At 59.4% G+C, this 51,027-nt stretch carries 48 protein-coding genes and 2 pseudogenes; 25 read left to right on the top strand and 25 right to left on the bottom strand.

Annotated features, from left to right (window positions below; translation table 11 throughout):
- The 8 genes from ABI171_RS08080 to ABI171_RS08045 all read left to right on the top strand — a co-directional run.
- Nucleotides 1-344: fumarylacetoacetate hydrolase family protein (locus tag ABI171_RS08080; RefSeq protein ID WP_348092052.1), on the top strand; the 344-nt coding region annotated here is incomplete at its 5' end.
- Nucleotides 345-366: 22 nt separating this feature from the next.
- Nucleotides 367-1,644, top strand: coding sequence for an L-fuconate dehydratase (locus ABI171_RS08075; RefSeq protein WP_348092051.1), 1,278 nt, complete (start codon nt 367-369; stop codon nt 1,642-1,644).
- A 75-nt stretch (nt 1,645-1,719) separates the two neighbouring features.
- Nucleotides 1,720-2,496 (top strand): SDR family oxidoreductase, encoded by a 777-nt coding sequence (locus ABI171_RS08070; RefSeq protein ID WP_348092050.1) that lies wholly within the window; start codon nt 1,720-1,722, stop codon nt 2,494-2,496.
- Nucleotides 2,497-2,686: 190 nt separating this feature from the next.
- Nucleotides 2,687-4,195, top strand: a complete 1,509-nt coding sequence (locus ABI171_RS08065) for a sugar ABC transporter ATP-binding protein (RefSeq protein WP_348092058.1) — start codon at nt 2,687-2,689, stop codon at nt 4,193-4,195.
- A 32-nt stretch (nt 4,196-4,227) separates the two neighbouring features.
- The gene (locus tag ABI171_RS08060; protein ID WP_348092049.1) at nt 4,228-5,262 is read left to right on the top strand and encodes an ABC transporter permease; all 1,035 of its coding nucleotides are present in this window, start codon (nt 4,228-4,230) and stop codon (nt 5,260-5,262) included.
- A 92-nt stretch (nt 5,263-5,354) separates the two neighbouring features.
- Nucleotides 5,355-6,296: an ABC transporter substrate-binding protein gene (locus ABI171_RS08055; protein WP_348092048.1), complete on the top strand. Its 942-nt coding sequence runs from the start codon at nt 5,355-5,357 to the stop codon at nt 6,294-6,296.
- A 254-nt stretch (nt 6,297-6,550) separates the two neighbouring features.
- A complete protein-coding gene (locus ABI171_RS08050) occupies nt 6,551-7,627 on the top strand; it encodes a porin (RefSeq protein WP_348092047.1) in 1,077 nt (358 codons plus the stop codon).
- A 174-nt stretch (nt 7,628-7,801) separates the two neighbouring features.
- A complete protein-coding gene (locus ABI171_RS08045; RefSeq protein WP_348092046.1) occupies nt 7,802-11,209 on the top strand; it encodes a glycoside hydrolase N-terminal domain-containing protein in 3,408 nt (1,135 codons plus the stop codon).
- Nucleotides 11,210-11,347: 138 nt separating this feature from the next.
- Here the strand turns inward: ABI171_RS08045 and ABI171_RS08040 are convergent, their stop codons facing one another.
- Together ABI171_RS08040 and argA are read right to left on the bottom strand one after the other, a co-directional pair.
- Nucleotides 11,348-11,620 carry an oxidative damage protection protein gene (locus ABI171_RS08040; protein WP_061938913.1) on the bottom strand — a complete coding sequence of 91 codons (273 nt, stop codon included), beginning with the start codon at nt 11,618-11,620 and terminating at the stop codon, nt 11,348-11,350.
- A 91-nt stretch (nt 11,621-11,711) separates the two neighbouring features.
- Nucleotides 11,712-13,022 carry an amino-acid N-acetyltransferase gene (gene argA / locus ABI171_RS08035; RefSeq protein ID WP_348092045.1) on the bottom strand — a complete coding sequence of 437 codons (1,311 nt, stop codon included), beginning with the start codon at nt 13,020-13,022 and terminating at the stop codon, nt 11,712-11,714.
- Between the two features lie 196 nt (nt 13,023-13,218).
- Between argA and ABI171_RS08030 the strand changes: the two genes are divergently transcribed.
- The 3 genes from ABI171_RS08030 (at nt 13,219) to ABI171_RS08020 (ending at nt 14,681) form a co-directional block, all read left to right on the top strand.
- A complete protein-coding gene (locus ABI171_RS08030; protein WP_348092044.1) occupies nt 13,219-13,722 on the top strand; it encodes a hypothetical protein in 504 nt (167 codons plus the stop codon).
- Nucleotides 13,723-13,938: 216 nt separating this feature from the next.
- Entirely contained in the window at nt 13,939-14,403 is a 465-nt protein-coding gene (locus tag ABI171_RS08025) for a hypothetical protein (RefSeq protein ID WP_348092043.1), read from the top strand.
- Nucleotides 14,400-14,681: a type II toxin-antitoxin system RelE/ParE family toxin gene (locus tag ABI171_RS08020; protein ID WP_348092042.1), complete on the top strand. Its 282-nt coding sequence runs from the start codon at nt 14,400-14,402 to the stop codon at nt 14,679-14,681. The genes ABI171_RS08025 and ABI171_RS08020 overlap by 4 nt, the downstream gene beginning before the upstream one ends.
- Nucleotides 14,682-14,762: 81 nt before the next feature.
- Here ABI171_RS08020 and ABI171_RS08015 read toward each other — a convergent pair whose 3' ends face one another.
- From ABI171_RS08015 to ABI171_RS07985, 7 genes are all read right to left on the bottom strand, one after another.
- Nucleotides 14,763-15,107, bottom strand: coding sequence for a copper-binding protein (locus ABI171_RS08015; RefSeq protein WP_348092041.1), 345 nt, complete (start codon nt 15,105-15,107; stop codon nt 14,763-14,765).
- 382 nt (nt 15,108-15,489) lie between these two features.
- A complete protein-coding gene (locus ABI171_RS08010) occupies nt 15,490-15,981 on the bottom strand; it encodes a cupredoxin family protein (protein ID WP_348092040.1) in 492 nt (163 codons plus the stop codon).
- A gap of 34 nt (nt 15,982-16,015) precedes the next feature.
- The gene (locus ABI171_RS08005; RefSeq protein ID WP_348092039.1) at nt 16,016-17,410 is read right to left on the bottom strand and encodes a copper oxidase; all 1,395 of its coding nucleotides are present in this window, start codon (nt 17,408-17,410) and stop codon (nt 16,016-16,018) included.
- Complete coding sequence (locus tag ABI171_RS08000; protein WP_348092038.1) at nt 17,407-18,807, bottom strand: TolC family protein; 1,401 nt, start codon at nt 18,805-18,807, stop codon at nt 17,407-17,409. The genes ABI171_RS08005 and ABI171_RS08000 overlap by 4 nt, the downstream gene beginning before the upstream one ends.
- A gap of 218 nt (nt 18,808-19,025) precedes the next feature.
- Nucleotides 19,026-19,421 (bottom strand): hypothetical protein, encoded by a 396-nt coding sequence (locus ABI171_RS07995; RefSeq protein WP_348092037.1) that lies wholly within the window; start codon nt 19,419-19,421, stop codon nt 19,026-19,028.
- Between the two features lie 21 nt (nt 19,422-19,442).
- Entirely contained in the window at nt 19,443-19,832 is a 390-nt protein-coding gene (gene cueR, locus ABI171_RS07990) for a Cu(I)-responsive transcriptional regulator (protein ID WP_348092057.1), read from the bottom strand.
- Nucleotides 19,833-19,836: 4 nt separating this feature from the next.
- The gene (locus ABI171_RS07985; protein ID WP_348092036.1) at nt 19,837-22,284 is read right to left on the bottom strand and encodes a heavy metal translocating P-type ATPase; all 2,448 of its coding nucleotides are present in this window, start codon (nt 22,282-22,284) and stop codon (nt 19,837-19,839) included.
- Between the two features lie 213 nt (nt 22,285-22,497).
- Here ABI171_RS07985 and ABI171_RS07980 point away from each other — a divergent pair, with 213 nt between their 5' ends.
- The gene (locus ABI171_RS07980; RefSeq protein ID WP_348092035.1) at nt 22,498-23,103 is read left to right on the top strand and encodes an amino acid synthesis family protein; all 606 of its coding nucleotides are present in this window, start codon (nt 22,498-22,500) and stop codon (nt 23,101-23,103) included.
- A 118-nt stretch (nt 23,104-23,221) separates the two neighbouring features.
- Nucleotides 23,222-23,422 (top strand): heavy-metal-associated domain-containing protein, encoded by a 201-nt coding sequence (locus ABI171_RS07975; RefSeq protein ID WP_348092034.1) that lies wholly within the window; start codon nt 23,222-23,224, stop codon nt 23,420-23,422.
- Between the two features lie 70 nt (nt 23,423-23,492).
- Here ABI171_RS07975 and ABI171_RS07970 read toward each other — a convergent pair whose 3' ends face one another.
- The 6 genes from ABI171_RS07970 to yjgA all read right to left on the bottom strand — a co-directional run bounded on the left by ABI171_RS07970 (nt 23,493) and on the right by yjgA (nt 28,971).
- A complete protein-coding gene (locus tag ABI171_RS07970) occupies nt 23,493-25,370 on the bottom strand; it encodes a DUF885 family protein (RefSeq protein ID WP_348092033.1) in 1,878 nt (625 codons plus the stop codon).
- A 179-nt stretch (nt 25,371-25,549) separates the two neighbouring features.
- On the bottom strand, nt 25,550-25,957 hold the full coding sequence (locus ABI171_RS07965; protein ID WP_348092032.1) for an SRPBCC family protein: 408 nt from the start codon (nt 25,955-25,957) through the stop codon (nt 25,550-25,552).
- An 80-nt stretch (nt 25,958-26,037) separates the two neighbouring features.
- Nucleotides 26,038-26,700: a hypothetical protein gene (locus tag ABI171_RS07960; RefSeq protein ID WP_348092031.1), complete on the bottom strand. Its 663-nt coding sequence runs from the start codon at nt 26,698-26,700 to the stop codon at nt 26,038-26,040.
- A 173-nt stretch (nt 26,701-26,873) separates the two neighbouring features.
- Nucleotides 26,874-27,542 (bottom strand): alpha/beta hydrolase, encoded by a 669-nt coding sequence (locus tag ABI171_RS07955; protein WP_348092030.1) that lies wholly within the window; start codon nt 27,540-27,542, stop codon nt 26,874-26,876.
- A gap of 195 nt (nt 27,543-27,737) precedes the next feature.
- Nucleotides 27,738-28,391 (bottom strand): molybdopterin adenylyltransferase, encoded by a 654-nt coding sequence (gene mog, locus ABI171_RS07950; RefSeq protein WP_348092029.1) that lies wholly within the window; start codon nt 28,389-28,391, stop codon nt 27,738-27,740.
- The gene (yjgA, locus tag ABI171_RS07945; protein ID WP_348092028.1) at nt 28,351-28,971 is read right to left on the bottom strand and encodes a ribosome biogenesis factor YjgA; all 621 of its coding nucleotides are present in this window, start codon (nt 28,969-28,971) and stop codon (nt 28,351-28,353) included. Before yjgA ends, mog begins: the two co-directional genes overlap by 41 nt.
- 76 nt (nt 28,972-29,047) lie before the next feature.
- On the opposite strand from yjgA, the gene pmbA reads away from it, so the two are divergent.
- The gene (pmbA, locus tag ABI171_RS07940) at nt 29,048-30,412 is read left to right on the top strand and encodes a metalloprotease PmbA (protein ID WP_348092027.1); all 1,365 of its coding nucleotides are present in this window, start codon (nt 29,048-29,050) and stop codon (nt 30,410-30,412) included.
- A 95-nt stretch (nt 30,413-30,507) separates the two neighbouring features.
- Here pmbA and cfa read toward each other — a convergent pair whose 3' ends face one another.
- Nucleotides 30,508-31,671, bottom strand: a complete 1,164-nt coding sequence (gene cfa / locus ABI171_RS07935) for a cyclopropane fatty acyl phospholipid synthase (RefSeq protein ID WP_348092026.1) — start codon at nt 31,669-31,671, stop codon at nt 30,508-30,510.
- Nucleotides 31,672-32,149: 478 nt separating this feature from the next.
- Between cfa and ABI171_RS07930 the strand changes: the two genes are divergently transcribed.
- The 6 genes from ABI171_RS07930 (at nt 32,150) to tal (ending at nt 39,373) form a co-directional block, all read left to right on the top strand.
- Complete coding sequence (locus tag ABI171_RS07930) at nt 32,150-33,697, top strand: sugar ABC transporter ATP-binding protein (protein ID WP_348092025.1); 1,548 nt, start codon at nt 32,150-32,152, stop codon at nt 33,695-33,697.
- 52 nt (nt 33,698-33,749) lie between these two features.
- Nucleotides 33,750-34,736 (top strand): ribose ABC transporter permease, encoded by a 987-nt coding sequence (locus ABI171_RS07925; RefSeq protein ID WP_348092024.1) that lies wholly within the window; start codon nt 33,750-33,752, stop codon nt 34,734-34,736.
- A 102-nt stretch (nt 34,737-34,838) separates the two neighbouring features.
- The gene (locus ABI171_RS07920; RefSeq protein WP_348092023.1) at nt 34,839-35,777 is read left to right on the top strand and encodes an ABC transporter substrate-binding protein; all 939 of its coding nucleotides are present in this window, start codon (nt 34,839-34,841) and stop codon (nt 35,775-35,777) included.
- Between the two features lie 77 nt (nt 35,778-35,854).
- On the top strand, nt 35,855-36,844 hold the full coding sequence (locus ABI171_RS07915) for a LacI family DNA-binding transcriptional regulator (protein WP_348092022.1): 990 nt from the start codon (nt 35,855-35,857) through the stop codon (nt 36,842-36,844).
- Between the two features lie 31 nt (nt 36,845-36,875).
- Nucleotides 36,876-38,360: a xylulokinase gene (gene xylB, locus ABI171_RS07910; RefSeq protein ID WP_348092021.1), complete on the top strand. Its 1,485-nt coding sequence runs from the start codon at nt 36,876-36,878 to the stop codon at nt 38,358-38,360.
- Between the two features lie 47 nt (nt 38,361-38,407).
- Entirely contained in the window at nt 38,408-39,373 is a 966-nt protein-coding gene (gene tal / locus ABI171_RS07905) for a transaldolase (RefSeq protein ID WP_348092020.1), read from the top strand.
- On the opposite strand, the gene ABI171_RS07900 is transcribed toward tal, so the two are convergent.
- Entirely contained in the window at nt 39,374-40,681 is a 1,308-nt protein-coding gene (locus tag ABI171_RS07900; RefSeq protein WP_348092019.1) for a hypothetical protein, read from the bottom strand.
- Nucleotides 40,678-41,643, bottom strand: a complete 966-nt coding sequence (locus tag ABI171_RS07895) for an ABC transporter ATP-binding protein (RefSeq protein ID WP_348092018.1) — start codon at nt 41,641-41,643, stop codon at nt 40,678-40,680. Before ABI171_RS07895 ends, ABI171_RS07900 begins: the two co-directional genes overlap by 4 nt.
- Before the next feature lie 211 nt (nt 41,644-41,854).
- Between ABI171_RS07895 and ABI171_RS07890 the strand changes: the two genes are divergently transcribed.
- The 4 genes and pseudogenes from ABI171_RS07890 to fos all read left to right on the top strand — a co-directional run bounded on the left by ABI171_RS07890 (nt 41,855) and on the right by fos (nt 44,246).
- On the top strand, nt 41,855-42,424 hold the full coding sequence (locus ABI171_RS07890) for a hypothetical protein (RefSeq protein WP_348092017.1): 570 nt from the start codon (nt 41,855-41,857) through the stop codon (nt 42,422-42,424).
- Nucleotides 42,425-42,650: 226 nt separating this feature from the next.
- Nucleotides 42,651-43,175: a hypothetical protein gene (locus ABI171_RS07885; RefSeq protein ID WP_348092056.1), complete on the top strand. Its 525-nt coding sequence runs from the start codon at nt 42,651-42,653 to the stop codon at nt 43,173-43,175.
- A complete protein-coding gene (locus tag ABI171_RS07880; protein ID WP_348092055.1) occupies nt 43,175-43,702 on the top strand; it encodes a hypothetical protein in 528 nt (175 codons plus the stop codon). The genes ABI171_RS07885 and ABI171_RS07880 overlap by 1 nt, the downstream gene beginning before the upstream one ends.
- 135 nt (nt 43,703-43,837) lie before the next feature.
- Nucleotides 43,838-44,246: pseudogene (gene fos / locus ABI171_RS07875) on the top strand (fosfomycin resistance glutathione transferase).
- Nucleotides 44,247-44,249: 3 nt separating this feature from the next.
- Here the strand turns inward: fos and ABI171_RS07870 are convergent.
- Entirely contained in the window at nt 44,250-44,738 is a 489-nt protein-coding gene (locus ABI171_RS07870) for an AmiS/UreI family transporter (protein ID WP_348092016.1), read from the bottom strand.
- Nucleotides 44,739-45,174: 436 nt separating this feature from the next.
- On the opposite strand from ABI171_RS07870, the gene ABI171_RS07865 reads away from it, so the two are divergent.
- Nucleotides 45,175-45,726: a cysteine dioxygenase family protein gene (locus ABI171_RS07865; RefSeq protein ID WP_348092015.1), complete on the top strand. Its 552-nt coding sequence runs from the start codon at nt 45,175-45,177 to the stop codon at nt 45,724-45,726.
- A gap of 27 nt (nt 45,727-45,753) precedes the next feature.
- Here the strand turns inward: ABI171_RS07865 and ABI171_RS07860 are convergent, their stop codons facing one another.
- The 6 genes and pseudogenes from ABI171_RS07860 to ABI171_RS07835 form a co-directional block, all read right to left on the bottom strand.
- Nucleotides 45,754-46,488: an ABC transporter ATP-binding protein gene (locus tag ABI171_RS07860; protein WP_348092054.1), complete on the bottom strand. Its 735-nt coding sequence runs from the start codon at nt 46,486-46,488 to the stop codon at nt 45,754-45,756.
- The gene (locus ABI171_RS07855) at nt 46,488-47,249 is read right to left on the bottom strand and encodes an ABC transporter ATP-binding protein (RefSeq protein WP_348092014.1); all 762 of its coding nucleotides are present in this window, start codon (nt 47,247-47,249) and stop codon (nt 46,488-46,490) included. The genes ABI171_RS07860 and ABI171_RS07855 overlap by 1 nt, the downstream gene beginning before the upstream one ends.
- Nucleotides 47,249-48,118 (bottom strand): branched-chain amino acid ABC transporter permease, encoded by an 870-nt coding sequence (locus ABI171_RS07850; RefSeq protein WP_348092053.1) that lies wholly within the window; start codon nt 48,116-48,118, stop codon nt 47,249-47,251. Before ABI171_RS07850 ends, ABI171_RS07855 begins: the two co-directional genes overlap by 1 nt.
- 40 nt (nt 48,119-48,158) lie before the next feature.
- Nucleotides 48,159-49,040, bottom strand: a complete 882-nt coding sequence (locus ABI171_RS07845; RefSeq protein ID WP_038487314.1) for a branched-chain amino acid ABC transporter permease — start codon at nt 49,038-49,040, stop codon at nt 48,159-48,161.
- Between the two features lie 142 nt (nt 49,041-49,182).
- Nucleotides 49,183-50,340 carry an ABC transporter substrate-binding protein gene (locus tag ABI171_RS07840; RefSeq protein ID WP_348092013.1) on the bottom strand — a complete coding sequence of 386 codons (1,158 nt, stop codon included), beginning with the start codon at nt 50,338-50,340 and terminating at the stop codon, nt 49,183-49,185.
- A gap of 412 nt (nt 50,341-50,752) precedes the next feature.
- Nucleotides 50,753-51,027: pseudogene (locus ABI171_RS07835) on the bottom strand (argininosuccinate lyase); the annotation flags it as partial.

Here is a 51,027-nt window from a genome sequence, read left to right as displayed (position 1 = left end):
GCACCTGGGACAAGGGCAAGGGTTGCGATACTTTCGGCCCGCTCGGCCCGTGGCTGGTGACTGCCGACGAAGTGGCGGATCCGCACGCCCTCGGCCTGTGGCTGGAAGTGGACGGTCATCGCTATCAAAACGGCAATACCGCCACCATGGTGTTCCGGGTGTCGGCGCTGGTCAGCTACCTGAGCCGCTTCATGAGCTTGCAGCCGGGCGACGTGATTTCCACCGGCACGCCGCCAGGCGTCGGCCTCGGCCAGAAGCCGCCGCTCTATCTGCGCGCCGGCCAGGTGATGCGGCTGGGCATCGACGGCCTGGGAGAGCAGCGCCAACGCACCATCTCACTTTGACCAAGATAAAAAGAGAACCACGATGACGATAATTCGCTCGATACGCGTACTGGATGTGCGTTTCCCTACCTCGCAAATGCTGGACGGCTCGGACGCCATGAATCCCGATCCCGATTATTCCGCCGCCTACGTGGTCCTGGAAACCGACCAGCCGGGCCTGGAAGGCCACGGCCTGACGTTCACCATCGGTCGCGGCAACGAGATCTGCTGCGCCGCGATCAAGGCCATGGAACATCTGGTGATCGGCCTGGATCTGGCCTGGATCAGCGCAGACATGGGCCGCTTCTGGCGTCACATCACGTCCGACAGCCAGTTGCGCTGGATCGGCCCCGACAAGGGCGCCATCCACCTGGCTACCGGCGCCGTGGTGAATGCGGTCTGGGATTTGTGGGCCAAAGCCGAAGGCAAGCCCCTGTGGCAACTGGTGACCGACATGTCGCCCGAGGAACTGGTGCGCGCCATCGACTTCCGCTACCTGACCGATTGCATCACGCCCGAAGAAGCGCTGGCCATGCTGCGCGCCCAAGCCCCGGGCAAGGCCGAGCGCATCCGCTCGCTGCAGCAGGACGGTTATCCTTGCTACACCACTTCCGCCGGCTGGCTGGGTTATGAGGACGCCAAGCTGCGGCGCTTGTGCCAGGAGGCCATCGACAATGGTTTCAACCATATCAAGCTCAAGGTCGGGCGCGACCTGGCCGACGATATCCGCCGCGTCACCATCGCCCGCGAAGTGATCGGCCCGGACCGGCAACTGATGATCGATGCCAACCAGGTGTGGGAAGTCGACCAGGCCATCGCCTGGGTCAAGCAGCTGGCGTTCGCCAAGCCCTGGTTCATTGAAGAGCCAACCAGTCCCGACGACGTCGAAGGACATCGCAAGATCGGCGAAGGCATCGGCGCGGTCAAGATCGCCACCGGCGAAATGTGCCAGAACCGCATCATCTTCAAGCAGTTCATCATGCGCGGCGCGATCGACGTGGTGCAGATCGATTCCTGCCGCCTTGGTGGAGTCAATGAAATCCTGGCGGTGCTGCTGATGGCCGCCAAATACAAATTGCCGGTATGCCCGCACGCCGGCGGCGTCGGCTTGTGCGAGTATGTGCAGCATCTGTCGATAATCGACTATGTCTGCATTTCGGGCAGCAAGGAAGGGCGGGTTACCGAATACGTCGACCATCTGCACGAGCATTTCGTCGATCCCTGCGTGATCCGCAATGCCAACTACATGCCGCCTACGGCACCGGGATTTTCGATTACGATGAAGCCGGAGTCGCTGGATAAATACCGGTTCCGCGGCTGAAACAGGCTGCCGGTGGGAATTTGCCGGCGCTTGCACTAGTATGTAAAAAATAATTATAAAAACGGAGACCGCAAGATGGATCTGAAACTGGCAGGAAAAGTGGTGATCGTGACCGGTGGCGGCGCCGGCATCGGCGGCGCGATCTCGCTGCAGCTGGCGGCCGAAGGCGCAATTCCCGTCATCCTGGGAAAAAGCCAGCCGGCGCCGGAATTCAAGACGGCGCTGCTGGCGCTGCAAGACCGGGCGCGCATCATCCAGCTCGACCTGATGGATGAGGATAAATGCCGGCTGGCCGTGGCGCAAACGGTGGCGGAATTCGGCCATCTCGACGGCCTGGTTAACAACGCCGGCATCAATGACAACATCGGCCTCGATGCAGGCCGTGCGGCCTTCGTCGAATCGCTGGAAAAAAACCTGATCCACTACTACACGATGGCGCATTACTGCGTACCACACCTGAAAACCAGCCGCGGCGCCATCGTCAATATCTCTTCCAAAACCGCGCTCACCGGCCAGGGCAACACCAGCGGCTACTGCGCCGCCAAGGGTGGCCAGCTATCCCTGACGCGCGAATGGGCGGCGGCGTTGGCGAATGACGGGGTGCGCGTGAACGCTTTGATCCCTGCCGAAGTGATGACGCCGCTGTATCGCAGCTGGATCGCCAGCTTCGACCACCCGGACGAAAAATTGGCCGCCATCACCAGCAAGATCCCGCTCGGAAAGCGGCTGACGACAGCCGAGGAAATTGCCGATACGGCGGTGTTTCTGCTGTCTCCGCGCGCCTCGCACACCACCGGGCAATGGGTGTATGTGGATGGCGGTTACAGCCATCTGGACCGTGCCTTGACCTGACGCGGCTTGCAGTGGATTAAAGTGGATTGACAGGGCGCGGCGGCGACTTGGCTTGCCGCCCGGCAGATTGATTTAACGTGACTGGCTTTGCCGCCGGTTGTGCATCATGAGAGCAGATATGCAGCAATCAGAAAATCCAGGTGAAGACAGGCAGTCCGCGGCAGCGCCGTCGGATTCGCAAGGCTACATCATGTCCCTGGAAAATGTCACCAAACGCTTCCCCGGCGTGCTTGCGCTGGACAATTGCCGCTTCGACCTGCAGCGCGGAGAAGTGCATGCGCTGATGGGCGAAAACGGCGCCGGCAAGTCGACCTTGATGAAGGTGCTGGCGGGCGTGTATCCGAAAGACAGCGGCGAGATCCGCATCGCCGGGCAACTGGTGGAAATTCCCGATCCGCGCGCGGCGCAGGCGCTGGGCATCGGCATCATCCATCAGGAACTGAACCTGATGAATCACCTGACCGCGGCGCAAAATATTTTCATCGGCCGCGAACCGCGCGGCCGTTTCGGCCTGTTCCTCGATGAAGACGCGCTGAATCGTAAAACCCGTGACATCTTCGAGCGCATGCGCCTTGATCTCGATCCTGCCACGCTGGTCAGCGAGCTTACGGTGGCCAAGCAGCAGATGGTGGAAATCGCCAAGGCTCTGTCCTTCGATTCACAGGTGCTGATCATGGATGAACCGACCGCGGCGCTCAACAACGCAGAAATCGAAGACCTGTTCCGTATCATCCGGCAATTGCAATCGCATGGCGTCGGCATCATCTATATCTCGCACAAGATGGACGAGCTGCGGCAAATCTCCAACCGCGTCACGGTCATGCGCGACGGCCAGTACATTGCTACAGTGCCTACCGCCACCACCTCGATGGAAACCATCATCGGCATGATGGTCGGCCGCCAGATCGATAACAGCGGGCCGCAGGTGCCCGACACGTCCGGCAATCAGATCGTGCTGCAAGTCACAGGATTGCAGCGCGGCGCATTCATCAAGGATGTCAGCTTCAGCCTGCGCAAGGGCGAGATCCTCGGCTTTGCCGGCTTGATGGGCGCCGGCCGCACCGAGGTTGCGCGCGCCGTATTCGGCGCCGACCGCATCGACGCCGGCGAGATCCTGGTGCACGGCGCCAAGGTGTCGATCAGGTCACCCAGGGATGCTGTGGCGCACGGCATCGGCTATCTGTCGGAAGACCGCAAGCATTTCGGCCTGGCCACCGGGCTCGACGTCAAGACCAACGTCGCCATGTCCAGCATGAACCGCTTCCTGACCCAGGGTGTGTTCCTGGACCAGGCCGCCATCCGCGATACCGCCCAAGGCTATGTGCGCCAGCTCAGCATCAAGACGCCATCGGTCGACCAGCCGGTGCGCCTGCTATCCGGCGGCAACCAGCAAAAAATCGTGATCGCCAAATGGCTGCTGCGCGACTGCGACATTCTGTTCTTCGACGAGCCCACGCGTGGCATCGACATCGGCGCCAAGAGCGAAATCTACAAGTTGCTGAACGCGCTGGCCGAACAGGGCAAGGCGATCGTCATGATTTCCTCGGAGCTGCCGGAAGTGCTGCGCATGAGCCATCGGATCCTGGTCATGTGCGAAGGCCGCATCACCGGCGAACTGTCAGCCGCCGAAGCTTCGCAGGAAAAGATCATGCAACTGGCGACCCGGCGCGACGATCACCGCGCGGCGCAAGCCGCCTGACCCCGAATCACTTACCTACAATGAGAACCACCATGTCATCTACCCAGAATTCCGTGTCGCAAGCACCGCAGCCGGCCCAAGGCGCGCTGGCGGCGATCAAGGCCAAGATATTCCACCCCGCCACGCGCCAGAAGCTGCTGGCCTTCGCCAGCCTGCTGGCGCTGATGGTGTTCTTCAGCTTTGCGTCTTCCAATTTCCTGGAGATCGACAACCTGGTCAGCATCCTGCAGTCGACCGCGGTCAACGGCGTGCTGGCGATTGCCTGCACCTTTGTCATCATCACCGCCGGCATCGATCTGTCGGTAGGCACGCTGATGACCTTTTGCGCGGTGATGGCCGGCGTCTTCCTGACCTATATGGGAATGCCGATCTATGTCGGCATCGCCGCCGCCATCTTCTTCGGCGCACTGTGCGGCTGGGTTTCGGGCGTGCTGGTGGCCAAGCTCAAGATCCCGCCTTTCATCGCCACGCTGGGCATGATGATGCTGCTCAAAGGTTTGTCGCTAGTGATCTCCGGCACCAAGCCGATCTACTTCAACGACACGCCGGGCTTCTCGGCCATCTCGCAGGATTCCCTGATCGGCAACCTGATTCCGGCGCTGCCGATTCCCAACGCCGTGCTGATCCTGTTCCTGGTGGCGATCGGCGCCGGCATCATTCTCACCAAGACCATCTTCGGCCGCTACACCTTTGCGCTAGGTAGCAATGAGGAAGCATTGCGGCTGTCAGGCGTCAATGTAGATTTCTGGAAGATTGCCATCTACACCTTCAGCGGCGCCATCTGCGGCATCGCCGGCTTGCTGATCGCATCGCGCCTGAATTCGGCACAGCCGGCGCTGGGCCAGGGCTACGAGCTGGACGCGATCGCCGCGGTAGTGATCGGCGGTACCTCGCTCTCGGGCGGCACCGGCACCATCCTCGGCACCATCATCGGCGCCTTCATCATGAGCGTGCTGATCAACGGCTTGCGCATGATGTCGGTGGCGCAGGAATGGCAAACGGTGGTCACCGGCGTGATCATCATCCTGGCGGTCTACATGGATATCCTGCGCCGCCGGCGCCAGTAAGAAAAGCAGGTTTGTAACGATTTTGCAGGTGTAAAGGAAGTTCCGGGCAAGCGCGATACGCCCGTTGTTGATAACCATAAAGGAGACTTGAAATGATAAAGAGAAGAGCAGTGAACATTGCCATCGGCCTGGCGCTAGCACTCGGGTTCAGCGCGACTGCCGTGGCGGACGACGTCGTCTATATTCCCCTGATTTCGAAAGGCTTCCAGCATCAGTTCTGGCAAGCGGTAAAGTCTGGCGCCGAACAGGCCGCCAAGGATTTCAATGTCAAGGTGTCGTTCGAAGGCCCCGAAACCGAAGCCATGGTCGACAAGCAGATCGACATGCTGTCGGCGGCGCTGGCCAAGAAACCCAAGGCCATCGGCTTCGCCGCGCTGGACAGCAAGGCTGCCCTGCCATTGCTGAAGAAGGCGCAGGCCGCACATATTCCTATCGTCGCCTTTGACTCGGGTGTCGATAGCGACATTCCTGTCACCACGGCCGCCACCGACAACAAGGCAGCGGCTGCGCTGGCAGCCGACAAGATGGCCGAACTGATCGGCAAGGAAGGCGAAGTGGCTGTGGTGGCGCATGACCAGACCAGCCGCACCGGCATCGACCGCCGCGAGGGTTTCGTCGAACGCATGAAAGCCTATCCGAAGATCAAGATCGTCAGCGTCCAGTATGGCGCCGGCGATCAACTGAAATCGACTGAAATCACCAAGTCCATCCTGCAAGCCTATCCGCACCTGAAGGGCGCCTTCGGCACCAACGAAGGTTCGGCCATCGGCGTGCTTAACGGCGTCAAGGAAATGAAGCGCAAGCTGGTGGTCATCGGTTTCGACTCCGGCAAGCAGCAGCAAGACGCGATCCGCGATGGCAGCATGGCCGGCGCCATCACCCAGAACCCGGTCGGCATCGGCTACAAGACGGTGGAAGCGGCGGTCAAGGCGCTCAAGGGCGAGAAGCTGCCTAAGGTGATCGACACCGGCTTCTACTGGTACGACAAGAGCAACATCAGCGACCCCAAGATCGCTGCCGTGCTTTACAACTGATCTTCCGAGCTCCACTACGGGTTGCTGCCAGCAGGAGGCGGTAACCCGGCAATCCAGAGCAACAAGCGACTGTAATAAGCGACTCAGCAGACTCCCGTCACGGGTGCTGCCGGTAGCTGGCGTCAAGCGCGCCACTACCGGTTGCGATCTGCTGCGCGTGTGCATGACCCAAGACTTCTAGCGAAGGTTCGACTCTATCTCCGGTGCTGAGAGGAGGACGGTCGGACAAAATTTAACCATAAAGGGGACTCAACATGAAAACAACAACATTGCAATATCTGCACGCAGCTGCCGCCACGCTGCTGATCGGCGCGGCCTGCAGCCAGGCGCAGGCGCAGACCAGCGTCACCATCTACGGCCGGGTCGACGCCGGCGTCGATTATCAAAGCAGCGTCGCCTTGAAAGACGCCAACGGCAACCTGACCGGACAGACCGGCAGCAAGCTGGCAGCCTCAGGCAACCAGTGGGGTACCAGCATGATCGGCTTCAAAGGCACGGAAGACCTGGGTGGCGGACTGAGCGCCTTCTTCCTGCTGGAATCCGGCTTCGACGCCACCAAGGGCCTCACCAACGGCAGCGCGTTGTTCAACCGTCGTTCCTATGTCGGCTTGAACGGTGGCGCCGGTTCGATCAAGTTCGGCAAGAATCTGTTCATCGTCAACGACGTCTGGTACCTCGATCCGACCGGCCAGCAGTTCATGGGCACCGCCAGCCTGGTCAAGGGCCGCAACTGGCCTGGCGCCAACAATGTCATCGAATACCAGACCCCGACCTGGAGCGGTTTCAACGCCACCGCCCAGACCAGCCTGGGCGAGCAGGCCGGTTCCACCAAAAATGGCCGCAGCGACGGCATCTCTTTGGTGTACACCAATGGCGGTCTTGAGCTGCGCGGCATCTACGACGTGATTCGCGACACCAATGGCCGCTACACCGATGTCTACACGGCTTCGAAGGATCTGATCGTAGGCGGCACCTATACGATAGACAAGCTGAAACTGTATGCCGGTTACGAGAATATCTCTGCGCCGGACACCGCCGCGCCTACCGATCCGGACAAGCTTAACCACTACTGGATCGGCGCCAACTACACGCTGACTCCGGCCCTGACTCTGATTGGCGGCGCTTTCCACGCCAAGCTCAATCATGACGCCGGCAGCGCCAGTCTGTTCATGGTTGGCGCCAACTACAACCTGTCGAAGCGGACTTTGTTGTACGCGGCGGTCGGCACGGTGCGCAACAAGGGCAATGCCGATTTCGGCACCGAGTTCGACAATCCCTTGCCTGGGCATGCGCAGAACGGCGGTTACGCCGGAATCAGCCATTCGTTCTAGAAAAAATCTCGTCTGTCTCGCCGATCTTGCCGGATCTCCGAGCTTGGGGCAGCCGCCGCAATGACGTTGCGGTTGCTTTTTTTTTGATGGTGTCCAGCCTCCGGCCCTGGCATGGACGTGCAGTTGTTGTAACCACTTCAATTTGGGGCTACTACAAAACTGGAGATTGGCGTCATGACGAAAAGAAAAGATACGGAATTTCTTCCTGCTGTCACTGGAATAATCAACGCGGATAGGGGTGTGCCGGCCAATCCATCGCGGCGCAAACTGTTGAGCCAGATGACCGCATTGGCGGCATCGCCGCTGGTGGCTGCCTGCGGCGGCGGCAGCGACGACAGTCCGGCTGCAGCGATGGCGTCTGCCGCCCCCAAGGCCAGTAGTAAAACCGACCTGACCGGTATCGCCAGGACCGCGCCGATCGCCGGCAACGCCAGCCAGAACCTGTTTTATCGCACCGCCGGCGATGACTGGGCCAGGACCTGGCTGCCGATCGGCAATGGCCGCGCAGGCGCCATGCTGGCGGGCGGCGTGCTGCTGGAGCAGATGCAATTCAATGAACAAAGTTTATGGGCAGGCGTTAATAATTTCGATGGCGCCGCCTACGATATATCCGGCTTCGGCAGCTACCAGAACTTTGGCAGCCTGTCGCTGAACATGGGGGGCAGCTTGCCGCCCGCGATCACTTCGCCGAATGTCAGCGCCGGCGCTTCCAGTTCTGGCGAGGGGATCTTGTCGACGGTTGACGGTAACCTGAGCAGCAAGTGGTGCATCATCGGCCCGCCGAACCTCGTCACCTGGCAAGCGGCGCTCTCTGGCGCGGCTGTGGTTTCCGCCTATACGCTGTCCTCTGCCAACGACGTGCCTGCAAGAGATCCTCTGACATGGGTAGTGTCCGGTTCTAATAATGGCAGCAGCTGGACCGTGCTCGATAGCCAGAACTTTGCCGCTACGCCGTTTGCCAACCGGGGGCAAACCAACAGCTATACGTTTTCAAACGCCACTGCCTTCAGTTTTTACAAGATCGATTTCAGCGTGTCGACAGCTGCGCTCAACGAGGGCCATTTCCAGATTGCAGAAATAGGATTGAATGGCATCAGCCTGCTGCAAAACCTGTCGACCCAGTCGCTCTATGCCTTCTCGCCTTCCGGCCATGGCATGGGTGCACTGACCAGTTCAGGCAGCGAGCGCATCGATAGTTCAGTCGACGGCAAGGCGAATACCAAGTGGTGCGTCTTCGTGAACCCGGGCGAGATTGTGCAATGGCAAATGGATCTGGGAGCGGCGCAGACCATATCGAGCTATGCCCTGACCAGCGCCAACGACGTTCCCGCGCGCGACCCGCAGATCTGGACGCTCGCCGGTTCGAATGATGGCTTGAGCTGGACCCAGCTGGACAGCAAATCGATAGCGCCGTTCTCCGCGCGCGGCCTGCAGCAGACATTTGCGCTAAGCGGTTCAGCCGGCTATCGCTACTGGCGCTTCAGCTTTGATACTTCCAAATGCCCGGCGGATGCAGGATCCGGCGATCCCAAGACGGGACACTTCCAGCTTGCCGAGATTGTGCTGAGCGGCTCCGCGTTTACCACGGCAGGCAAGGCCGTCACCTGCGAATACGAACGCCGCCTGAATCTGCAAAACGGCCTGCAGACCACCAGCTATCTGTACGGCGGCAATTATTTCATCCGCGAGACCTTTGCCAGCAAGGTCGACAATCTGGTCGTCATGCAGCTGCGATCGGAAACGCCGGGCGGCTTGTCCGGCTTGCTGCAACTGGCGTCCGGGCAAACTACCGATGCCGTCACTGCGCTGGTTTCCGCCAATGAAGAAAGTCTCTCGTTCAGCGGCAGCGTGGCCAACAACGGCCTCAAGTACGCAGCAAAGGCGCGCCTGATCCGCAGCAATGGCAGCGCCACGCAAAGCGGCGCAAATATCAAATTCAGCGGTTGCGACAGCATTCTGCTGCTGCTGGACGCGCGGACCAACTACGCGCCAAGTTATAGCGCCGGCTGGCGTAGCGGAAGCGATCCGCTCAGCGTGGTTAACACGACCCTGAGCGCGGCCGCAGCGCAATCGTTCGCCACCATGTATGCCTCGCACTATTCGGATTTCCAGCCCTTGATGACAGCGGTGGACGTCAACTGGGGCAGCAGCACGGCGGCATTGACCAGCCTGCCGACCGACGTGCGCCTGAACGCTTACCAGAGCGCGGCAGGCAGCACCGACCCCACGCTGGAACAGGCGCGCTTCCATCTCGGCCGTTATCTGCTGGCCAGCTGTTCGAGGAAGGGTGGTTTGCCGGCCAACCTGCAAGGCTTGTGGAACAACTCGAACAACCCGCCGTGGTACAGCGACTATCACAACGACATCAACATCCAGATGTGCTACTGGTCGGCGGAATCCACCGCCTTGCCGGACTGCCACCTGCCTTTGTCCGATTTCATCGTGGCGCAAGCACCGGCCCTGCGCGTCTCGACGCAGAGGAATTTCCCCGGCAGCAGCGGCTGGACCGCGCGCACCAGCCAGAGCATCTTCGGCGGCAGTAGCTGGAATTGGTACACCCCCGTCAATGCCTGGTACATGCAGCATATGTGGGAGCACTATGCCTTCAGCCAGGATATGAACTACCTGCAGACGACGGCTTATCCGATGCTGAAAGAGGTGGTCCAGTTCTGGACCGGGCAGCTCAAGCTGAATGGCAATAATCTATACGTGGTTCCCAACACCAACGCCGGTTCGCCCGAGCAGGGGCCGGCGGAGGATGGCGTGATGTTTGGCCAGGAGCTGGTGTGGGACGTGTTCCAGAATTTCCAGAGCGCCACCGCCGCCTTGACCGGCGCGGGCCTGGCTCCCTCCGGTGATAGCGGCTTGCTGAATACGGTGAAATCCATGCAGGCCAAGCTTGCGCCTAACCTGATCGGCGCCAAAGGACAGTTGCAGGAGTTCCAGGAAGACTATGAATCCAATCCTGCCCTGATGCAAAGCAAGGGCCTCAGCCTGACGCATCGGCATACCTCGCATCTGATTGCGGTATATCCGGGCCACCAGATTACGCCCGCAGTCACGCCGGCATTTGCGCAAGCCGCCAAGGTGGCGCTGCTGGCGCGCTGCGGCCTGCCGCTGGGCACCGCATCCGGCAATGTGTCGCTGGCGAACATCAGCGGCGACAGCGTCGAGTCGTGGACATGGACCTGGCGCTGCGCCTTGTTCGCACGTCTGGCAGATGCCGAGAATGCGCTGACCATGATCCAGGGCAGCCTGAAGGACAGCACCTTCCCCAACCTGTTCACCGCCATGATGCCCGAGACTTTCCAGATCGACGGCGATCTCGGTATGCCGGGAGCGATGACCGAGATGCTGCTGCAAAGCCATGAGGGTGTCATCGTACTGCTGCCGGCATGTCCCGCAGCGTGGCAATCCTCGGGCTCGTTTACGGGTCTGCGCGCCAGGGGCGGCTACAAGGTCAGCTGCGCCTGGAGCAATGGCGCGGTGACGTCGTACAGCATCATCGCCGACAAGGCGCCGAATAAATCGGCGGTGAAGGTCAGTGTGAACGGCGTGGTGAGCAGCATTGTTCCGGCATAGGCGAGAAGGTAAATACGGAGCAACGAAAGAAGATTGAAGCTGGATGCCGGAGCGGCGGGAGATGCTGGCTAGGCGACAAAACAAACTGTGTCTGTTTTGTCGCCGAGAAGGGAAGGGAGTTCTTCTGTAGCTGCCGGTTTATTCGGTTGGCGGTACGTAGCCGGTGGCGGCGTCGGCGCCGTCGCCGAAGAAATGCTTTTCCATTTGCACGGCCAGGTATTTGCGGGCGCGCACATCGGCCAGGTTCAGGCGGTTTTCGTTAACCAGCATGGTCTGGTGCTTGAGCCAGCCGGCCCAGGCTTCCTTGGAAACGCTTTCATAGATACGCTTGCCCAGTTCGCCCGGGTACGGAGGGAAATCGAGGCCTTCGGCTTCTTTGTCCAGCTTGATGCAATGAATGGTGCGTGCCATGGTTTTTCCTTGTCAGTGTTGCGAGCCCTGTCTGGCAGGGCCGCTTATAAAATAGGGATACGGGGTGTTTGACCGTTGTCAGGTCGTGATTTTATAGGTTCTTGATCAGTACCAGCGATTTTCGTTGCCAGTTATACATATGCTGGCGATCTTTCGGCAAGTCGTCCACGGTGGCATGGACGAAACCGCGCCGCAGGAACCAGTGCGAAGTGCGGGTGGTCAGCACGAACAGCTTGCTGAAGCCGGCCGCGCGGGCGCGGCTTTCCATATGCTTGAGGATACGCTCGCCGTCGCCTTGCGCCTGCACTTCCGGGTTGACCGTGAGGCAAGCCATTTCCGCCATTTTTTCCGTTGGAAAAGGATACAGCGCGGCGCAGCCGAAGATCACGCCGTCATGCTCGATCACCGAGAAGTAATGAATTTCGCGTTCGATCAGTTCACGGCCGCGTTTGACCAGGGTGCCATCGTTTTCCAGCGGTTCGATCAGTTTCAGGATGCCGCCGACGTCTTCAATCGTGGCTTCGCGCAGGCTTTCCAGGTTTTCGTAGGAAATCATGGTGCCCACGCCATCGTGGGTAAATAATTCCAGCAAGACCGAACCGTCGGTGGCGAACGGCACCACGTGGGCCCGCGGCACGCCGGCGTTACAAGCCTTGATGGCGTGCTGTAGATAGAAGGCGGAATCGGCAGGCAGGCAGCCGCTGTCCAGCACGGCTTGGGCCTGGTGCGAAGACAGTTCGCGGATTTCAGTCTCGCCGGCGTCTTTCATCAACGGCGTTTCGCTGATGAAGATCAGTTTTTCAGCGCGCAGCGAAATCGCCGCCGAGACGGCGACGTCTTCCATGGTCAGGTTGAACGCTTCGCCGGTCGGCGAGAAGCCCAGCGGCGACAGCAGCACCAGGCCGCCGGCGTTCAGGATCGGGTGGATGGTGTCGTAGTCGATCTTGCGCACCACGCCGGTCAGCTGCAGGTCGGCGCCGTCGATCACGCCGAGCGGACGGGCGGTGACGAAGTTGCCGGAAATGATACGGATCGCCGCATGCGCCATCGGGGTGTTGGGCAAGCCCTGGCTGAAAGCGGCTTCGATATCCAGGCGCAGTTCGCCGGCGGCTTCCTTGGCGCATTCCAGCGCCGCGGTATCGGTAATCCGCAAGCCGTTGTGAAAGCGCGCTTCGACATTACGCAGCGCCAGTTGTTCTTCCACCTGTGGTCGCGAGCCGTGCACGATGACCACTTTGATGCCAAGCGCATGCAATAGCGACAGATCCTGGGCCAGCACCGGCAGCGCGCCGGCGGTGACCAGTTCGCCCGGAAAGGCGACCACAAAGGTCTTGCCGCGAAAGGCATGGATATACGGTGCGACAGAGCGCAACCATTCTACGAATTCATTGGGGTTTTCCATGCCGCACATTATATACAGGACACCGGATCGGCTGCAGGGATTCAGTGATTTGCAGGCAGTTTTATCGCGGCCGTCGCTGTCCCGCGACAAGTCAGGAGAACCTGCGGGTAGTTGGCGGCTTTGCTATAGCCGAGAAATTACAGCCTTACCTTAGCGCGCAGGTCCGCGGCCCCGCCCGCAATGCGATAATTCGCCCATGATAAATACGATTTCAGTGGAATTTGAACCGGCCGATGTGCAGCAATTGTTACAGCATGCCGAGGCGGCGACCGAGCATCTGCCCTGCATGGGTGACCAGTTTGTCGCCAAATATTATGCCGGCGGCAAAGTGATCACCAAGAACGACTGGCCGGATGTCAACCAGCTGGAGCTCTCAAGGATCCCGCCAGCCCTGTTTCTGGTCAACGATTCGTTTCTGATGAGCAATGGAATCAATTCCGAACAAGCCATCGCCTGCGTCTATAAAAACGGCCATATCCCCTCTGAGCAGCAGAACGAAAGCGATGCCTTTGCGCTTGGTTCGGAGGAGTTGCCAACCGTGACCAGGCTATTGGTCAGGGATTTTTCCGGTATAGAGACTGCGCAGAAGGTCAGGATCACGTTCGAGCATGATCCACGCAAAGGGCCGGTGGTCACGCTGGAACTGGTGGATCCGGCAAATGAGACGCCGGATATCAGGGTGGTCAGTCGTCGGCAATGAGTTGGTGGCGGGGTAACGATTTCCTTTGGGACTTGCAAGTTACTGCGGTCCGAGATGAATGTCCGGTAGTCAGATCCAACGTTCAAACCAGCGTCATGTTCCACTGCGATGTAAGCTTTCCCGTATTTATGTTCACATATATGCCAGCGTGTCAGCGGTAGGGTAATATCACTATATTAAGTGTAATTGTCACTTATATAGATATAGTGAGAAAAAATGGCTCCCGATCTGATCACGCCGAACATCCTGAAAGAGCTGGTTGCCGCCAATGCGGTGAACAGTACATCCGTTATCGGCGACCAGGGCGGCTATATCGTCAGGGTTCGCTATGGCGCGCTGGAGCGCCTGCTTGCCGCACGCAGCAACAAGGGTGAACTCAGCGTGCGCAAGTTCGCCTCGCTCGATGCGGTTGATCATTTCCTGCGCGTTCGCGTCAATCTGACGCATTACGAGGTGGACAGCAAAGACTTCACCCCGGCCGAGCGCAAGCCGCGCTACGCATTGGCGGCCGAGCGTCTGAAACTTGCACATCAGGCCGCCGCCTATGACAAATGGCTGAAGGCCGAGATTCAGGAAGCAATCGATGATCCACGGCCGAGTATTCCGGACGACGAGGTAAAACGGCATTTCGCCAACAAGCGCGAAGCCTTGCGAAAACGCATCACAGCTGAGCCGTCTTGAATCTTGTATGGAAACCGTTGGCGCTGCTTGACCGCGAGCAGATCATGGACTACATCGCCCGGGATAAGCCCTTAGCCGCGCTGGAGCTGGATGAGTTGATCGAGCACAAGGTGGATCAATTGATCGAGCGGCCGGATTTATATCGCGCTGGCCGCAAGAGAGGCACGCGGGAAATGGTGGTGCATCCGGATTACATCGTGATTTATCGGGTGCGCAAAGACATCGTCGAAATTTTGCGTGTTAAACATACTAAACATACGGCGCAGCAGTGGCCTTGAATTTCAGTTTCCTTCTGCATGGCTGAAGAGGCCGTCTGCATGCAAGGCATTCCTCGCATGCAGACATGGCATCTCGGCTGATTATTCCGCGAGTTCCAAGCTGACGATTGTCAAAGCACCATCCACCTTGTCCACCGCAAATTTGACCTTGTCACCCGCCTTGAACTGTTCCAGCATCGCCGGATCGCCTGCCTTGAACAGCATGGTCATGGCGGGCATGCCGAAGTTGGGGATTTCATCGTGCTTGATGGTGATCTTGCCGGTGGCCGGGTCGACCTTGCGGATTTCGCCGGCGACCATTGGCAGCGCGGTTTCGTCGGCCGGTGTGGTTTGCACCTCGTTGGCATCGCTGTTGCCGGCTATGCTGGTGAGGGGGATACCGATGATCAGGGTAGTGAGGATAACGATTATCTGCAGGTATTGCATGGTCTGGGTCCTTTCAAACTGAGCGTTTCAATTTGGCATGTTGATCAAGTCGCTAGTGGGGGGATGGCTGAGAATACTCCGGCTGTTCCGCTGTATATGCGGTCGCCTGAGTACTTATCAAGCGCCGCTTTTATACGGATTAATGCCGATACTCCGTGACGGCAGGCAAAAAGTACCGGTTTTTTACAGCTGGTTACTAAGAGGCTGTTGCAAAATTAAGATGGCTAGGAGGTGCAACAACGCCAGGTTAATTTTGCAACAGTCTCTAAATATCAAAATGATATTTTCATGGGGCGCCCGGGAATATCAGGCGATGCATCCAATACCATTCGATCCCGGTTGATCCACGTTTGCCGTCGTAAATTCAGCCATCGGGTTTAACTCATTGTGCGTCTGCATTGCCTGCCGAGGCAACGATCTGCCCCTTCATGCCGGCTTCGTAATGTCCCGCTTGCAGGCACGCAAAATCCACCGTGCCGGCGCGGTCGAACTTCCAGATCAGCTCACCACTTGCGCCGGGTGCGACGCTGACCTGGTTGTCGTCTTCGTGCTCCATTTCCGGCATCTTGCGCATCAAGGCTGCGTGTTCCGCCAGCTGGGCGGGGCTGCCGATCACCATTTCATGCTTCAGCTTGCCGTTATTGACCACTAAAAATTTGACGGTTTCACCTTGTTTGACGCGGATATTGGCAGGCGTAAAGCGCATGTTGTCGGCCATGTCGATCTTGACGGTGTGCGTGACGTCCACCACGATGCCGGGTTGGCCCAGCGCGGCGGCGCCGTCGGCATGATGATGGCCGGTGTCGGCATGTGCTGCGCTGGAGAGGGCCAGCAGGCCGGAACAGAGCAGGGGGGTGACGAGGGAAATTTTCATGTACGGCTCCTTTGGTTGATGAAAATATAAGGTCTTATTGATGGCGATGCGTCGTCGGCTTGACGACGTTGACTACGGTCTCTTTGGCCGAGCCGGCCTGCGGGCTCGGATTGGCGGCGTTGCCGGCAAGCGGCAGTTCGGCTGCCGCACCTTGCCATTCATAGGCGACGCTGCCGGCCGGCGCCCGGTACCAGCCGGGATCGCGATAATCGTTGCGGGCCAGTCCGGCGCGCACTTTGACCACGCTGAACATGCCGCCCATCTCCAGCGAGCCGTAAGGTCCCTGGCCACCCATCATCGGCAAGGTGTTGTCCGGCAGCGGCATTTCCATGTCGCCCATGGAGCCGCCTTTGTCGCCCATCACCATATAGTCCGGGATCAGCTGGTTGATTTTCTTCAGCACCGATTTCTGGTCGATGCCGATCATGGTCGGTACCTCATGGCCCATGGCGTTCATGGTGTGGTGCGACTTATGGCAATGCAGGGCCCAGTCGCCCAATTCGGTGGCGTCGAATTCGATGGCGCGCATCTGGCCGACAGCGATATCGGTCGTCACTTCCGGCCAGCGGCCGGCCGGCGGGGTCCAGCCGCCGTCGGTGCCGGTCACCACGAATTCATGGCCGTGCAGGTGGATCGGATGATTGGTCATGGTCAGGTTGCCGACGCGGATCCGCACCCGGTCATGCTGCCGCACCACCAGCGGATCGATGCCGGGAAAGGCGCGGCTGTTCCAGGTCCACAGATTGAAATCGGTCATCTGGTTGACGCGCGGCGTGGCGGCACCCGGTTCGATGTCGTAGGCGTTCAGCAAGAACACGAAATCGCGATCGACCCGCATCAGCGTTGGATCTTTCGGATGGGTGATCCAGAAGCCCATCATGCCCATCGCCATCTGCACCATTTCATCGGCGTGCGGGTGATACATGAAGGTGCCGGCGCGCCTTGCCACAAACTCGTAGACAAAGGTCTTGCCGGGTTTGATGCCGGGCTGGGTCAGGCCGGTGACGCCGTCCATGCCGTTCGGCAGGCGCTGGCCGTGCCAGTGCACCGAGGTATGTTCGGGCAGCTTGTTGGTGACGAAAATCCTTACCCGGTCGCCTTCCACTACCTCAATCGTCGGCCCCGGACTCTGGCCGTTGTAACCCCACAGGTTGGCTTTCATGCCGGGAGCAATTTCGCGTACGACCGGCTCCGCCACCAGGTGGAATTCCTTGACGCCGTTGTTCATGCGCCATGGCAGCGTCCAGCCGTTCAGGGTGACTACCGGCTGATAAGGCCGGCCATTAGCCGGGGCGAGCGGCGGCTGGGTGCCGGCCTGGGTTTGCAATACGGCTTCCGGCAGGCTGGCGGCGGCGATGCGGCTGACGGCGCCGGCGCTGACTGCCAAGGCGGAGCCTTGCAAAAAAGCGCGTCTCGAAAAATGATTCATGGTTGTTTGCCTTGCATGGATGTGTTGACGGCGGCTTGTGGCGGCTGGTTTACGGGGCCGCCCAACGCCAGCTGGATGGCGCTCTCCGCCATCCAGAAATCGCGGCTGGCGTCGATGGCGGCGTTCACCGCATTGGCTTGTTCGCGAGAGTCGGCCAACAACTCGAACACGCTTGACAGCATGCCGTTGTAGCGCAGCAGATATTCATCCGAGATGCGCTTGCGCAGCGGCAACACCTGATCGCGATAATGGCGCGCGAGGTCGTAAGCGGCTTGATAGTTGGCATAACTCACGCGCACTTGCGATTGCGCATCCAGCGCGGTTTCGGCGAGCTTGTGCGCGGCTTGCATATAGATCGCTTCCGATTTGGCGACGCGCGCGCCGCCCCAATCGAACAAGGGAATTTCAAGGCTGACCTGGTAGCCGGTTTCACGCGATGCATCGGGTTCGGAATTGTGCAGGTAAGCCAGTTCCAGCACGTTGATAAAGCGCGTGGCGCGATTCAGTCCCAGTGTTTTCTGCAAGCTCTCCACTTCCAGTTTCGACGCGGCGATATCCAGCCGTTGTGTCATCGCCAGCTGTTCGCTGTCTTGCAACGACGGGCGTTGCTTCGGCAGCTCCGGCAGTTGCTGCGGCAGCTTGAATCCGGCTTGCTCGCCGCTGACGCCAAGCAGCCGGATCAATTGCTCCCGAGCCGCTACGGCCTGCTGCCGCGAACGCGTCAGCTGCGTCACTGCATCGGCATGAAACACTTGTTCGCGGGCCAGCTCCAGCTGGTTGAAATTACCCGCCAGCGCCATCTTCGCCGCCAATTCGCTGCCGGCGGAAGCGGCGCTTTCAACCTGTTCCTGATAGCGCACGCTCTGGCTTGCCGCCACGCTCTGGTAGTAGGAGTCGCGGGTTGCCGCGGCGACTTGCAGGATGCGGTTGGCGGTCGTCAGTTTGCGGATCTGGAACTGCTGCGCTTCGATGCGGGAAGTCACCGGCAAGGTCAGCAAGCCCATGACCGCCATCGAAAAGCTGCGGTCTATCTTGATGTCGCCGCCGCTGCGGGTGCGGCCGAAACTGAAGCCGGGATTGGGCAAGCGGCTGGCTTGCACCCAGCTTGCTTCGGCTATCCCCAGTTCTTCATAATCGGCTTGCAGTCCGCGATTGTTGAGCAAGGCGATCTGCACCGCGTCGTCAACAGATAGCGGCTTCTGCAAGAGTTGCTGCACCATTTGGCGGCTGGCGACGCGTTCCACCTCTGTGCGTGTTCTTGGCGGTGTTTGGCCCAGACCGGGTTTTGCCAGCGCGACGACGTCGCTAAAACCCTGGTCCGCGCTCAGGCTGGCGCATCCAGCGAGGGTGGCCAGCAGTGTGGCAGCCAGTACACGTCTGCGTAAAAAGATGAACATGAAATCCTCGATAACGGATCAACGACAGCGCAATGCGTCAGCGTCGTTTCAGGACGCCCCGGAACAACGTCGACATCCCCACGCACGCGGGGATCCAATTTAGTGAGTAGCATGGATTCCCGCGTTCGCGGGAATGACGCTTAGAGCGCAACTAATGCATTGGCTATCAGGCAAACTTGCCTATCCGGATTGGAAGGCAAGGCGTTTGAGTGATGTCGTTACGCGAGCAGGGAAGGAGGGCGTTCGGGATTTTCCGGCGTATAGCCGACAAAACCGGAGAGAGGGGAAGAAAGCGGGTGAATGACAGGCAGCGGCTGAAGCGTCGCCAGTGGTGAATCCATCGGCAGCACGCCAACGCAGCAGGCGGCGCAGGAACTGCATGAGTGCCCTTGCGAAGCATGATCATGGCCGCCATGTGCCGGCTGCCCTGCGGTTTGGGCATCGGCATGATGATGCGCCATGCCTGCGTGACCAGCGACATTTGCCGCAACTGGAGATGTCGTCACATTTTCCGATCCGCAAAAAACCATCGCCGCCGCCGCATATCCCTGTAACGGGAGCGCCAGCGCCAGCAGCAAGATCAACAGGTTCTTCAGGCGGGTTATGGAAAACATGGATGGGATTCTAGCATCGATCTACAACTTCGCAAGTCCGTCGAGAATCGGACACTCAGGCCGTGCATCGCCATGGCAGTGGCGAGCCAGTTGTTCCAGCGTGCCTTTCATCGCCTGCAGCTCCTTGATCTTGTCGTTCAGTTCGGCGATGTGCGACAGCGCCAGCTGCTTGACCTTGCTGCTGGGACGCGACTGGTCCAGCCAGAGGCCGATCAGCTCGGCGATCTGCTTCATCGAAAAGCCCAGCAAACGGCCCTGGCGGATAAAGCGCAGCAGGTGGATATCGCGTTCGGCATAGGTGCGGTAACCGGCGTCGCTGCGGTTGGCGGCCGGGATCAGGCCGATTTCCTCGTAGTGCCGGATCATTTTGGCCGAGACGCCCGAAGCGTTGGCAGCATCGCCGATATTCATGGCTTTATTTGACATTGGGTTCTTCCTTGGCAGATAAAAGCCCGGCTGGCCGCCAGCGGTGCAGCAGCAGGGCATTGCTCACCACGCTGACGCTGCTGAACGCCATGGCGGCGCCGGCCAGCACCGGGTTCAGATAGCCCAGCGCCGCCAGCGGAATGCCGACCAGGTTATAGATAAACGCCCAGAACAGGTTCTGGCGTATCTTGTTATAGGTGCGGCGCGAGATATCGATGGCGTCGGCCACCAGCCCCGGATCGCCGCGCATCAGCGTGATGCCGGCCGCCTGCATGGCGACGTCGGTGCCGGTCGACATGGCGATGCCGACATCGGCTGCAGCCAGCGCCGGCGCATCGTTGATGCCGTCGCCGACCATCGCCACCACGCTCGCGCCGGCCTTCAGATCGATGACTGCCTTGGCTTTGTCGGCCGGCAGGATTTCTGCATGGATCTCGCTGATGCCGAGCTGGCGCCCGACTGCATTGGCGCTGCCCCAATTGTCGCCGCTCAGCATGGCGACGCGGATGCTGTGTTGCTGCAGGTGCCGGATGGCGGCCTTGGCAGTGGCTTTGATCTCGTCGCCAAAGGCCAGCAAGCCGGTTACGCTGCGTTTGCCATCCTGTTCTGTGGCCAGCCAGGAAATGGTGCGGCCATCGGCTTCCAGGTTTTTGGCCTGGTCGGCCAAGGTGGAGATATCCACGCCCAGTTCTTGCATCCAGCGGCTGCTGCCCAGATAGCATTGCCGATCGTTGACGCTGGCTTGCACGCCGCGTCCTGCCACTGTCTGCACGCCGGACGCATTGAGTTCCGGTGCGATGCCGGCCTGTCCGGCGGCGGCGATGACGGCGCGCGCCAGAGGATGTTCGCTATTGCGTTGCACGGCTACCGCCAGCGCCAGCAGATCGCTGGCTGTAACTCCGGCTGCGGGGAGATAGTTGAGCAAGGTCGGGTGGCCGACGGTCAAGGTGCCGGTCTTGTCGAAAGCGACCACGCTGATGCGGTGAGCGATTTCCAGCGCCTCCGCATCCTTGATCAGGATGCCGTAACGCGCCGCGATGCCGGTGCCGGCCATGATCGCCGTCGGCGTCGCCAGCCCCAAGGCGCATGGACAGGCTATCACCAGTACCGCCACCGCGTTCAACAATGCCTGCTGCCAGTCGCCGCTGCTGAAGCCCCAGCCCAGCAAGGTCAGCAAGGCAATCAGCAAGACCACCGGCACGAACACCGCGCTGACCTGGTCTACCAGGCGCTGGATCGGCGCCTTGGCGGCCTGCGCATGTTCCACCATGCGGATGATGCGGGCCAACGTGGTCTCGGCGCCGATGGCGGTGGTGGTGACCAGCAGCAGGCCGCTGCCATTGATGGCGCCTGCGGTAACGTGGTCGCCGCTCTGCTTGTCTATCGGCAGGCTCTCGCCAGTCAGCAAGGATTCGTCGACCTGGCTTTGGCCTTCCAGCACGACGCCGTCCGCCGCAATGCGTTCGCCGGCGCGGACCACCACCACGTCGTTCAACTGCAAAGCGCTGATGGCGATCTCATGGTCGACGCCGTCGCGCCGCACCGTCGCACGTTCCGGGCGCAAGGCGTTCAAGGCCCGGATGGCGTCGGCGGTCTCGCGCTTGGCGCGGGTTTCCAGCCATTTTCCCAGCAACACCAGCGTGATCACTGCCGCTGATGCTTCAAAATACAGATGCATCATGCCGCCATGCGCGGCGGATAACAGCAGATACAGCGACAAGCCATACGCCGCGCTGGTGCCCAGAGCGACCAGCAGATCCATATTGCCGCTGCCTGCCTTCAGCGCGCGCCAGCCGGCGCGGTAGAAACGGGCGCCGAGCCAGAATTGCACCGGCGTCGCCAGCGCCAGTTGCCACCAGCCGGGCAAGGTCCAGCCGCCGCCAAATGGCATCATCAGCATTGGCAGGATCAATGGCAGCGTCAGTACCGCGGCGGCGGCAACCGGCCACCAGCTTGGCAATGCCGTCTTGGTGGCCATGCTCGCCGCTGTGTCTGGTCCGGAAACGGGAACTGCTGCGTCATAACCAGCTGCCTTGACAGCCGCAATCAAGCGTTCGATTGGCACGCTGCCGGCGGTATTCACGGTCGCTTTTTCGCTGGCCAGGTTGACCGCCACATGTTGTACGCCGGCGACTTTGAGCAAGGCTTTTTCGATCCGGCTGACGCAAGAAGCGCAACTCATGCCGGCGATATCCAACGTGACTTCCTGCTGTCTGACCAGATAGCCGGCCTTTTCCACTGCGGCCACCAGCGGACCGATGGTGGTTGCGCTGTCTCCTTGCACGGTCGCCAGTTCAGTCGCCAGGTTGACGCTGACATCCTGTACGCCGGCGACTTTGCGCAATGCCTTTTCGACATGGGAAACGCAGGAGGCGCAGCTCATGCCGTCTATCGTTAGCTGGAATTCGGTCAATGCCGGGATGCTGCTGCTGCTCATGATGGGCTCAGCTCAAGAAGTGGGGGTAACTTGATAATGCAGCTTCCTATGATGGGAAGGTCAAGCACCATTTTAGCAGTGTGCGCTTTTGGCTGTTTTTTGCTGTCAAAAGCTCTACCGCCTATACGCAACCGGCTATATAGGCGAGGGGGCAAGCGCGTTAGGATTCCTGTCCAAAGCCCCATTCGCCAGTTAACTTGCCAGGAACACATCATGTCCAAACCAGCCAATTTTGAAAATTATCATATCCGCAAGTGGTACACCCAGATCGACGACACGCTGGCCAATGAAAACGGCATGCTGGCCGACGGCAAGCCGCTGCGCAAGATCGTCATCGCCGCCGCCATCCACAATCCCTACGCCGGCCGTTTCAGCGAAAACCTGGATCTGATCCTGGCCAATTCGCCGGCGCTAGGCCATGAATTCGGCCGCCGCATCGTCGCCGTGCTGGGACAAGAACAACTGGAAAGTTATGGCAAGGCCTGCATCGTCGGCATCGCCGGCGAATACGAGCACGGCAACGCCTTCCTGACGCCAGCCATGGTGATGCCGATCCGCGAAGCCATCGGCGGCGGCAAAGCCTGGATCCCGTCGGCCGGCAAGCGCGGCGTACCCGGCACCGAGCTGGATATTCCGCTGGCCCACAAGAATGCCCTGTATGTACCATCGCACTATGACAGCATCACCAGCCAGTTCTTCGATGCGCCGAACGCGGATGAAGTGGTGGTGGCGTTTGCAATAGCTACACGGGGCCGCCTGCATGCGCGCCTGGGCGGTTTGAAAGCCAATGAAATCGAAGGCAAGAACGGCTTGAACTAATTTGCACGTGGTAATCGCTGCACAATTTTATGCGCGTGGAATTCGGGCTTGACCTTGCTACCGTGGGAAGGTTTATAGTGGGTACAGATAGATGCAGGATTAACCCACGGAGCAGAACATGATTGAATTCAACGTGCAGGACATGACTTGCGGCCATTGCGCCGGCCGCATCACCAAAGCCATCAGTGGCGTCGATGCGGGCGCCAAGGTGGATATCAAGATCGACAGCCACACTGTGTCGGTCCAGAGCAATGCGAGCAGCGATGAACTGGCTGAAGCCATCAAGGATGCCGGCTACACGCCGCAATTGCGATCCTAGGCAGGGGAAACGGGGCGGCATCGCTCGACGCCGCCCCGCTCGGATTACTTTGCTGTTGGCCCAATAATCATCACGTGTTTACCTTGACGCTTGCAATATAGCGATCGATCACGGTCGGCAACACAGTCAAGGGCACACCACCACACTTCACCAGCGCGTCATTGAATCCTGCCAGGTCGAATTTGCCGCTCAGCGCCAGTTTCGCCCGTTCGCGCTGGCGCAGGATTTCGTTGTGGCCCATCTTGTAGCCGCAAGCCTGTCCCGGCGACACGCAGTAGCGGTCGACTTCGCTGGTCATTGCGGCTACGCCGCGCCCGCTGTTTTCCACCATGAACTGGATTGCCTGCTGGCGCGTCCATTTCTTGGCGTGCAGGCCGGTATCGACCACCAGCCGGCAAGCGCGGAACATCTGCGCCTGCAGATAGCCGATCTGGCTGAACGGATCATTTGCATACACGCCGAACTCGTCCACCAATTGCTCGGCATACAAGGCCCAGCCCTCGATAAAGGCATTGAAACCCATCATCGAGGTAATCAGCGGCAGCTCTACATGGTGTTCGGCCAGATAGGCTCCTTGCCAGGTGTGGCCGGGAATGCCTTCATGCGCGGTCAGCGTGGCGATTTCCGATTTCGGCCACAGCGTGGTCGATTTCAGGTTGATGTAATAGATCGCCGGCCGCGAGCCGTCCAGCGCAGCGAAGTTCATGTAACCCAGCGCTGCGCCGGCTTCGATATCGGGCGGCACGCGTTTGATCACCAGCGGCGCTTTCAGATCCAGATGCGAGATTTGCGGCATCAGCTTGCGCACCGCGGCAACCCGTTCGTTGCAATACGCAATCAGCTGTTCGCGGCCATGGTCGTCGTCGGCGTAAAAGCGCTTGGGATCTTTCGACAAGCCCAGTAAACGTTCGCCAACCGTGCCCTGCGTGATTCCCTGCGCCTTGAGGATGGTATCGATACGTGCCTGCAGCATCTTGTTTTGCTCGACGCCGATCGCATGGATGTCTTCGGCGCTGCGGGTGGTGGTGGTTCCCAGCTTCAGCGCCCATTCGTAATACGCCGCGCCATCGGGCAAGCGGTGCACGCCGGCGACATCGGTGGCCTTCCCGGTTGCTTTGGCGAAGGCAGCGATCTGGCGCTCGAGCGCCGGATACACTTTCGAGTTCACCAACGCCGTCGCGCGCGCTTCCCAATCGCCCGCAATGTCTTGCTGCCTGGTGCGCCGGGTAATCGACGTGACCAGTTTCTGCGCCGCCGCCGGCGTCTTGCGATAAGCGTTCAACTGCTTGAGTGCTGTGTGTGCAATGAATGAGGGCGGCATGATGCCCTTGCCAGCCTGTTCCGCGATGCGCGTGCTCTCCTGATCGAGCAGACGGGCCAGTGCCGCCACGCGCTCCAGATAGGCTTCCGCATCGGCGGCATTGGCGATCTGATGTTGCGAATCGAGGAATTCAGGCACGGCGGTCAGCGCGCCATCCTGCTGCGTAACCGGGAACGGATCGGTGCCGCCGTAGAAACCGCTAGCAGCCCCGCCATAGGAAAAGCGCAAACCGTCCACCCCTTCAGTCGCCGCATAATGCACGCTATCGTAGCGGATTTGCGCATCCGGGCCAAGCTTGGCTCTATCCACCGCATCCATCCGCACCAGCATCGATTTGACCTGGCTGGCCCATGCGGCATCACCGGCAGGTGAGCCATCTTGCAGACGCGACTTGAGCGCAGAGCGGGCGCCGGAATCGAGTCCGAGCGAGGTCGCCGAGGTCGGCGACAGGCGCAGGATTTCTTCCGCGAAATCGGCCAGCATGCCGTTGAATTTCTGGTCTGTTGGAATGTTTTCTTTTGCCTGCGCATGGACGAGGCCGGGCAGGGCGGTAACGGCGGCAGCGGAAAGCGCGGTGAGCAGCACCTCGCGGCGGCGGCGGGAAAAATTCTGAGGCGTATCGATCATGGAATCCTTGTTGGAGTAAAATAATTGATGCCATTTCGACCGTGCCGCGAGCGCGCGAACGGTGTCAACGGAATTTATGTGCCGAGATTCAGGAACGCCCGCTTACGGTGCCGAAGAAATGGCAAGCATTGCGTTCCAATATACCGGTGAGATTGTATGCGGAAGTGCGGACTGCTGCTTCAGGACTGCTCCGCCAGCTTCTTGAGAGCGGCAAGCACGTCCGGAAAATCATGCGTCACCATCGGACCGAACTCAGCGGCGCCCGGCCCGGTGATTCCCGTGCTGTAGACGATTCTCGTGCGGCCGGACGGCAGCAGTACCAGCCTGTGATTGACAAGGACACGCGTGTCATCCACCACGGTTTCGTCAATGAAGCTCTCGTTGTTTTTGACCTCAACCAGCGTGCTGGTCAATGCATCCTGCCCCGGCGGCCGCATCGTAAAAGTCGTGTCCGCAACAAACGGCCCATGCAGTTCGATACTCTCGATACCGGTGTTCCAGTCCTTCCAGCGCGCTACGTTTGCGAGCAGCTCCCAGACGCGTGCAGGAGCCGCGGATGTTTCAATGCTTTCTTCGTGAGTCCACATAGTTTCTCCACGGGTTGTATGGTGTAAACGTGAAAGATGCCGTTGAATAAAATTGGTTGAAATACCTGGCGTGAGATAAATTAATTGACGCAACTCGGATAAGGCGCAGCCTCGCCAGCCACAATCGGACAAAGCTTGATCGGATTCAACTGCCTGAATTTTTCCGTCCATTTGCTCACATCGATAACAATCGGCGTCGCCGATGGCGCAGCTCTTTCAGCCCACTGAATCGTGTAATAGTCGCTTTGCCCCTTGATCACGGCGATCATCGCCGCTTCACTGGTTTTGCCGCCGGTGGTTGGCGAGGTGCCGCAGGAGGCTACCATCACGAAAGAGTCATAGCCGCTGAGCTTCCCGGCGGCGATTCCTTGTGCGCTGAACGAAGCCGGGCAGGCGCGCTGGAAGCCGGCAGCCATGTTTTCTGCGAATGATTGCGGGCTGACGTCCGGCTTCAGGGCGAGATCTTTCATGCCTGTGAGCGTGATCATCTGGCTCCATGCGTCGACGTTCTCTTTTTCCAGCACCGCTTCGCGGATATAGCGCGGCCCCCGGGTATTTTCAAATGCGATCTTGAAACCTGGCGGGTAGGGCAGCACCAGCAGCTGGCTGAAAATCGGTGTAATCGATTTCACCGGGTAGCCCAGTTGGGGATACTGCTCGACGCTCTTGACGGCGTCGGCGGCATGGGTGAAAGCAGCGCATGCGGATAAGATCACGCCGAGGACGATTCTGGTCTTGTTCATGGCAATCAAATGTTTGTCGGTGGCGTCATCATAAGTCCGATATTTCCAAAGTGCAATTGTTAAAAAAATACCCCGCCTGTGGAGCGGGGTAGTGATATTCGAGCAAATTTAAGCAGGGCTTGGTTTGCCTATGATCAGGCTGCCGATGCAAGCGGCTGAGCCGGCCTGCCGGTTTAAGCCAGCACGCGGCGCAGCCAGTTACCGATGTCGGCGACTTCTTCGGCGCAGACGGAATGCTGCATCATGTATTCATGCCATTCGACCTGGTAGCCCAGTTGCTGCAGCAGGTCGCGCGATTTTTCTGCGCGGTCGATCACCACCACAGGGTCGGCGCGGCCATGGGCCTGGAAAATCGGCGTGTGCTGGTTGGCAGCGTGGCGTTCGGCGGCGATCTTGTCGCTCAACGGCAGGTAGCCGGACAGGCACATCAGGCCGGCCAGTTTTTGCGGATAGCGCAAACCGGTTTGCAGCGCCATTGCGCAGCCTTGCGAAAAGCCGGCGATGACGATCTTGTCGGCTGCAATGCCGAGCGCGATCTGTTGCGCGATCAGGGCTTCGATCTCGGCTTGCGATTTGCGCAAGCCGCCTTCATCTTCACGCCGGATCAGGTCGGTGGTCAGGATGTCGTACCAGGCCGGCATCACGTAGCCGTTGTTGATGGTCACCGGAATCGCCGGCGCGCTCGGGAATACAAAGCGGATGCCGGGGCAGCCGCTCAGATCGAGTTCTTTGACGATAGGGACGAAATCGGAGCCGTCGGCGCCAAGGCCGTGCATCCAGATGACGGCTGCGCTTGGTTTATCGGAGGTGGTGATTTCCAGGGTTTCAAGAGTGCTAGGCATGGCTTGGTCCGGGTGAGAGTAAATGTTTGATGGCATTAAATGCTTAAAGGCTTATCCACGGAAAGCACGGAAAAAGACCAAAGAATTCCTTTGAATTTCCCCGTGTTTTCCGTGGGCAAAGGTTTTTCTGTTCTAGAGCAAGAACGTTGATCTGAATGTGGCTTTGTTGCAGTGGCCGAAGTCGCCGGATACACGTTAATCAAGTGCCGGCTTTGCAGGTTTGATCGCCGACTTCGGCCGGAACGCCTTGCAGACCGCCTCGTTGGTGTCGATATACGGACCGCCGATCAGGTCGATGCAATACGGTATCGCCGCGAAAATGCCGGAGACCTTCTGCTTGCCGTTGGCATCCTTCAAGCCTTCCAGGGTTTCCTTGATGGCTTTCGGCTGCCCGGGCAGATTCAAAATCAGCGCGGCATGATCGGTAGTTTCGCGAATCACCGCAACCTGTCGCGACAGGATCGCGGTAGGCACGAACTGCAGGCTGATTTGCCGCATCTGTTCGCCAAAACCGGGCATTTCCTTGGTCGCCACCGCCAGCGTCGCTTCCGGCGTGACGTCACGCCGCGCAGGGCCGGTGCCGCCGGTGGTCAGGATCAGGTCGCAATGATGCTTGTCTGTCAACTCGATCAGGGTTTGCTCGATGAGCGGGCGCTCATCGGCAATCAGCCTGGTTTCGACTTGCCAAGGGCTGGCAAGTGCTGCCGCCAGCCAGTCTTGCAAGGCCGGAATGCCCTGGTCCTGGTAAACCCCTGTGCTGGCGCGGTCCGAAATCGACACCAGGCCGATTTTCAAACCGCGCGTCGTTTCAAGACTCGTGGCGGGCATCGTAGTGAGCGTCGTCGTCATCTTGATCCAGGTCAGCCAGGTCGTCGCCGTCGTCAGCCGACGGTTTTTGCAACTGCTTGAGCAGCTGGAAAATTTCGCGATAAGCTTTCGGCGGCTTGTTCTCGGCCTGCTCCTTGCGGGCATTGCGGATCATGGTGCGCACGTGCTGCACGTCCAGCTCGGGATGGTGCGCCAGCAGCTCGGTGAGCACGCTATCGTCCTTCAACAGGCGGTCGCGATGGCGCTCCAGCGCGTGCATGGCGGCGGTGTCGGCTTTCGACAGGCCTCTCCAGCTATCCAGGGTTTTCTGGATTTCAGCGATTTCGTGCGGCTCCAAAGTGCGCATTTTCTTGCCGACGTATTGCGTCTGGCGGCGGCGTCCTTCGTGGTCCTTGATTTGCTGGCATTCGAGGATGGCGTCGCGCACATCTTCAGGCATCGGCACGCGCTTGACGCGGTCGCGCGATTCGGCGATCAGTTCTTCGCCGAGCTTCTGCAATGCAGTCATCTCGCGTTTGAGTTGTGACTTGGAGGGACGATCGTATTCTTGTTCGAACTCGCTGGACTGAAAGCCGCAGGAGCCCCGATTCGGATTTGGCATGATGTTAAGGGTGCTTCCTTACTGTAAACGACTGCTATGATACCCTTTTTATACCTTATTCAAAGAAAACCGACCCATGAGCGACTCCGTATTTATCCATAGTCAAGACCAATTACAACAGCTGGCGCAGGATGTGTTGCGTTATGCGCGGGAAAAAGGCGCTTCCGGCGCCGCGGTTGAAATCAGCGAAGGCAGTGGTTTATCGGTGGGCGTACGCAAGGGCAGCGTCGAAACCATCGAGCAAAACAAGGATAAGGGCATGGGCGTCACCGTCTATCTGGGCGAGGAAGGCCATACCCGGCACGGCAACGCCAGCACCTCCGATTTTTCAGCCAAAGCCTTGCAGGATACGGTCGAAGCGGCCTACAACATCGCCCGCTTCACCGCCGAAGACGACTGCGCCGGTTTGCCGGATGTTGACGATTTGGAAATGAATCCGCTGGATTTGCAGCTGTGCTCGCCTTGGCTGATCTCGGCGGAAGAGGCGGTTGAACTGGCCAAGCGCTGTGAAGCGGCAGCATTTGCCGTCGACAAGCGCATCACCAACAGTGAAGGCGCCGGCGTCTACGCCCAGCAATCGCACTTTGTCAGCGCCAATTCGCGTGGCTTCATGGGCGGCTATCCTTTTTCGCGGCACACCATTTCGGTGGCGCCTATCGCCGGCAAGGGCAGCAACATGCAGCGCGACGACTGGTATTCGTCGATGCGCGATGCGAAACAACTTGCCAAGCCGGAAGCGATCGGCCGCTACGCCGCAGAGCGCGCGCTGGCGCGGCTGAATGCGCGGCAACTGGATACCCGCAAATGCGCGGTGCTGTTCGAGGCGCCATTGGCAGCGGGTTTGCTGGGTGCGTTCGTGCAAGCGGTATCGGGCGGCGCGCTGTATCGCAAATCCACGTTTTTACTGGATACCCTGGGTAAGCCGGCATTTGCGCCGCATATCCAGATCGTCGAAGATCCGCACGTCATCGGCGCGGTCGGTTCGGCGCCTTTCGATGAAGAGGGCGTCAAGACCCGGCGCCGCGATGTGGTCAAGGACGGTGTGGTGCAGGGTTACTTTCTGTCGACCTATTCGGCGCGCAAGCTGGGCATGAAAACCACCGGCAATTCGGGTGGCTCGCATAACCTCAGCATGACGTCTTCGCTGACCAAAGCCACCGATGATTTCAAGGCGATGCTGAAGAAGCTCGATACCGGCTTGCTGGTCACCGAACTGATGGGGCAGGGCACCAATTACGTCACCGGCGACTATTCGCGCGGCGCTTCCGGTTACTGGGTGGAGAAGGGCGTCATCCAATACCCGGTCGAAGAAATCACGATTGCCGGCAACATGAAAGACATGCTGGCGCAAATCGTCGCCATCGGCGCCGACACGCTGATCCGGGGCACCAAGCAGATTGGTTCGGTGCTGATTGAAAGCATGACGGTCGCCGGCAATTAGACCGCGCTTAAAAAACGCCGTCTAGGCGCCCCCAGCTGCGCGCCCCGATCATTCCCGCGGACGCGGGAATGACGCCGGATGAGTTATCCACTGCGCTAGCGCACTGAGCGATACTGGCCCTTGCGGCCGCGCTTGCTCAGCACCAGTTGCCACAGCTGTCCCTGGCCGGAGCGGAAAAAACCGGCCGAGGACAGGATGAAGTATTTCCACATGCGGTAGAAGCGCTCGCCGTACTTGTCTTGCAGCGTTGGCCAGGCCTTCTCGAAATTGTCCCACCACGCCATCAGCGTGCGGTCGTAGTCCTGGCCGAAATTGTGCCAGTCCTGTATCAGGAATTTCCCTTCCAGCGCAGAGGTGATTTCCTTGGCCGAGGGCAGGTGGCCGTTCGGGAAAATGTACTTGTCGAGCCAGACGTCGCGTTTTTTTTCGGTCTCGTAATTGCCGATGGTATGTAGCAAGAACAGGCCGTCCGCCTTCAACAGGCGGGCGACGCCATCGAAATACTCGTCGTAATTTTTTGCGCCCACAGCCTCGAACATGCCGACTGAAACGATCTTGTCGAATTGCCCTGTGAGCTCGCGGTAATCGATCAGTTCGATCGTGACCGGCAGTCCGGCGCACCGTGCCTGCGCCAGCTTCTGCTGTTCCTTTGACACCGTAATGCCGACCACTTCCGCCTGATAGTGTTGCGCTGCATGGCGCGCCAGGCCGCCCCAGCCGCAGCCGATATCCAGCAGGCGTTCGCCTGGCTTTAGCTCGAGCTTGCGGAAGATCAGGTCGAGTTTGTGCAGCTGAGCCTGCTCCAGGTTCTCGGCCTTGGGCCAGTAGCCGCAGGTATATGTCATGCTGGAATCCAGCATCTTTTCAAACAGATCGTTGCCGATGTCGTAGTGCTGTTCGCCGACCTGGAAGGCGCGCTTGCGGCTTTGCAGGTTGAAGAATTTCTGCCGCAGGATTTCCAGGAAGAAGCCGATTTTTGCCGGACCGACCACCGTTTGCTCGAGGTCGTGGCTGGTAACCCTGAAAAAGAATTCGTCCAGCTGCTCGCAATCCCAGTCACCATCCATATACGACTCGCCGATGCCAAGCTCCCAGGTCGCAAACATCTTTTGAAAGAACGCCGGATCGTGGATTTGCATGTCCCAAGGCTGGTCGCCGTTAAGGCGGATGCCGGCGTGTTCAAATAATTTGCTGATGATTTTCGCGCTATTCGTATCTGGGATCATTGGCGTTGGCTGGCCGGCTTTCACATTATTCATGCAGCAATTCCCTTTTTAATTGGAGTTATTTATACACGGATGGAATCTTTGCGTCGGGCAGCTTTTATGAGCGGAATTCTTGTCATGGAAGCTCGGGGGTAAGGGTAGCACCGCTTCGCCAGGTTTAGGTTAAGAAAGCGTTAAGTTCGATTCGGCTGACTTTGGCGGCAAAAAAGCAAGCGCTTGCGCAAGCGCTTGCTTTCCACTAATATTGGTCTCAAATCAGGTCGCCGGCATCATTTCCCGGTCGAGACGGCCTAGGTAAAAAAGCATAAACGCCTGGAGACAAATGAAAATTCCGCACCGCTATGGGGTGATCCGACCTCGCCGCCCATTGTCAAAAAACTCTATATTGAGCATTCGCTCGCGTCTGAATGTTGCCCTCTATTGGCGATTGCTTGACGGCATGCGGATGCTTGCATCCTGTTATCCGTGTTTTTTGTGAGATCGAATATTCATTCAGCTTGAGGGGCAGCCCATGAAATCAGCGTCAGATGCAACACCCATCCTGGAAATGCGCGGTATTTCCAAGACCTTCAGCGGTTTGCGCGTATTGAAAGAAGTCGACCTGACCGTCTTCGCCGGCGAAGTGCATGCCTTGATGGGTGAAAACGGCGCCGGCAAGTCGACCTTGATGAAAGTCTTGTCCGGTGCGCATTCAGCGGACGCCGGCGGCGAAATCCGGATCGACGGCAAGGCGGTCGCCAACTACGGTCCGCGTGCCGCCAAGGAACTCGGCGTCGCCGTGATCTATCAGGAATTGAGCCTGTGCCCGAACCTGAGTGTGGCGGAAAACATTTACCTCGGCCGTGAGCTGAAGCGCAGCTGGACCGTCGACCGCAAGGCGATGGAAGCGGGCTGCGTCGATGTGTTGACGCGTCTCGGCGCCGACTTCAAGCCGCAGACCAAGGTCAGCACCTTATCGATCGCCGAACGCCAACTGGTGGAAATCGCCCGCGCGATCCACGCCCATGCGCGCATCCTGGTGATGGATGAACCCACGACGCCGCTGTCTTCCCGCGAGACTGACCGATTGTTCGCACTGATCCGCCAGTTGCGCCAGGAAGGGTTGGCGATCGTGTATATCAGCCATCGTATGGCAGAGATTTACGAATTGTCGGACCGCGTTTCGGTGCTGCGCGATGGCAAACACGTCGGCATGCTGGAGCGCGACGAATTGTCGGCCGAGGCGCTGGTGAAAATGATGGTAGGCCGCGATCTCTCCGGTTTCTACAAGAAGGAACATGCGCCATACGATCCCGGCAACGTGGTGATGCGGGTGCGCGATATGGCCGACGGCGGCCGGGTTCGCGGTTGCAGTTTCGATCTGCATGCGGGCGAGGTACTGGGCATCGCAGGTTTGGTCGGGGCCGGGCGCACCGAACTGGCGCGCTTGATTTTTGGCGCCAATCCGCGCATCTCCGGCACGCTGGAAGTGGCGGGAAAGGCTGTCGCCAGCTTGCGCGGACCGACCGATGCGATCCGCGCCGGCGTCGTCTACCTGACTGAAGACCGCAAGGCGCAAGGGCTGTTTCTCGACATGAGCGTGCGCGACAACATCAACGTCTGCGCCTGTGTGCCCGATTCTCGCTACGGTGGTGTGCTGGACCGCCGCCGTGGCGCCCAGCGCTCTGCGGAAGCGATCAAGTCCTTGTCGATCCGGGTTGCTTCCGGCAGCGTCAATGTCGGCGCACTGTCGGGCGGCAACCAGCAAAAGGTATTGCTGGCGCGCCTGCTGGAAATCAAGCCGCATGTGCTGATCCTGGACGAGCCTACGCGCGGCGTCGACATCGGCTCCAAATCGGAGATCTACCGAATCATCAACGAACTCGCCAAGGCCGGCGTCGGCGTGGTGGTGATTTCCAGCGAGCTGCCGGAAATCGTCGGCACTTCGGACCGTGTGCTGGTGATGCGTGAAGGTGAACTGGTGGCGGAACTGGGCGGCCATTCGGGACGTGAGATCACCCAGGAAAACATTATCGAACTGGCGACCGGCGCGCAGCAGATAGAGCCGCAGGCGGCTTGAACCGGGGCGCAAGATGGCAATCATGAATCAGAATAGCAAGGAGACACATATCATGGGAACAAGTAGCAACGTCACGGCCGAGGCGGTCGGCAAGCGCGAGCAGGTACGCGGTCTGTTACGCACGGTCGGCATGCTGCCAGTGCTGCTGTTGCTGATACTGGGTTTCGCCCTGATGAGCGAGAATTTCTTCACGGTGCAGAACCTGTCTATCGTCACCCAGCAGGCCTCGGTCAACATCGTGCTGGCCGCCGGCATGACCTTCGTCATCCTCACCGCCGGCATCGACCTCTCGGTAGGCGCGATCCTGGCCGCCTCGGCAGTGGTGGCGATGCTGGCGTCGCTGTCGCCACAATTCGGCATGCTGGGCATTGCCGCAGGCGTCGGCTTCGGCCTGCTGCTGGGCTTGACCAACGGCGTGCTGATCGCCTTCATGCGGCTGCCGCCGTTTATCGTTACCCTCGGAGCCCTGACCGCGATGCGCGGTCTGGCGCGATTGCTGGCAGATGACAAGACGGTATTCAACCCCGACTTGCCATTTGCCTTTATCGGCAATGATTCGGTGCTTGGCGTGCCTTGGCTGGTGATCATTGCGCTGGTGGTGGTGGCGGTGTCGTGGTTCATCTTGCGCCGTACAGTGATCGGCGTGCAGATTTATGCGGTGGGCGGCAACCATGAGGCGGCGCGGCTGTCTGGCATCAAGGTCTGGAAAGTGCTGTTGTTCGTGTATGCGGTTTCCGGTTTGCTGGCCGGCCTCGGCGCAGTGATGACGGCTTCGCGCCTGTCCGCCGCCAATGGCTTGCAGCTAGGGCAATCCTACGAGCTGGATGCGATCGCCGCAGTGATTTTGGGGGGCACCAGCTTTACCGGCGGCGTCGGCTCGATCGGCGGCACCTTGATCGGCGCCTTGATCATTGCGGTGCTGACCAATGGCTTGGTGCTGTTGGGGGTGTCCGATATCTGGCAATACATCATCAAGGGCATCGTGATTATCGGCGCCGTAGCGCTGGACCGTTATCGGCAATCGGGTGCGCGGACTTGATGCAGACTTAATGCGGACTCAATCTTGACAGACCACCGGGTGCGACAAGCTGGTCGTTGCATCCGGACTTTTACATGACCAGTAACAGGAGATAGGCACATCATGAAAAAACTCGCTCTCGCAGCAATTCTTCCGCTCGCTCTGGCAATGACCTTTTCAGCATCGGCACAGGCGCGCGAACTGAAATCGGTCGGCATCACGGTCGGCTCGCTCGGCAATCCTTATTTTGTGACGCTGGCTAACGGCGCCAAGGCCAAGGCGCTGCAGATCAATCCCAACGTCAAGGTCACCGCGGTATCCGCCGATTACGACCTGAGCAAGCAGTTCACCCAGATCGACAATTTCATTGCAGCCGGGGTCGACCTGATCCTGCTGAACGCCACCGATCCGGTGGCGATCGAACCTGCGATCAAGAAAGCGCAGAAGGCAGGCATCGTGGTGGTGGCGGTGGACGTTGGCGCCAAGGGCGTCGATGCGACGGTGCAGACCGATAACGAGCTGGCCGGCAAGCTGGCTTGCAAATACCTGGTCGATAAACTGGGCGGCAAGGGCAACGTGATTATCCAGAACGGACCGCAGGTGACCTCGGTGATTGATCGCGTCAAAGGCTGCAAGACCGTGCTGGCCGCCGCGCCTGGCATCAAGGTGCTGTCGGATGACCAGGATGGCAAGGGCTCGCGCGAAGGCGGCTTGAATGCAATGCAAGGCTACCTGACCCGCTTCCCTAAAATCGATGGCCTGTTCGCCATCAACGATCCGCAAGCGATCGGCAGCGATCTGGCCGCCAAGCAGCTGAAGCGCAGCGGCGTCATCATCACTTCGGTGGACGGCGCGCCGGATATCGAAGCGGTATTGAAGACCGACAGTTCGATCAAAGCCTCCGCCAGCCAGGATCCTTGGGCGCAGGCACAAGATGCGGTGGCGATCGGCTACGACATCCTCAACGGCAAGCGTCCTGCCCAGCCAACTGTATTGCTGGCGCCGGTGCTGATTACTAAGGATAATATCGCCAGCTACAAAGGCTGGTCCAGCAAGCGCTAAAGCAAGGCATGGCGGCTGTTAAAGCCGGACAGCCGCCCGTTTGCAGCAAAAAAAAGAGAGGGAACACAGTGGCAACCATGGATGATGTCGCAAGAATTGCGAAGGTATCGACCTCGACGGTCTCGCATGTCTTGAATGGCACGCGCAAAGTGCGGCCGGCGACGGTGCGCGCGGTGGAGGCGGCGATCCAGGCGCTCGGCTACATCCCCAACACGCTGGCGCGCTCGCTGGCGCGTTCCACCTCGAATACCATCGGTGTCGCCATTTCCGCTCTCTCCAACCACTATTTCAGCGAAACCGTGCATGCGATTGAAACCGAATGCGCCAAGCACGGCATCATGATGCTGTATGTCGATACCCGCGACGATCCGGAGCAGGAACTGCGCGCGGTCAAGGCGCTGCACCATCGGCGGGTCGACGGCATCTTGTTGGCGCCGTCCGCCGATCCGCAGCATCTGGCGCTGGAATACCTGCGCGCCAACGAGATTCCGGCGGTGCTGGTGGACCGCCTGATGGCGCAGGGATTCGACCAGGTCGGGGTGGAAAATAAAAAATCTTCGCAAAAACTGGTCAGTCACCTGGTCGAGCATGGACATCGGCGCATCGCCCTGATTTCCGGCCGCGCCGGCCTGACCACCACTGATGAACGGATCGAAGGCTACCGTGCCGCACTGGCCGCCGCCGGCTTGCCGTTTGACGCGGCGCTGGTGGTCAACGGCGAATCCAGCAGCGAGCCGGCACGCACCGCAACCCGCGCGCTGTTGACCCTGGCGCAGCCGCCCACCGCTATCATGGCTGCCAATAACCTGATGACCATCGGCGCCATGCACGCGCTGCGCGACGCCAAGGTCGACGTGCCGGAACAGATTGCACTGGTCGGTTTCGACGATTTCGACTGGGCCGATTACTTCGTGCCGCGCCTGACCGTGATGGCGCAACCGGTAAAAGAGCTTGGCATGCGCGCCGTCAAATTATTAATGAAGCGGATCGAAGAACCGAGTGGCAAAAAACAGACGGTACGGCTGGCGCCGACGTTGCGCGTGCGCAATTCATGCGGATGTCTTTGAACCGGATTCCTCCTACAGAAAATGGAAATATATGGGTAGTCCCATCTCGCTCGGGATTGATCTCGGCACGTCCGAGCTGAAAGCCGTATTGTTGGACGAGTACGGCACCGTCCTGGCGCATGCCAGCGTCAGGCTGACGATTTTGCGGCCTCAAGCCGGCTGGTCCGAGCAGAATCCGGAAAACTGGTGGCAAGCTTGTTTGACGGCTTTGCATCAGCTAAGGCAATCCCACCCGGACGCCTACGCGCGGGTGTGTTGCATCGGCCTCTCCGGCCAGATGCATGGCGCGGTGCTGCTGGACCATGCCGATCGCGTGTTGCGTCCAGCCATCCTGTGGGACGACTCGCGGGCCATCGCGCAGGCGCAATGGCTGCAGAATGCGCATCCGGAGTTTGCCGCAGTCACCGGCAGCTTGCCGATGGCCGGACTGACGGCGCCCAAGCTGTTATGGTTGAAACAGCATGAGCCGCAGGTTTTCAGCGAAATTTCCTGTGTCTTGTCTCCTAAGGATTACCTGCGTCTGCGCCTGACCGGTGAGCGTATCAGCGATGTTTCCGACGCCGCCGGCACGCTATGGCTGGATGTAGGCAAGCGCGACTGGTTCGAGCCGATGGTGCAGGCCTGCGGACTTCGACTCAGTCAGTTGCCGCGTTTGGTCGAAGGTTCGGCCGCTGCAGGCGGTCTGACTGCCGAGGCGGCCGCGCAGCTCGGATTGCGCGGGCAATTGCTGGTGGCGGGCGGTGGCGGCGATAATCCGGTGTCGGCGGTCGGCATCGGCGCGATTGACGCCGGCCACGGTTTCATCACGCTGGGCACCAGCGCGGCAATAGTCGCCATCACCGATCATGCGGCAGGCAATCCGGTCAGCGCAGTGCATAGTTTTTGCCACGCGCTACCGCAACGCTGGTACACCATGGGAGCCATGCTGGCGGGCGCCAGCTGCCTGCGCTGGATTACCAATCTATTAGGGCAGACTAGCGAGCAAGCCTTGTTGCAATTGGTGCAAGCCGGCTTGCCGCAGACACAACCGGTCGCGGCAACGCTACCGCTGTTCTTGCCTTATCTGGCCGGTGAGCGCACCCCGCATAACGATCCCCTGCTGCGCGGCGGCTTCATGAACCTGGGCTACGACAGTTCTGCGGCGACGCTCGGCTACGCAGTGCTGGAAGGCGTGGGTTTCGGCTTGCTGGATGCGATGCATGCGGTGCAATCGGCTGGAGCGACAGTCGGCGCCTGCGCGCTGGTCGGCGGCGGCGCCCGCAGCAACTATTGGGCGCAATTGTTATCCAATATCCTCGACAGGGAAATTTATACCTTGTCGGGCAGCGAGCTTAGCGCGTGCATCGGCGCGGCCAAGCTGGGTTTCCTGGCATATGGACGGGGCGGCGATTTGCTGCAGAACGGCATGCCGGTCAAGGAACGCTTCTTTCCCATACCCGCACAACAGCCGATGCTGCAAGAGCGCTATCAGAAATTCCGAGGATTATTGGCAGCTGCGCAAGCCCTGCACGATTGATTTTTTTGCATCTTATCCATTCATTTTATAAAGCAAAGGTTTAGTCCATGAATCAGCTGGAACAATTGAAGCAGTACACGACCGTCGTTGCGGATACCGGAAATTTCAAGCAGCTGGCGCAGTTCAAGCCGCGCGACGCCACCACCAATCCATCGCTGATCCTGAAAGCGGTACAGCAAGCCGACTACGCGCCTTTGCTCGCTGAAACCGTGGCCGCCCATGCCGGCAGTAAACTCGACCAGATCGTAGACCAGGTGCTGGTGCGCTTCGGCCTGGAGATTTTGAAAGTGGTGCCGGGCCGCGTTTCCACCGAAGTCGATGCCCGTCTGAGTTTTGACCCCGCCGCCACGGTGGCGCGCGCGCGCCGCATCATGGCTTTGTATGAAGCCGCCGGCATCGGCCGCGAGCGCGTGCTGATCAAGATCGCCTCGACCTGGGAAGGGATCCAGGCCGCACGCATCCTGGAACAGGACGGCATCCGTTGCAACCTGACTTTGTTGTTTGCCTTCTGCCAGGCGGTGGCTTGCGGCGACGCCAAGGTGCGCCTGATTTCACCGTTCGTCGGCCGAATCTACGACTGGTACAAGAAGTCTGCCGGCGCGGCGTGGGACGAATCCGCCAACACGCTATCCAACGATCCGGGCGTGAAGTCGGTGGCGCAAATCTATAGTTACTACAAGCGTTTCGGAATAGATACCGAGGTGATGGGTGCCAGTTTTCGCAACGTCGGCCAGATTGCGGCGCTGGCCGGTTGCGACCTGCTGACCATCAGCCCGGAACTGCTGGCGCAATTGCAAGGCAGCGACGCCGCCATGCCGCTGGCGCTGGACAAGGATGCCGCCGCCAAAGCCGATTTGCAGGCTGTCAGCTACAACGAAGCCGAATTCCGCCATGCGCTGAATGAGGATGCGATGGCGACTGAGAAACTGGCCGAAGGGATACGCGGTTTTGCCGCCGATGCCGTCAAGCTCGACAAGATCATCGAAGGCTTGCTGGCGTCGGCGCGCGCCTGATTATATTGCATCGTCCTTCAACGCTCGCTGGCGCCAGCGCCAGCCGAGCAATGCCAGGGCCAACACCGCATGCACGATGGCGATACCGAGCATGGCCCAGGCGTTGCCGAACTGTATCGGCATGAAGAATCTCGCCAAGGCTTCCGATCCCATGAAATGCGCCATGAACGGCAGCAGGCCGTCGATGATCGCCAGATACAGGATAGTGGTGGCGCCGGCGCGTTTGCCTTTGCCGGAAAAAGCGAAAAACAGGTAGACGCAGCTATCGCGCAGCAGCATCAGGGCCAGCGTTAGCGCCAGCAAGGTGCTGTAGCTGAAATCCGCCGGCAACTTGAAAGGCGGGATCTGGTCGTGGTTGACCAGCAGGAGCAGCGCAAAGCAAAAACTCAATACCAGCGTAGTGGGCCATATCGGCAGACTGCGCAACAAACCGTGCCAGTTGCCGGCCCGGGCTCTGGCGACAATCCGTTGCCACAGCGCGATGTCGTTTTCTTCCGTGAACAGCGCCCCATAAGTCATCGCCATGGCTAGCAGCAAGCCGGTCCATAGCAAGCCTTGGCCGTCGGCAAAGCCTGCAATGTAGGCGGCCAGCAGGCAACAGCCCAGCGGCCACGCCCAGGGAACGGTGCTGATTTGCAAAGCGCTGTTCATGCTGCGCCACGTTGCAAATACGGCAAGGGCGGCCAGGAACGCCGTACTGGCCAGCAGGAAGGAACCGTTGGCATACGATGTGCCCCACCACTGGAGGTAGGTTTCCACTTCGGATTTGAATGGCGGTGTGAATATGATGGCTACCAGCACGACCGCCCAGGCGATGCCGCCGCGTTGCACTGCGCGGATGTTGCTACGCATCAGATGCAGGTTGAGCGCAATCGTCGTTGCATGCATCAAGATCCCCAATGCCACCAGCGTCAGGCTGCTGCTGAGCATGATGGTGTGACCGCTTGCAATCGACGTTATCGCCAGCACCACCAGGCAGATGATTCCGCCATACCAGTTGAAGGCGGTGGCGCCAAACAATTTACCCCAGGTCATGGTCCACGGATCCAGTGCGCTCATGCGTTGCTGGTCCCAGGTCTTGTCGCGGATTTCATCGATGACGGCGCTACTGGCGTTGCGGGTTCCCCACAAGCAGACTATGCCGCCGAATAAAATCAAGGCAATGCTGTCGAGCGCTATGCCTCTGGGAAAATTGCTGCCGGCCATGCTGAGCGTGAAAAATACCAGACCCAGGACGGCAGGCATGGCAATCAGCCGGTGCAAGGAAAACTGCAGCCACAGGTTACGCTTGAATTCAGGATTGATCACGATGCGCTCCCTGTCTTGGATGGGTGATTGCTCTGTCCGTTTTCATAAGTGGCGACGGAACGCAGATAAGATTGCTGCAGGTTTTCTTTTTGATCGGAAAAGCCGCTGACCGGCAGCCCGGCTGCGATCAGGCGCGCCAGAAAAGCGGCCTGGGCATGTTCGTCGCCGCTGAAATTGAAGTCGGCGCTACGTTCATCGCTGGCGGTAACCTGCAGCGCCGGTTCGGCCGCCAGTTGCGCCTGCAATCTTGCATCGGCTTGCGCCAGCGTTATCCGTAGCGATTTTTTCGGGGCGAGTTGATCGCTGTCATGGGCCAGGGCACGGTATTCCAGCACCCGGCCCTCGCGCAACGCCAGCATATGCGTGGAATATTCGTCCAGCTCGGCCAGGATATGCGACGACACCAGCAAGGTCATGCCATTCGCTTGCAACTGACGGAACAGGATCGCCAGGCTGGCGCGCGCTTCGGGATCGAGGCCGGATGCGGGTTCGTCCAGCAACAGGATTTTCGGCGCATGGATGATGGCCTGGCCGATGGCGACCCGCTGGCGCAAGCCGCGCGATAATTTATCGCAGGTTTGCTGCAAGCGATCGGTCAGACCCAGTTGCTGTGCGGTGGTTTGTATCGCTTGCGGGATAGCCGGCGCAGGCAAGCCCTGAGCCGCCGCCGCATATTCAAAACACTGGGCCACGGTCAGCGCTTGGTACAAGCCGTAGAAGTCGGACAGGTAGCCCATGATCCGATGCACTTCGCGCGGCTGTTCCAGCACGTCCATGCCGGCGACACTGATGGAGCCGGCAAGCGGCGTTTCCAGCCCGGCGATGCAGCGCATCAGCGTGGTTTTGCCGGCGCCGTTGGAGCCGACCAGCGCCGTCACGCTGCCGGCCGCCACTTCCAGGCTGACCTGATGCAGGGCGCGATGGCCGGGATAGTCGAAGGTAAGACCTGAGATTTTTATCATGGGAGTCGATCTTAAAGAGACAGTGTGGACATGATAGCAATGTAAGTTGCTAATAATAAAGCAAACCGCGCTGAAAACGGTAAATTGCGCCCGGCAACACGCTGTATCAATAGCCACCCAGCTGTTACCAAATGATTCACCTGCCTCGCCTGTGCGGCAACTCCGGTTAAATACGCAATTCAGATGATCTGTTTAGTTAAGGGAGAAGGCAATGCATGGAAAGCAGCTGGTATCGGCGTTGACAGTGAGTTCATTAATTGTCATGGCCAGTTTGAGCCTGGGTCTGGCGACGCCGGCGCTGGCTTCGCCGGTGATGGATTTTCGCAGCGAGGATCTGCTGTCGGTGGCTGACGGCGTGAAGGACGATCTGCACTTGAGCCCGAACCAGCAAACCTTGTGGCGGCAACTGGAGAGCAAATCGAAAGTGATTATCAGCGACCGGGAAAAGCGGCAGCACGATATCCAGGCCAACATGGCTAACGGCTTGAATAATCCGGCGATCGACCTGCGCCAGCTGTCGGCCGCGATCGATGCGGAATCGGCATTGTCGCTACAGGATGGCCGCCAGCTGCGCGAATTGTGGCTGACCATGAACGATGCGCTCGATGATCAGCAACGGCAGACGACGCGGGCTTTCCTGGCCGACCGTTTGCAGCGCGTCGATTCGGCTTCCTGTGATCGCAGCTCAGTTGTACCTAAGGACAAATCCTCCGGCAAGGGCCATGGCAACGGTATGGGTGGCATGGGCGGTGGCGGTTCGCCGATGGGTGGTGGTTCATAATGTCATGTGAAATTGTTTAATGTTATTTTTCATGGCGATGTTTTTTCATTCGGCAATATTTAACAAAAATTTGCAAATTGCCATGGCCTGATCGCCGTGAATCCGGTTTTTCTCCTCTAGAATGTTTGCAGCCGCTCCGGCGGATGTTTGTCAATGCATCATCGATCTCGATCTCGATCTCGATCTCGATCTCGATCTGATTGATGGCTTACTAGTGGATGGTGGAATGCGGTTAACACGGATAGGTAGTTTGCTGGCCTTGTGTGCAGTGGCGGGATTGAGTGGATGTAGTTCGGTCTTGACCGAGGGCAGTTCCGCCGCTGCCGGCGTCGCCGGCACTGCGCTGGCGGGCAAGGTCACCAATAATGCGGCGGTGGCGACCGGTATCGGTCTCGGGGTCCAGGCTGCAGCCCGCGCCGGCGTGCAATATGAACAGCGCAAGATACATGGCGAAGAGCAGGACGCCATCGCCAAAGCTGGCGGTGAACTGGCGGTCGGCGCCGTCGCCAAATGGCAGATCGAGCATTCGTTGCCGATCGAAGACAATGAACGCGGCCGCGTCACGGTCAGCCGCATCATCAGCAGTGAAGGCATGAGTTGCAAGGAGATCGTGTTTTCCGTCGACGGCCTGGTAGGCAAGATCAATACCCCGGATAGCGAGTTTTACGTGGCCACCATCTGCCGCGCCGGCCCCGGCTGGAAATGGGCATCCGCCGAACCCGCCACCGAGCGCTGGGGAGCGTTGCAGTGATGCCACTGCAGAGCTTGAAGCTGCGCGTTTCGCGTAGCACGGTGGCCGGCGCGACAGTAGTGCTGGCCGCTTTAGCGCTCACAGGTTGCAGCAGCATCGGCGGTTTTGCCGGCGCCGCCGCCGGCGTCGCCAGCGGCGCTGTCACCTCCAATCCCGCAGTCGGCTATGCCGTCGGCATCGGCGTGCAGGCCGCCACCGACGCCACCACCAAATACATCTTTCGCAACTGGCAAAAGGGCGAGCAGGACGAAATCGCCGCAGTGGTCGGCAACCTGGAAGTCGGCCATGCCAGCCGCTGGGCCATCGTCCATCAAATCCCCTATGCCAACGAACACGGAGAAGTGCGCGTGGTCCGCCTGATTGACACGCCGCTGGCCGTGTGCAAGGAAGTGATGCTGTCGGTTGATAGCGGCGAGGGCGATCAGTTGAAGCGCGCCTGGTATACCGGCAGTGCCTGTCGTAGCAATGATATCTGGCGCTGGGCGGTGGCGGAGCCGGCGGTGGAGCGGTGGGGAAGTTTGCAATAAGTTCGGCGAAGCCGCGCTCGCAAAAAATCCTGTTCAGAAGGGGCCTTTGCTTCTGACGAAATCGGGACGAGGCTCTTCCGCAAGTGTAAGCTAGGGTTTGTATCCACAAGCTTTTCCTGCACATATGGGGCACACATGCTGAACGGACTAAACCATCTCACGCTCGCGGTCAGCGATCTTTCCCGCAGCGTGAATTTCTATCAGATAACCCTGGGCATGCGCCTGCATGCCAGCTGGGATCACGGCGCCTATTTTTCCACAGGCGGACTGTGGCTATGCCTGCCTCGATCCGACGCGGACGAGCCTCCCTGAGGCTGACTATACCCACTATGCATTTAGGCTGGAGGCGAGCGCCTTCGCCGCTTTTGTCAGTGCGATGCGCGCGGCCGGCGTCGAAGAATGGAAAGATAATCGCAGCGAAGGCGCGTCGTTTTATTTTCTTGATCCCGATGGCCACAAACTTGAAGCGCATGTCGGCGACCTGGCAAGCCGCCTGCGCGCTTGCCGCGACCGGCCCTACGCGGGCATGCAGTTCTTCGATTGAGAGTTACCAGCGGCCGGCCAGCATCAAAAATCCCGGAATCCAGCAGGAACCGATGCCGACCAGCGCTGTGATCCAACCCAGGGAACGGATGGTTTTCTGCAGCGCCAAGGCCAGGAAAAACAAGAACCACAGCGCGCCCCAGGTCAGCCACATCATGGTCGAACGCATGTCCTGCGCTACCGCCAGCCAGGCCATCGGCAAGGTATTGATGGCAACGAACAGGCAGTACCAGCCCAATCCCCTCCCGCTCATGTCCTTCCATTGCACCACCGCCAGATAAAGGTAGGTGAAGGCAAACAGCAGGCCCGCCGCAACGCTCAGGTAACCGGCGTTGTCGGTGCTGCGGACCAGGCCGATGAAACTGATGGCGAGCGCCAGAGAACCTACCAGGAAATTGAAGACGGCGTTCTCGCGCGCTTCGATGCGGCCGGTCAGGCCGACGCCATTGACTACCAGCACTGCGCCGATGAAGAGTAGAGCAATGCCCAACATGAAGTATTTCCCTTTGAAGACTATCGATGGTTTTATGGGCTGAATACGCCTTGCGCGCAGCATAGCGGTTGCGCCCGCGTGCAGGGGGCGCGCCAGCAAATAAGGTTCATAGGAATAGCGGACTTGAAATTGCTTGCGAGATGAGCTTAATCACATAGGCGGCAAGGGTGCGCCCGCACTGACCGGCCAGCCTGGCGCTACTTTGCCGGAGACGGAAAAGAGGCGGCGCGACAATTCGTTACAAATATTTCCACCCAAACATGACCCTTTTTCGAGTCTCGGCGGGCATTCCGATTGAGCGTCGCTTGCAGCCGATGAACTGGCGGGCGCAATTCTAAACCAGTGCACACGAAAAGGAATCGCATCGGGTAAGCTCTTCCATTGTTATTGTTGAAAAGCATCGTTCCACCATCCGTCCAACGAAAGTGAGGTTTCTGTGTCGTGGTTAAAAGAGTTTGCTTCCGCGTGCAAGCAATGCCTCGAAGATGGCGGTGGTCCCGATGAGATCCGGAGTTTGGTGCAACAGGCGCTGTCAATGCAGGCGGCGAATCCGGGGCAGGATGCCATTGATGAAATTGTTTATCGTTCTGAAGATTTACTCATCGTTAGTCTCGCCCAACCGCCTCACGGCGAAACGCCGATACACGACCATGGTATATGGGGAGTGATCGGGATCGCTGACGGCAGTGAGGAAAATGTCTTTTTCAGACAGACCGAGCATGGTCCGGTCGAAATCAACCGCAGGACGGTGAATACGGGTGAGGCCATTATTCTGGGAGCGGGCGTAATCCATAAAATTCGCAATCCCCAAGCAACGCGCTCTCTGGGGCTGCATGTCTATGGCGGCGCTCTCCTGAGCGCCGAGCGTCATATGTGGGATCCTCGGACCGGCGAACGGCTGGTGTTTGAACAATCCAGATTTGAAGGATGGTGCGAAGCGCTGACGGCTGCAGGAGAGGCCATGCACATCGTGTCTCCGGCTAATTGAGCTGGCGGTTCTTTCCAAAGTGACGCATCAACCGCCCAGATACGCTTCCAGTACCTTCGGATTGTTCAACAGGTTGCTGCCGCTGTCAGCCAGCACAATCTTGCCGGTTTCCAGCACATAACCGTGCTGGGCAATCCGCAACGCCTGGCGGACATTTTGCTCCACCAGCAGAATCGTCAGTCCGGTGCGGTTGATTTCCTGGACGATGCGGAAAATCTCTTGCACCAATAGCGGCGCCAGTCCCATCGACGGTTCATCCAGCAGCAGCACGCGCGGCTTGGCCATCAGCGCGCGGCCGATTGCCAGCATCTGCTGTTCGCCGCCGGAGAGGTTGCCGGCGAGGCCATCCTTGCGCCGTTGCAGCACCGGGAACAGGGAATACACCCAGTCGAGGTCCTTGGCGATGTTGGCCTTGTCTTTGCGGGTATAGGCGCCCAGCGCCAGGTTTTCGGCGATGCTGAGGGTAGTGAGCGTGGCGCGGCCTTCGGCGACTTGCACCACGCCGCTCTGGACGATCTTGTGCGGCGACAGCCTGGTCAGGTCTTGCCGGCCGAACAGGACTTGCCCGCGCTGTGGCTTGAGCAAGCCGGAGATGGCCAGCAGGGCGGTGCTTTTACCGGCGCCGTTGGCGCCCACCAGCGCGGTGATCTCACCTTCGTTGAGCGTCAGGTCGATGCCTTTGACGGCTTCGATGTGGCCATAGGAAACCGCAAGGTCTTTGACTTGCAGGATCGGTGTGGCGCTAGTGGTTTCTGTGGCCATCATTCGGCGTCTTCCTTGCCCAGATAGGCTTCGATCACTTCCGGGTTGTTCTTGATCTGCTCGGGGCTGCCTTCGGCGATGATGCGGCCGAAGTTGAGCACCGCGATGCGGTCGCACAGGCCCATCACGAAACGCATGTCGTGCTCGATCATGAAGATGCTGAAGCCGCGCTGTTTGATGTTGAGGATTTCCGTCATCAGCTCGGTTTTTTCGGCCGGATTCATGCCGGCCACCGGCTCGTCCAGCAGCAGCAGTTTCGGCTTGGTCGCCAGCGCCCGCGCAAATTCCAGCTTGCGCTGTTCGCCGTAGGACAGGCTGTCGGCCAGCATCTGCGCCTTGTGGTCCAGGCGGACCCAGGATAGCAGCTCCAGCGCCCGTTCGCGCGCCTGCACTTCGATCTTGCGGTAGCCGCCCAGGTTCAGCAGCACGCTGCCGAAGCTGTAATCCATATGATCGTGCATGCCGACCACGACGTTTTCCAGCAAGGTCATTTCCTTGAACACCCGGATGTTCTGGAAGGTGCGGGCGATGCCGCGCTCGGTGATCTTGTGCGGTGCGACCTTGCCGATGTCCTGATCGTCGAATTCGATGCTGCCGCCGGAAGCGCGCAGCAGGCCGGTGATCAGATTGAAGACTGTGGTCTTGCCGGCGCCGTTGGGACCGATCAGGCCGAAGATGCCGCCTTGCGGCACATTGAAAGTGACGTCTTGCAGAACCTGCAGGCCGCCGAAGTTCTTGCTGATATTGTTGAGCTTCAGCATCAATTATTTCCTCCAGCCTGAGATTTGCGCTGGAAAAACCCGCGCATCCGTCGTGGATCCCATATGCCTTTGGGCAGATACAGAATTACCAAGACAAGAATCAGGCCGTTGACTACCGCGCGATAGCTGTTGAAATCGCGCAGCGCTTCCGGCAGCAAGGTCAGTATCATGCCGCCCAAGGTCGGGCCGACCAGGCTGCTGGTGCCACCGAATACGGCCATCGTCAATATGTCGACGGCGTTCTCGAAAGCGTAATTGCCAGGGCCGATAGTGAAGGTGTAGTGAGCATTGAGGCCACCGGCGACGCCTGCAATCGCAGCGCCGATGACGAACGCCAGCAGCTTGTAGCCGGACACATTGATGCCCATCAGGCGGGCCGCCACTTCATCTTCCTTGATGGCTTCGAAGGCGCGGCCGATTTTCGAACGGCGCATACGGGCCAGGATGTACAGGGTGAGCGCCAGCAGCAGGACGATGTGCCACCATTCGGTCTTCAGCGGAATACCGTTGAGACCGAGCGGGCCGCCGGTGATATCCATGTTCAGCACGATGACGCGCACCACTTCGCCAAAACCCAGGGTCGCCATCGCCAGGTAGACGCCGGACAAACGCAGGGTCGGAATGCCGATGATCAGCGCCACCAGCGCCGGCAGCACGCCGCCAACGGCCAGCGCCACCGGGAACGGCAAGCCGGTCTGCATGCTGATCAGCGATGCGGCATACGCGCCGATGCCCATGAAGGCGGCATTGGCCAGTGACAGCAAGCCGCAGGACAGGGTGACATAGATCGACAACGCCAGCATGGCGTTGACGCCCAGGCTGAAAATCACGGTGTTGTAGGTCGACCAGAAACCGTCCCACCAATCCATGAAGCCGGTAGCGCCGATGGTTGTAAGCAGTTCAGTCATCTCAGGCTTTCCTTTCCAGCACTTTGCCAAACATCCCCGAAGGCTTGACCAGCAATATCAAGAACAGCAATCCGAACCCCACCGCATCGCGGAAATCGCTGGAAATATACGCGACGGTCAGCACCTCGGCAAAGCCGAGAAACAGACCGGCGATCATGGCGCCGCGGATATCGCCCATGCCGCCCAGGATGATGACCGCGATGCCTTTGTGCAACATCGGTTGGCCCATGAACGGCGTGATGGCGTTGAACGACAGCCCGACCAGCACGCCGGCAGCGCCGCCCAGGGCGGCGGCGGCGAACGAGGTCAGGTAGAACAGGCCTTCGACATTGATGCCGAGCAGGTAAGCGGCTTTCGGTGATTCGGCGATGGCGCGCAAGGCGCGGCCCAGCTGGGTGCGGCGCATGACCGCCAGCAGCACCAGCATCAGTACGAAGGAAATCACGACGATGCCGATCTGCACCGCGGTGACATGCAGGTTGCCCCAGTTGTAGCTTTCTTCCGGAATGGTGCCGACCGGGAAGCGCTTGTTTTCAGCACCGAACAGGCCTTGTGCCAGGCTGGTGAGGATGGTGGCGACGCCGATGGTCGCAATCATGGGCGCCAGATGCGGCGCGTTGCGCGCCCGTAGCGGTTTCAGCACCAGATAGTCGACCGCCAGGCCGATCAGGCCGGAGACCAGCATCGCGGCCAGCATCGCCAGCCACAGCGGCAGCGCCAGGTGCTCCACCAGCAGCAGTGCGGCATAACTGCCCAGCATGAAGATGGCGCCGTGCGATAAATTGATCACGCCCAGCACGCCGAATACCAGCGTGAAGCCAAGCGCAAACAGCGCATAGACGCTGCCCAGCGAGAGGGCGTTGATGAGTTGTTGTTCAAGCATGGAGGTTTTTCTTTAATTTAATTAGGGTCAGAGTCGCTCGGACAGAGTCGAATATTGTTTTGCGAAAGTATTCGACTCTGACCCTAATTATTGACCCTAATTATTGCGACGGGCATTATCGCTGCGTGGACAGCTGTCGGGATTACTTCAGCAAGATGAACTTGCCGCCCTTGGCGATATTCACAATTGCTTCCTGCTGCGCGTCGTAGCCGACTTCCTTGCCGGTGACGGCCGGCGCTTTGCGGAAGGCGAATTTGCCGGTTGCGCCTTCAATCGTTACCGATGGCAGCGCTTGTTGCAGGGCGATCCGGTCTTTGTCGACGGCTCCGCTCAGCTTGATTTTCTTCAGGGCGTCGGCGACAACGTGCAAAGCATCATAGGCTTGCGCCGCAAACTGGTCTGGATCGCTGTTGAATTTCGCCTTGTAGGCGGCGATGAAGGCCTTGTTGGCCGGCGTCAGGTTTTCCGATGACCATGGGCTGCCCATGATAGTGTCGTCGCCAGCACCCTTGGCGATGTCGAACAGTTTCGGCGAATTCAAGCCGTTACCGCCGATGAACGGCTGCTTCATGCCCAGCGCGCGGGTTTGCAGGATGATGTTGGCGGCTTCTTCGGTCAGGCAGGAGCAGACGATGGCGTCCGGATTGGAAGCCTTGATCTTGGTCAGTTGCGCCTTGAAGTCGACGTCGCCCTTGGCGTAGGCTTCGGTGGTGGTGACCGGAATCTTCTGGTCGGCCAGGGTCGCCTTGAAAACGTCGTAGCCGCTCTTGGTGAACGCGTCGTCGTTGCCGTAGATGATGGCGACTTTCTTGATGCCGAAGTGCTTGACCGCGGCGCGCGTGGTGACTGGCAGGACGTCGGCTTCCATCACTGAGTTGCGGAAAGTGAACGGGCCCATGGCGGTGATGCCGTCGGCGGTGTTGCTGGTGCCGAAGGCGACCACCTTGGCGGCATTGGCGATCGGGTCGGCGGCAAACGCCGAGTTGGACAGGGTAGGGCCGAAGACCAGCAGCGCCTTGTCCTTGAAGATCAGTTTCTTGAAGACGTTGATGGCTTCTTCTTTTTTGCCTTGCTCGTCTTCGATAATCAGTTGCAGCTTGCTGCCGTTGACGCCGCCGGTGGCGTTGATTTCATCCGCGGCCAGCGAAAAGCCGTTCTTGATGGCGACCCCGTACTTGGCGGCCGGGCCGGTCAGCGCTGCGGCCAGGCCTAGCTTGACGTCGGCGGCGTGGGCGGCGCTGCTCAGTCCTGCGGCCAGCATCAGCAATGGCAGTGTTTTCAAGATGGTGTTGAATTGCATGTCGATATCCTCCAAGAGACCGTTTTTATAGTGACGTCCTGTGATGCCGGCCTTGCGGCCGAATGGCATTATGCAGCAGGAAGTCGCCAGCGTTTTTATTTCGGCGCGTGCGGGGACGCACCAAAGGTGAACAAAGTATAAGGGAATTCGGTCTGGAATTCCTGGCGCTCAAGCAACTCACAGGCCAGGTAAAGCGGATGTTTTACGCGGGGGTGGTACGACTTTTGGTCGGTTTTGGAGATGTATTGCGTGGTTTTTTGCAATTATACCCGGCGTTGGGGGCTTTTGCTGAGGATGCTCTATCAGGGGATTGTCAAAAACAACTCGGTCATCCCCGCGCACGCGGGGATCCAAAATGCTGCGTAAATTGGATTCCCGCATTCGCGGGAATGACTCGGTCGGAAATGACGTATCAGCCCAGTTGCTGACGCAAATGCTGGATCGCCAGACGTACCTGGCGTGGGGCGGTGCCGCCGATATGGTCGCGCGCCGCGACCGATCCTTCCAGTGTCAGCACCTGGAAGATATCGTCATCGATCAGCGGCGAGAACGCCCGCAGTTGCTCCAGCGACAAATCACTGAGGTCGCAGCCCTGGTCGACGCAGCTGCGCACTGCGTGCGCCACGGCTTCGTGGGCATCGCGGAAAGGCAAGCCTTTCTTGACCAGGTAGTCGGCCAGATCGGTCG

The sequence above is a fragment of the Collimonas sp. genome (genome assembly GCF_039923675.1).
GTDB lineage: Bacteria > Pseudomonadota > Gammaproteobacteria > Burkholderiales > Burkholderiaceae_D > Collimonas.
The sequence above is the reverse complement of the archived record's forward strand: the minus strand, read 5'-3'. Positions and strand labels throughout refer to the sequence as shown.

Excerpts from the sequence above, each read along its gene's own strand:
- ABI171_RS08075 (WP_348092051.1), top strand. The coding sequence starts at position 367 with ATGACGATAATTCGCTCGATACGCGTACTGGATGTGCGTTTCCCTACC.
- ABI171_RS08070 (WP_348092050.1), top strand. The coding sequence starts at position 1,720 with ATGGATCTGAAACTGGCAGGAAAAGTGGTGATCGTGACCGGTGGCGGC.
- ABI171_RS08065 (WP_348092058.1), top strand. The coding sequence starts at position 2,687 with ATGTCCCTGGAAAATGTCACCAAACGCTTCCCCGGCGTGCTTGCGCTG.
- ABI171_RS08060 (WP_348092049.1), top strand. The coding sequence starts at position 4,228 with ATGTCATCTACCCAGAATTCCGTGTCGCAAGCACCGCAGCCGGCCCAA.
- ABI171_RS08055 (WP_348092048.1), top strand. The coding sequence starts at position 5,355 with ATGATAAAGAGAAGAGCAGTGAACATTGCCATCGGCCTGGCGCTAGCA.
- ABI171_RS08050 (WP_348092047.1), top strand. The coding sequence starts at position 6,551 with ATGAAAACAACAACATTGCAATATCTGCACGCAGCTGCCGCCACGCTG.
- ABI171_RS08045 (WP_348092046.1), top strand. The coding sequence starts at position 7,802 with ATGACGAAAAGAAAAGATACGGAATTTCTTCCTGCTGTCACTGGAATA.
- ABI171_RS08040 (WP_061938913.1), bottom strand. The coding sequence starts at position 11,620 with ATGGCACGCACCATTCATTGCATCAAGCTGGACAAAGAAGCCGAAGGC.
- argA (WP_348092045.1), bottom strand. The coding sequence starts at position 13,022 with ATGGAAAACCCCAATGAATTCGTAGAATGGTTGCGCTCTGTCGCACCG.
- ABI171_RS08030 (WP_348092044.1), top strand. The coding sequence starts at position 13,219 with ATGATAAATACGATTTCAGTGGAATTTGAACCGGCCGATGTGCAGCAA.
- ABI171_RS08025 (WP_348092043.1), top strand. The coding sequence starts at position 13,939 with ATGGCTCCCGATCTGATCACGCCGAACATCCTGAAAGAGCTGGTTGCC.
- ABI171_RS08015 (WP_348092041.1), bottom strand. The coding sequence starts at position 15,107 with ATGCAATACCTGCAGATAATCGTTATCCTCACTACCCTGATCATCGGT.
- ABI171_RS08010 (WP_348092040.1), bottom strand. The coding sequence starts at position 15,981 with ATGAAAATTTCCCTCGTCACCCCCCTGCTCTGTTCCGGCCTGCTGGCC.
- ABI171_RS08005 (WP_348092039.1), bottom strand. The coding sequence starts at position 17,410 with ATGAATCATTTTTCGAGACGCGCTTTTTTGCAAGGCTCCGCCTTGGCA.
- ABI171_RS08000 (WP_348092038.1), bottom strand. The coding sequence starts at position 18,807 with ATGTTCATCTTTTTACGCAGACGTGTACTGGCTGCCACACTGCTGGCC.
- ABI171_RS07995 (WP_348092037.1), bottom strand. The coding sequence starts at position 19,421 with ATGTTTTCCATAACCCGCCTGAAGAACCTGTTGATCTTGCTGCTGGCG.
- cueR (WP_348092057.1), bottom strand. The coding sequence starts at position 19,832 with ATGAATATCGGCGATGCTGCCAACGCTTCGGGCGTCTCGGCCAAAATG.
- ABI171_RS07985 (WP_348092036.1), bottom strand. The coding sequence starts at position 22,284 with ATGAGCAGCAGCAGCATCCCGGCATTGACCGAATTCCAGCTAACGATA.
- ABI171_RS07980 (WP_348092035.1), top strand. The coding sequence starts at position 22,498 with ATGTCCAAACCAGCCAATTTTGAAAATTATCATATCCGCAAGTGGTAC.
- ABI171_RS07975 (WP_348092034.1), top strand. The coding sequence starts at position 23,222 with ATGATTGAATTCAACGTGCAGGACATGACTTGCGGCCATTGCGCCGGC.
- ABI171_RS07970 (WP_348092033.1), bottom strand. The coding sequence starts at position 25,370 with ATGATCGATACGCCTCAGAATTTTTCCCGCCGCCGCCGCGAGGTGCTG.
- ABI171_RS07965 (WP_348092032.1), bottom strand. The coding sequence starts at position 25,957 with ATGTGGACTCACGAAGAAAGCATTGAAACATCCGCGGCTCCTGCACGC.
- ABI171_RS07960 (WP_348092031.1), bottom strand. The coding sequence starts at position 26,700 with ATGAACAAGACCAGAATCGTCCTCGGCGTGATCTTATCCGCATGCGCT.
- ABI171_RS07955 (WP_348092030.1), bottom strand. The coding sequence starts at position 27,542 with ATGCCTAGCACTCTTGAAACCCTGGAAATCACCACCTCCGATAAACCA.
- mog (WP_348092029.1), bottom strand. The coding sequence starts at position 28,391 with ATGACGACGACGCTCACTACGATGCCCGCCACGAGTCTTGAAACGACG.
- yjgA (WP_348092028.1), bottom strand. The coding sequence starts at position 28,971 with ATGCCAAATCCGAATCGGGGCTCCTGCGGCTTTCAGTCCAGCGAGTTC.
- pmbA (WP_348092027.1), top strand. The coding sequence starts at position 29,048 with ATGAGCGACTCCGTATTTATCCATAGTCAAGACCAATTACAACAGCTG.
- cfa (WP_348092026.1), bottom strand. The coding sequence starts at position 31,671 with ATGAATAATGTGAAAGCCGGCCAGCCAACGCCAATGATCCCAGATACG.
- ABI171_RS07930 (WP_348092025.1), top strand. The coding sequence starts at position 32,150 with ATGAAATCAGCGTCAGATGCAACACCCATCCTGGAAATGCGCGGTATT.
- ABI171_RS07925 (WP_348092024.1), top strand. The coding sequence starts at position 33,750 with ATGGGAACAAGTAGCAACGTCACGGCCGAGGCGGTCGGCAAGCGCGAG.
- ABI171_RS07920 (WP_348092023.1), top strand. The coding sequence starts at position 34,839 with ATGAAAAAACTCGCTCTCGCAGCAATTCTTCCGCTCGCTCTGGCAATG.
- ABI171_RS07915 (WP_348092022.1), top strand. The coding sequence starts at position 35,855 with ATGGATGATGTCGCAAGAATTGCGAAGGTATCGACCTCGACGGTCTCG.
- xylB (WP_348092021.1), top strand. The coding sequence starts at position 36,876 with ATGGGTAGTCCCATCTCGCTCGGGATTGATCTCGGCACGTCCGAGCTG.
- tal (WP_348092020.1), top strand. The coding sequence starts at position 38,408 with ATGAATCAGCTGGAACAATTGAAGCAGTACACGACCGTCGTTGCGGAT.
- ABI171_RS07895 (WP_348092018.1), bottom strand. The coding sequence starts at position 41,643 with ATGATAAAAATCTCAGGTCTTACCTTCGACTATCCCGGCCATCGCGCC.
- ABI171_RS07890 (WP_348092017.1), top strand. The coding sequence starts at position 41,855 with ATGCATGGAAAGCAGCTGGTATCGGCGTTGACAGTGAGTTCATTAATT.
- ABI171_RS07885 (WP_348092056.1), top strand. The coding sequence starts at position 42,651 with ATGCGGTTAACACGGATAGGTAGTTTGCTGGCCTTGTGTGCAGTGGCG.
- ABI171_RS07880 (WP_348092055.1), top strand. The coding sequence starts at position 43,175 with ATGCCACTGCAGAGCTTGAAGCTGCGCGTTTCGCGTAGCACGGTGGCC.
- ABI171_RS07870 (WP_348092016.1), bottom strand. The coding sequence starts at position 44,738 with ATGTTGGGCATTGCTCTACTCTTCATCGGCGCAGTGCTGGTAGTCAAT.
- ABI171_RS07860 (WP_348092054.1), bottom strand. The coding sequence starts at position 46,488 with ATGGCCACAGAAACCACTAGCGCCACACCGATCCTGCAAGTCAAAGAC.
- ABI171_RS07855 (WP_348092014.1), bottom strand. The coding sequence starts at position 47,249 with ATGCTGAAGCTCAACAATATCAGCAAGAACTTCGGCGGCCTGCAGGTT.
- ABI171_RS07850 (WP_348092053.1), bottom strand. The coding sequence starts at position 48,118 with ATGGATTGGTGGGACGGTTTCTGGTCGACCTACAACACCGTGATTTTC.
- ABI171_RS07845 (WP_038487314.1), bottom strand. The coding sequence starts at position 49,040 with ATGCTTGAACAACAACTCATCAACGCCCTCTCGCTGGGCAGCGTCTAT.
- ABI171_RS07840 (WP_348092013.1), bottom strand. The coding sequence starts at position 50,340 with ATGCAATTCAACACCATCTTGAAAACACTGCCATTGCTGATGCTGGCC.